This is a genomic window from Roseomonas sp. HF4 (assembly GCF_005222755.1).
Taxonomy (GTDB): domain Bacteria; phylum Pseudomonadota; class Alphaproteobacteria; order Acetobacterales; family Acetobacteraceae; genus Neoroseomonas.
In genome coordinates, this window is record NZ_STGD01000007.1 from 54,192 (window position 1) to 108,326 (window position 54,135).

The following is a 54,135-nucleotide window of genomic DNA, read 5'->3' on the forward strand; positions in this document are numbered from 1 at the left end:
TGGCGCGCCAGGTGATCGACGCCTTCGCGGGGTACGACCACGTGGTGGCGCCGTCGGGCTCCTGCGCGGGGATGCTGGCGCACCACTACCCGTCCCTGTTCGAGGACGACCCCGGCTACCGCGCGAAGGCCGAGGACCTGGCCGGTCGCACGCACGAACTCGTCTCCTTCCTGCGCGACGTGATGGGGATGGAGAAGGTCGCGGCCCGCTTCGACGGCACCGTGACCTACCATGATTCGTGCTCGGGCCTGCGGGAGATGGGCGTGAAGGCGCAGCCGCGCGCGCTGCTGGCCGGCGTCGAGGGGCTGGCGCTGGCCGAGATGGCCGAGCCCGAGATCTGCTGCGGCTTCGGCGGCACCTTCTGCGTGAAGTATCCCGACATCTCGACGCGCATGGTGACAGACAAGTGCCGCGACATCGCGGCAACCGGCGCCGGCACGCTGCTGGCCGGGGACCTCGGCTGCCTGCTCAACATGGCCGGCCGCCTGAAGCGCGAGGGCAGCGCCGTGCAGGTGCGCCACGTGGCGGAGGTGCTGGCCGGCATGACCGGGGACGTGGCGCCGATCGGCGAGGCGAAGACGCCGTGACCGCGCCCGCGGGCCCGCTGGCCGAGCTTGCCGCGCGGGGCTTCGCGCGTGTGCCGGGTGCGCAGATGGCGGCGCTGATGGGCGCGGGCGGCGAGCCCGGCCTGCTCGCGTCCTTCTTCGCGTCCTGGGACCGGCTGGAGACCGATGCCTTCATGCGGGACGGCGGGCGCTACCGCCGCCGCCGCATCGCCAATTTCGCCGCCGAGCCGGGCCTGCCCGGCCATGTGCGGGGCGTGCAACGGCCGCATTTCCAGGCCGTGGTGCACAATGCGCTGAACGGCGGGGTCGACCGCTGGTTCGCGCCGATCGAGGACGCGGTCGGGGCCTCGGCGCCGCTCCTCGCGCTGCTCGACATCGGCCGCGGCATGGCCGAGGCGCTGCACGGCCCGCATCCCTGGTTCGCCGAGGCGCACCAGTTCCGCATCGAGGCCGCCGCCGGTGCGCCCGGCTTCCCGACGCCCGAGGGCGTGCATCACGACGGCGTCGATTTCGTGCTGATCGCGATGATCGCGCGCAGCAACCTGGCGGGCGGGGAGACGGTGATCGAGGACGATGCCGGCAACCGCCTCGGCCAGTTCGTGCTGCGGGATCCGCTGGACACGGCGCTGGTGGACGATCCGCGGGTGAAGCATGGCGTCACGCCCGTGGCGCCGGCCGACCCGTCGCTGCCGTCCTGCCGGGACGTGCTGGTGCTGACCTGGAAGCGGGGCGGCCCGCCCCAGGCCTAGGAAGCGGTCAACAGGGTCCACCGCCCCGGCAGGCCGGAGAAGGCCCGCTCGCTGCGCGGCGCGAAGGACAGTCCGGAGCCCGCCACGAGGTCCCGGATGGTCGAGGATACCAGGACCTCTCCCGGCCTCGCCACCTCCGCGATCCGCCCGGCCAGGTGCATCGCGATGCCGCGGATCGACGGCCCGACCCGTTCGCATTCGCCGGTATGCACGCCGATGTGGGCATCGGCCCCCGAAGCACGCGCCGCGGCGATGATGGCATGGCCGCAGCGCACCGCCCGGGCCGGGCCGTCGAAGACCGCCATGCATCCAGGCCCCCGCGTCTCCGCCTCACGTCCGCGGTGCAGCGCGACCTCCCGGCGGAAGATCGCGCGAAACGCCTCCGATACCGCCGCCATGTCGACGCCCGGGACCGCAGCGAGGACCGTCGCCACGACACGATCCGGTTCCGGCAAGGGATGCGAGGCAACCACGAAATCCCGAATTGCTGCGACGACGGCATCGGTATCGCCCGTCCAGGGCGGGTGGTCGCGCCCTGCCAGTTCGACATATCGGGCCCCGGGGATGGACCGGGCCAGATGACGTCCGTGCTCGACGTCGATCGCATTGTCCCGCGCACGATGCAGGACAAGGGTGGGCACGGCGATGGTGGGCAGGATGTGTCGGACGTCTATCCCGAAGTTCATGCGCAGGAGGGAAAGCGCCGCACCGGGGCTTGCCCCCGCACGATCCATCCTTCCGCGCCAATCGCGGTAGGCCGGATCGGCCGCAAGGCTCGGCGAGTAAGCATCGACCGAGTGCCCCGTACCCCACTTCTGCTCGATCATGCGCAGGATGTTCGCCAATTGCTCCGGGGTCCGGCCCCAAGGGTGGTCCGGCGCCGCGGCAATGCGGGCGAAGGCGCCACAGAGGATCAGCGATCGCACGCGCTCGGGGCAGGTGGCGGAGAACAGCAGGCTCATCGGCCCGCCCTCCGATGCCCCCAGCAGCACGGCACGCTCCGAACCCGCCGCGTCCATCACCGCGCGCAGGTCGTCCATCCGTTCCTCGAGCGTCGCGAGGCCGGCGACGCGGTCGGAGAGACCGGTGCCCCGCTTGTCGAAGCGGATGAGCCTGCAGAAGGAGGAAAGTCCGTCGATGAACCGTGCCGGGCGCGGATCCTCCCACTCGATCTCGAGGTGCGTGACGTAGCCTTGCGCGAAGACCAGGTCGACCGGTCCTTCGCCTGTGACCTGGTAGGCGATGTGGCAGTCGCCGCTGCGCGCGTAGCGGGTCTCGGGCAGGCGGCGGACGGGCGCCGGTGCCGGAAGGGTGCCGTCCTGAACCTCGCGCGCGGGGAGAAGCATGTATCCGCGCCGCGGTATGGTGCGCAGCAGCTGGCGTTCCTCGTCGCCGATCGCGCGCCGAATGTCCGCGATGCACTGGGTCAGCGCGTCCTCGGTGACGGCTGCGTCATTCCAGACCGCCGCAAGCAGGTGATCGCGGCCGACGACACGGCCCAGATTGGCCGCCAGCAGGCCCAGCACCGCGAATGAGCGGGGCCGAAGCGGCACGTAGCCGCCCCCCTCCTGTCGCAATTCGGCGCGTGCCGGATCGATGATGAAGCCGTCGATCCGTATCGGGCCCGTTGCCTGGGGGGGAATCGCTTCGGCCATGCGCCTCTCGCCTGAACGGCTCGATCCTAGCCGTTGTCGCCGAACGCAAACAATTCTTCGGAACTCCTTCAGGACTTGGCCCGGCGAAGCCGGCCAGCATGCGTTCATTCGCGCCGGGTCCCGCCGGCGCCAGTCGGAAGGAGCATTCGATGCTGCGGCGTGAATTCGCGAAGATTCTCGGTGCGGCGGCCACTGCCGCGATCGTGGCGCCTGCCGTGGCCCAACCCGGCCCGCGCGGGCGCGTGCTGTTCGTGGTGTCGAGCGCGCAAATTCTCGATCTCCAGGATGGCCGGACCTACCGCACCGGCTTCTTCCTCAACGAGGTTGCCATCCCGGCGCAGGCCATGCGGCAAGCCGGGTTCGAACTCGTCTTCGCCAATCCGCAGGGCAACGCCGCCACCTGGGACGAGCGCTCCGCAGCCCCCGGGTTCTTCGGCGGCAGCGCAGAGCGTCTCGAGGACGCGAAGCGGTTCGTGCAGGGGCTCGAGGGGCTACGCCAGCCACGGAAGCTGGCCGAGATCCGCGCGGAAGGGATCGGCGCCTACGCCGCCGTCTTCGTCCCGGGCGGCCACGCGGCAATGCAGGACCTGCCGACCGATGCGGATCTCGGCGCCGTACTGCGGGCATTCCATGAGGCGAGGAAGATCACGGCCGCCATTTGCCATGGCCCGGCGGCGCTGCTCTCCACCTTGCCCGATCCTGCCGCCTTCGTCGCCGCGATGGCGGCTGGCGACGTGAATGCGGCGCAGCGTGTCGCTGCTGGCTGGATCTACGCCGGCTACCACATGACGGCCTTCACCACCTCCGAGGAGCGGCCGGTGGAGGCACGGATGCTGCAGGGCCGTGTGCGGTACTACCCGACCGAGGCGCTCGCCCAGGCCGGCGCCCGCGTCATCACCGGCCCCGACCGTCGCAGCCTGGTCGTTCACGACCGCACGCTGATCACCGGCCAACAGCCCGTCTCGGACGCCGAATTCACCGAGGTGGTCATGCGTGCGCTGCAGCAGCGGCAGGCGAGCAACTGAGCCTGTCGCCCCGGCCTCAGGCCGGCACGAGCACCGCGCCGATCACGTGCACCACGCCGTTGCTGCACAGGATGTCCGGCCGCAGGATCGAGCCAGAGGCGCCCGTCGGCGGCCCGCCGGCGCGCGCGGCCTGGATGCGGGGCTCGGCTGGCGTGCCGCCGACCACGCGGATGTCGATGCCGCTCAGCATCCGGACGCGGCCGTTGCGGGCGCGGATGTCCGCCAGGCGCAGCCGGCCGCCGGCGATCAGGTTGCGCAGCGAGGCTGCGCCGCCGTTGCGGAAAGCCGGGCTGGCGGCGGACCAGGCGAGGTTGGTCGGCGCAAAGACCGTGAAGGGCCCCGGGCCGGCCAGCACGTCGTCCAGACCGGCGCTGCGCAGCGCCGAGCGGAACTCCGAGACGTCCGACTGCGTGCCCAGCACGTCCATGATCGGGAAGCGGCCATCCAGCGTCACGCCCGGCTGGCAGGCCGAAAGGAACAGCGCTCCGCCGCCGGCGGCGAAAAGGGAACGTCGCGTAATCACCGGCGTCTCTCCTTGGCATCGGGACGAATCGCAACATGCGAATCCGGCCCCCGCAGGCCGGGGGCGCGGCCTTTTGGCCCCGCGGGCCGCGAAGGGCAAGCCCAATGAAGGTCCGGCGCTGTCGCGGCGCCGGCTTCGCGCTACATTGGGGGCCAGCGTTTCGTCTCGGGGTTGCAGCCTTGGTCCAGATCACGTCACCCGCCTTCAAGCAGAATGCCGCGCGCGCGCTGGCCGATGCGGGGCTTCAGAAGGCGCTCGGCAAGGCCAAGGGCGCTTTCCTGCAGCGCCGCGCGGAAGCCGTGGCCCGCCTGCCGGAATTCGAGGCGCTGCGCGACATCGGCCGCGACATCAAGAATCACACCCTGGCCAACCTCGACGCCTACCTCGAGACCTATGCCGCCAATGTCGAGCGCGCCGGCGGCACCGTCCACTGGTGCTCGACGGCCGAGGAGGCGCGCGCCGCGGTGCTCGGGATCTGCCAGCGCGCCGGCGCGCGCACCGTGACCAAGGGCAAGTCCATGATCTCCGAGGAGATCGCGGTCAACGACCACCTCGAGGCGCATGGCATCACCCCTGTCGAGACCGACCTCGGCGAATACATCATCCAACTCAGGCGCGAGCACCCGTCGCACATCATCGCCCCTGCCTTCCACCTGAACCGGGAGGATTGGGAGGCCGATTTCCGGCGGATGCACACCGACCTCGACCCGAACCGCGTCTTCGCCGAGCGCCGCGACATCCTGACCGAGGCGCGCACCAAGCTGCGCGAGCGCTTCCTCGCCGCCGACGTCGGCATCACCGGCGCCAACTTCCTGATCGCCGAGACCGGCAGCAGCGTCATCGTCACGAACGAGGGCAATGGCGACCTGACGCAGACGCTGCCCCGCGTGCACATCGCGCTGGCCTCCATCGAGAAGGTGGTGCCGACGCTCGAGGATGCGACATCGCTGCTGCGGCTGCTGGCGCGGTCCGCCACGGGGCAGGATTTCTCGGTCTACACGACCTTCAGCACTGGCGCGCGCCGGCCGGCCGACCTCGACGGACCGGAGGAATACCACGTCGTCCTGATCGACAACGGCCGGTCGAACATGATCGGCTCCGAGTTCCAGGACATGCTGCGCTGCATCCGCTGCGCCGCCTGCATGAACCACTGCCCGGTCTACGGCGCGACCGGGGGGCATGCCTATGGCTGGGTCTATCCGGGGCCGATGGGCTCGGTGCTGACGCCCTCCCTGGTCGGCGTGGACAAGGCGGCGCACCTGCCCAATGCGTCCACCTTCTGCGGCAAGTGCGAGAGCGTCTGTCCCGTGAAGATCCCGCTGCCGAAGCTGATGCGCCATTGGCGCGAACGGGAGTTCGAACGCCACCTGACGCCCTCGGCCGTGCGGAGCAACCTCGCGCTCTGGGCGTGGTTCGCGAAGCGGCCGGGGATGTACCGCGCCGCGACGCGGGCCGCGGTCGGCGCGCTGCGGCTCATCGCCCGCGGCCGGGGCGCCCTGCGGTCGCTGCCGCTGGCCGGCGGCTGGACCGAAGGGCGCGACCTGCCGGTGCCCGAGGGCGGCACCTTCATGTCCCGCTACGCGAAGCAGCAGCGGGGGCGGTAGGGGCATGAGCAAGGACGCCATCCTCGGCGCCATCCGCCGCGGCCTGAAGCGCGGCCCGCTGCCGGCCGACCAGCGCGCCATGATCGACGGGCGGCTCGCGAGCCATCCGCGCCACCTGATCCCGGCGCGGTCCCGCCTGCCGCGGCCGGAGCAGGTCGCGCTGTTCGTCGCAAATGTCGGGAAGGAGTTCGGCACGGTTGCGCGCGTGGCGGATGCCGATGCGGTGCCCACCGCCATCGCCGCCTACCTGGCGCAGCAGAACCTCGCGCCGCGCTTCGTGCTCGCGCCGCATCCCGACCTCGCGGCGCTGCCCTGGGCCTCGGCGCCGATGCTGGAGTTCGAGGCGCGCCGCGCGCAGCCCGACGACCTCGTCGCCGTGCAGCACGGCTACGCCGCCATCGCCGAGACCGGCACGCTGATGCTGCCCTCCGGCCCCGAGCGGCCGACCACGCTCAACATCCTGGCCGAGACCGAGATCGTCGTGCTGCGCGCGTCGCGCATCGTCGGCGCCTACGAGGAAGCCTGGGACCTGCTGCGCGACGGCCGCACGGGGGGCTTCATGCCGCGCAACGTGATGCTTGTGACCGGCCCGTCGCGCTCGGCCGACATCGAGCAGACGCTGGAACTCGGCGCGCACGGGCCGCGGCGCCTGCACGTCATCCTGATCGACGACGACCCCGCCGCGCTGCCCGCCCCATGATCCGCCGCCGCCCGCGCGGCCTCAGCGAGGCCGACCGCGCGCTGTGGCGGGCCTATGCGGCAGAAGTGGTGCCGCTGCCCGGGCGCGAGTTGCCGCCCGAGGTGGCCCCGCCGCCGCTGCCCGTCGTGACCGCGCCCATCCTTGTGGCGCCGCCGCCCCCCGCGCGCGCCTGGGCGCCGCCCGACATCGCGGTGAACGCGCCGCCGTCCGGGCTCGACGACCGGCGCTGGCGCGACCTCCGGCGCGGGCGCATCCGACCGGAGCGCACGCTCGACCTGCATGGCCGGCGCGCGCAGGACGCGCATACGGCCGTGCGCGGCTTCCTGGCCGATGCCTATGCCGACGGGCTGCGCTGCGTGGCGGTGATCACGGGGCGAGGGTCCTCGGAGGAAGGCGGCGTGCTGCGGCGGGAATTGCCGCATTGGCTGAATGCGCCGGACCTGCGGCGGATCCTGCTGGGGGCGGCGCATCCGCACAGCGCGAATACGGGGGCGGTGCATCTGTTGCTGCGCAGGCGGCGATGAGGGCGACCAGAATATGCGGGGGAGAGAACTCCCCCGCCCCCCCTCCTTCTTTTGCCACCTTGGCGCCGGTCCCGAAGGTCGGTCCCCAGGTTTCAAAGAAGGGAGGGGGTTCGGGGGAGGTTCACCCTCCCCCGACCTTGTCTCCATGACCCCTTTCGGCGCCCGCCTGCGCGAGCTCCGCGCCCAGCGCGGCGTGACGCTGAAGGGTCTGGCTGCCGCGCTGCAGGTCTCGGCCGCCTATCTCTCGGCACTCGAGCACGGGCGGCGCGGGCGGCCCTCGGCCGGATTGGTGCACCAGGTGAACGAGTATTTCGGGCTGATCTGGGACGATGCCGAGGACCTCGCGCGGCTCGCGCGACAGTCGCATCCGCGCGTCGTGCTGGATACGGCGGGGCTGGCGCCGGAGGTGACGGACCTCGCGAACCGCCTCGCGCGCGAAATCCGGCACGTGACGCCGGCGGCGGCCGCGCAGATGGCCGCGGTGCTCGACCGGCTGCCGAAGGGTAAGCGCTGATGCAGGCCGTCTCGGCGGGCCTGCTCGCGGGTTTCGTGGGCTTCGCCTCATCATTCGCGGTGGTGCTGCAGGGGCTTGTGGCGGTGGGCGCTTCGCCGGCGCAGGCGGCTTCGGGGCTGATGGCGGTCTCGGTGGCGATGGGGCTGGCGGGGATCGCGCTGTCGGTCAGGCTGCGCCTGCCCGTGAGCGTGGCCTGGTCGACGCCCGGCGCCGCGCTGCTGGCGGCCACCGCGGCGCCGGCGGGCGGCTTCGCGGAGGCCGTCGGCGCCTTCATCGCCTGCGGCGTGCTGCTGACGCTGGCGGGGCTGTGGAAGCCGCTCGGCCGTGCCGTCGCGGCCATCCCGGCGTCGCTGGCGAATGCGATGCTGGCGGGCATCCTGTTCACGCTGTGCCTCGCGCCCGTGCGCGCGGTGGCGGAGCAGCCGGTCGCGGGGCTGGCGATCGTCGGCGCCTGGGCGGTGGTGGCGCGCGTGAACCGGCTGCTCGCGGTGCCGGCGGCGGTGGCGGTCGCGGTGGGGGTGATCGCCGCCTCGGCGCCGCTCCCGGGGGGCGGCTGGATGCCGGCGCCGGTCTTCGTGATGCCGGGCTTCTCGGTGGCGGCGATGACCGGCATCGCGCTGCCGCTGTTCATCGTGACCATGGCGTCGCAGAACATCCCGGGGCTCGCGGTGCTCTCGGCCAATGGCTTCCGGCCGGCGGCGGGGCCGCTGTTCGCGACGACGGGGGCGTTCAGCATCGCGGCGGCGCCCTTCGGATCCCATGCGGTGAACCTCGCCGCCATCACCGCGGCGCTCTGCGCGGGGGAGGGTGCGGGCCCCGATCCCGCGCGACGCTGGGTCGCGGCGGTGGTGGCGGGGGCCGTCTATGTCGTGTTCGGGCTGCTGGCGGGGGCGGTGACCGTGTTCGTCGCGGCGGCGCCGCCGGTGCTGATCCAGGCGGTGGCGGGGTTGGCGTTGCTCGGTCCCTTCGGGGGCGCGATGCTGGGCGCGGTGCATGCCCCGCAGGGGCGGGAAGCGGCGCTGGTCTGCTTCGTCGTCACCGCCTCGGGCGTCGCGTTCCTTGGCATCGGTGGGGCGTTCTGGGGGCTTCTGGCGGGGGGCGGGATGATGCTGCTGGCACGGTGGCGGGCATGAGCGCGAGGTGGCTGCCCTGGGCTGCGATGGCGGGGATCCTCGCGGGCGTCGCGACGATCCAGTTCGCGATCGGGCGGCTGGTGATCTGCGCCTGCGGCTATGTCTCGCTCTGGCACGGGGATGTCTGGTCGTCGGGCAATTCGCAGCACCTGACGGACTGGTACACGCTGTCGCACCTGGCGCACGGCTTCATCTTCTACGCGGCGATGCGCTGGCTGCGCCCGGGCTGGAGCGTCGCCTGGCGCGCGGTGGCCGCGCTGCTCGTCGAAGGCGCGTGGGAAGTGGTGGAGAACACGTCCCTCATCATCGACCGCTACCGGGAGGTGACGGCCTCGCTCGACTACTTCGGCGACAGCATCGTGAATTCCTTCGGCGACGGCGTCGCGATGCTGGTGGGCTTCTTCCTCGCGGCACGGCTGCCGGTCGCGGTGTCTGTGCTCATCGTGATCGGCATGGAGGGCCTGGCCGGCTGGATGATCCGCGACAACCTGGTGCTGAACGTGCTGATGCTGCTCTGGCCGGTCGAGGCGGTGCGCGAATGGCAGATGCAGGGGGCGCCGAGGCCCTGAGTCAGGGCAGGACCCACTTCATGACATGCCGCCCGGCCAGCACGGTCTCGCCGCGCTGGTTCGTGACCGCGATCCGGCTGTCGCTGCGGCGCGCCGCGGGATCCAGCGCCTCGACCGTATAGAGGGCCGCCAGCGTGTCGCCCACGAAGGCGGGCTTCAGGAAGCGCACCCGGTCGTAGCCGAGGGAGGCCGGCGTGCCCTCGGCCCCCGCAGCGATCGACCGCTGCGCGATCATCGAGGCGCAGGTGGAACAGAGCCCGAGCACCAGCGCGCCATGCGCGATGCGCGCGCCGAAGGCCGTACCGCCCGCGTAGTCGGCATCCATGTGCAGCGGGTCGAAATCCCCCGTGATGGCGGCGCAGAGCGCGATGTCCATGTCCGTGACGGTGCGCGCGAAGCGGACGCTGTCGCCGATGGCGAGCCCGAAGCGCATGGCCCGTGTTCCCTTCCCGGTCGGACAGGATAGGCTGCCCGCAACGAGGGAAGGAAGCGACCATGCTGCGCGTGTTCCTGGCGCATACGCCGGAGATGTTCGGGGGGTACTACGGCGCCCGCGCGCTCGCGGCGCTTGCGCGCCATGCCGAGGTGATCCGCAACCCTGGCGACACCGTGCTCTCCGGCGCAGCGCTCGCCGAGGCCGCGCGCGGCTGCCAGGCGATCGTGGCCGACCGCGCGACGCCCGGCACGGCCGCGACCTTCGCCGCCGCGCCCGACCTCGTCGCCTTCCTGCGCGTCGCGGTCGATATCAGCACCATCGACGTGCCGGCGGCGAGCGCGGCGGGCGTGCTCATCACGCGCGCCACGCCCGGCTTCGTCGACAGCGTCACGGAACTGGCGCTGGGCTTCATGGTGGACCTGGCGCGTGACGTCTCCGGGCATGTGCAGGCCTATCGGCGCGGCGAGGAGCCCGCCGGGCGCATGGGCCTGCAACTCAGCGCCGCGACGCTCGCCATCATCGGCTACGGGCGGATCGGGCGGCGGCTGGCGGAGGTGGCGCTGGCGCTCGGCATGCGCGTGGTCGTGAGCGATCCCTTCGCGGCGGTCGACGACCCGCGCATCGCGCAGGCGCCGTTCGAGGAAGCGCTGGCCGCGGCCGACATCGTCGTCTGCCTCGCAATCTCCGATGCCGCGACGCGCGACCTGTTCGGCGCCGCGGCCTTCGCGCGGATGCGGCCGGGGTCGCGCTTCATCAACCTCTCGCGCGGGGAACTGGTGGATGAACGCGCGCTGGAGGCGGCGCTCGACAGCGGGCACCTTGCCGGCGCCGCGCTCGATGTCGGGCGCGCGGCGGACCAGCGGCCCTCGGCCTTCCTCGCGCGCCGCGCCGACGTGATCGCGACGCCGCATGTCGCGGGCATGACGCCCGAAGCCATGGAGCACCAGGCGATGGACACGGTCCGCCAGGTGGCGGCGCTGGCGCGGGGCGAGATGCCCGACGGCGCCGTGAACGCCGCGGCCGCGCATCGCCTGGCGCGGATCGGGGTCAGCGCGGCATGATCGGGGTCGGCATCGTCGGGCTGGGCCTCGCGGTGAAGCCGCATGCGCTGGCGCTGCGCGACCTCGAGGCGGCCGGGCGAGCGCGGGTGGTGGGCGGCTTCGCGCCCTCCGCGGACCGCCGCGCGGCCTTCGCCGCCGCCTGGCACTGGCCCGCCTTCGACAGCCTGGACGCGCTGCTGGCCGCACCGGCCCTCGACCTCGTCGTGATCCTGACGCCGCCGCGCACGCACCTGCCCCTGGCGGAACAGGCGTTGGCGGCGGGCAAGCACCTGCTGGTGGAAAAGCCGGTCGAATGGGACGCGGCGCGCGCGGCGGCGCTGGCCGACGCCGTCACCCGCGCCGGGCGACGGGCCGGCGTGGTGTTCCAGCACCGGTTCCGCCCGGCGGCCCGGCGGCTGAAGGCGGTGCTCGAGGATGGCGCGCTCGGTCGCGTCCTGTCCGCCTCCGCGTCCATCCGCTGGTGGCGCGACGACGCCTATTTCGCGACGCCCGGGCGCGGGACGAAGGCGCGCGACGGCGGCGGCGTGCTGCTGACCCAGGCGATCCACACGCTCGACCTGCTGCTGCACCTGGCCGGGCCGGTCGAGAGCGTGATGGGCATGGCCTGCAATTCGGGCCTGCGCGCGGTCGACACCGAGGACGTCGCCGCCGCCGCGCTGCGTTTCGCGAACGGGGCGATCGGCGCGGTGGACGCGACCACGGTCGCGCGCCCGGGCTTTCCGGAACGGATCGAGATCGCCGGCACGCAGGGCTCGGCTGTGCTGGTCGCCGAGCGTCTGGACCTGCACGTCGCGGGCCGCGCGCCGGAGGTGATCGACCACGGCAGCGCCGGCGGCGGCGGCGCCGACCCCATGGCCTTCGACCACGGGCCGCATCGCGCCATGATCGCCGAGATGATCGACGCGGTCGCGGAGCATCGTGCGCCTGCCAACGACATCGCGACCGGCCTGCTGGTGCAGCGGCTGATCGAGGCCTGGCTCCGCAGCAGCGCGACCGGGCGGGCGGAGGCGCCGTGACCATCACCGGCGCGACGCGCCTGTTCGGCATCCTGGGCGACCCCGTGGCGGTCGTGCGCAGCCCCGCCTGGTGGAATGCGCTGTTCGCGCGCGCGGGGCGCGATGCGGTGTTCCTGCCCTTCCAGGTGAGCGCGGCGGACCTCCCGCGCGCCTGGGCGGGGCTCACGGCGATCGGCAACCTCGATGGCCTGGTGCTGACCATGCCGCACAAGCAGGCGGTTCTGCCGCTGCTCGATGCCCTGGGGCCGGCCGCGCGGCTGGTCGGCGCGGCGAACACGGTGCGCCGCCTGCCGGACGGAAGCTGGGAAGGAGACATGTTCGACGGCGAGGGCTTCGTCGCCGGGCTGCGCGCGCAGGGCATCGCGCCGGAGGGGCGGCGCGTGCGGCAGGTCGGCTGCGGCGGGGCGGGACGGGCGATCGCGTTTGCCCTGGCGCGGGCGGGCGTCGCTGCCCTGGCGCTGGAGGATGCGGCGCCGGGCCGTGCGGCGGCGCTGGCGGCGGAGGTCGTCGCCGCCTTCCCCGGCGTTGCGATGGCGGGCGTGCCCGACCTGCTGGTGAACGCGACGCCGACGGGCCTCGCGCCCGGGGACGGCATGGTGTTCGATGCGTCGCTGCTGGCCCCGCGCGTCGCTGTGGCCGACGTGATCCCCAACCCCGAGGTCACGCCGCTCGTCGCCGCCGCGCGCGCTGCCGGCTGCACCGTCGCGACCGGCCGCGACATGTTCGAGGGCCAGGCGCGGCTGGCCGCCGCCTATTTCGGCATCGCCGCCTGACGGCGCCCGAACAGGCGCCCGATCCCGGGGATCGACCACAGCGCCGCGGCGAGCGTGAGTGCGCAGAGCGCCATGCTGATCGGCCGCGTGAAGAACGGCGTCAGGTCGCCGCCCGAAAGCACCAGCCCGCGCAGCAGGTTCTTGTCGAGCAGGTCGCCGAGCACGATGCCGAGCACGAGCGGCGCCATCGGGAAGCGCAGTTCGCGCAGCACGAAGCCGACCAGCCCCGCCCCCAGCATCACCCAGATGTCGAACAGCCGTGACGTGATGGCGAAGGCGCCGACGGTGCACAGCACGAACACCACCGGCATCAGGCGTTCGCGCGGGATCAGCAGGATCCAGAGCAGCGGCTTCACCAGCACCAGGCCGTAGAACAGCTTCACCATGTCCGCCACGATCAGCATGGCGACGATCTGGTAGATGAACTCCGGCGACGTGATCGCGAGCATCGGCCCGGGATTGAGGCCGTGGATCATCATCGCCGCCATCAGCACCGCGGCCGGCGCCGAGCCCGGCACCGCCAGCGTGAGGACGGGGATGATGGCGCCGGGCACGCAGGCGCTCTCGCCCGTCTCGGCGGCCATCAGGCCCTCGACGCTGCCTTTCCCGAACTGCTCGCGCTCGGCGCTCGCGCGTTTGGCGGCGGCGTAGGAGGTCCAGGCGGCGATGTCCTCGCCCAGGCCGGGCATGGCGCCGATTAAGGTGCCGAGGGCGCCGGACCGGAAGATGGTGCGCCAGTACTTCGCGATGTCGGACAGGCGCGGGATGACGCTGTCGATGGTGGACGACACCGCCTTCACGGCCGGTCCACGCATGGAGGACAGCACCTCCGCCACGCCGAACACGCCAACCAGCACGGGCAGCAGGCCGAGCCCGCCGGCGAGGTCGCCATTGCCGAAGGCGAAGCGCGGGTAGGCGTGGTTCGCCTCCTGACCGATGGTCGCGACGAACAGGCCGAGGAAGCCGGCGATGTAGCCCTTCAGCGGGTCGCCGCCGGACAGCGAGCCGGCGATGATGATGCCGAACATCGCCACCCAGAACATCTCGTAGGAGCCGAACTGCAGCGCGAATTCCCCGAAACTCGGCGCGAACAGCGCGAGGATCAGCGTGCCGAACAGCGTCCCGAGCCAGGATCCCGTCGTCGAGATGCCCATCGCCCGCCCCGCCAGCCCCTGCCTTGCGAGCGGATAGCCGTCGAGCGTGCTGGCCGCGCTGGCCGGCGTGCCCGGGATGTTCAGCAGGATGGCGCTGCGCGACCCGCCGTAGATCGCGCCCACATAGACGCAGACCAGGACCATCATCGCGACGTTCGGCCCCATGCCGAAGGTCAGCGTGGTCAGCAGCGCCACGCCCATGGTCGCGGTCAGGCCCGGCAGGGCGCCGATGACGATGCCGATCAGCACGGCCCAGAGCGCGTGGAAGGCGGCGCCGCCGGCGAAGACATGGGCGAAGCCGCCCGCGAGCATGCCGAGCGCGTCGGTCACGGCAGGCGCAGCAGGAACAGCTTCTCGAACACGAGCATCACGGCGAGCCCGGTGCCGAGGCCGATCGCCGCCGCCTCGGCCACGCGCCGGGCGCGCCGCGACGGGTCCTCGTTCCACTCGAAGGCCGTGGTGAAGGCGAAGACGAACAGAGCGGAGGCCAGCCAGAAGGGCGCCCGTCCGACCAGCACGCCCGCATAGGTCACGCCGAGCACGGCCGCGAGCGCGAGCCGCCGCCCGTCCCCGCCGCCCTGCGCCACCGGCCCGCGCGCGGCGAGGCCGCCGCGGCGCAGCGCGCGCACCCCGAGCAGCACGGACAGCAGCGCGATCATGCTGCCATGGAAACCGGGCACGATGCCGGGCGCGGTCAGCCCCGTGCCCGACTGCGCGACGAAACGCGGCATCTGGAAGGCGTGCGCCACGATGGCGACACCCAGCACGAACAGCACCGCGGCGGTCACGAGGTCCGCGCGCGGGGAGGCCGGCGCCTTCTCGCCCGAGAAGGGAGAAGGCGCCTCCGCCTCGCTCAAAGTCGGGCGATCCCGAGCGTATCGGGGGAGACGCGCGCCTTCCCGCCGTCGAAATAGAGCCAGGCGGTCTGGCGGACCATCTTCCACGCCTCGTCGTGCGCGGCCTGGCCGAAGATGGGCGCGAACAGCGCGGCGCGGCTGTTCGCGTAGTCCTTGAGGCGCTGCGAATTGGCGATGGTGTTGCGCCAGATGCCCTGCATGGTCTGCACCACGTTGTCCGGCACGCCCTTGGGCGACCAGATGCCGAAGTAGTTGGCCGGCGCCGGGATGTCCGGCAGCCAGCGCCGCACGGACGGCACCTCGATGGCCGGCGTGCTGCCCTGCGCGGCCAACGTGACCGGCGTCTCGTTCTGCACCGCGAGCGGGATCAGGCGGCGCGCGCGGATCATCTCGGCCGCTTCCACCAGCAGCACTGCGCCGAGCGGCGTTTCCCCCGACACGGTCGCGATCATCGCCGGGTTGCCGCCGTCATAGGTCGCGTGGCGGTACTGCAACTGCGTCGCCGCGCGCAGCGCCTCCATCATGTTGTGGCCGGCCGAGGAGACGCCGGCGGTCGCGACGCCGATGCCTTGCCCGCGCGACTTCAGCGCCTCCAGCGCCGCGCCGAAGTCGCGGAAGCCGGCCTGCGGGTTGGCCACCAGCACGTTTACGTTGGCCACCGCGAAGAAGAGGTTCCAGTCGGCCAGCGCGGTGTCGAGCAGGCCGAGCACCTTGTAGCAGCCGACATCGACCGCCGCGCCGGCGGCCCAGGTGAGGCCATCCTTCGGCGCCTCCAGCGCGTTGCGCGTACCGATCGAGCCCGAGGCGCCGGGCTGGTTCACCACCACGACACGCTGGCCGAGCGGCCCCTCGATCTCGGCCGCCACGATGCGCGCCATCTGGTCGGTCGACCCGCCCGCGGCCCAGGGCACGATGATCGTCACGGGACGGTCGGGCCGCCAGGCGCCCTGCGCGCGGAGCGTCGCGGGAGCCGCCATCCCGGCGGCCGTGGCGGCGAGGAGATGCCTGCGAAGCATGTCTTGACCCTTCCCTTTGCTGCGCGCGCCGCGTGATCCGCGACGTCCCGTGTGCGGTAACCCGCTGGTTACCGGCATGGTGCGGCTGTCCTTCCGCCCGCGTCAAGCGCAGGCCGGGTCAGCCGAATTCGGGGCCGGCCACCGCGGCGATCAGCGCCGCATCCCCCGGCGTTTCGGCGCCGAGCGCCATGCGCGTGAAGGGTCGCTGCAGCGCCGCGCCGTGGCGCGCGAGCCACGCCGCCACGCCGGGCCGCGCGTCGCGCAGGTCAAGCACCGGCGCGCCCGCCAGCGCCGCACTTGCGGCGGCGACCAGCGCGCAGGCATCCGCGTCGTCCCGCGCCACCACGGGACCGATCTGCGGGCCGCGCACGCCGTCCCGCGCCAGGACGAAGCCGGTGCCGTCCCGCGTCACGAAGGCGGCCCGCGGCTGCCGCGCGGCGAAGTCGCGCAGCAGCGCCGCGCGCGGCGCGCCGAAGGCGGCGGCATCCAGCGCGAGCACCGCCGGCCAGTCCTCGTCGCGCATCGGCCGCACGCCCTCGCCCGGCGGCAGGGCGCCAGGCAGCGACCAGCGCGCGAAGCCCCAGAGGTCGAGGAATCCGAGTTGCCGGTACACCTCCCGCCCCGCCGGCGTCGCATCGAGCGCGGCGCAGCGCGTGCCGGCCAGCGTCGCGACCGCCCAGCGCATCAGCGCCGTGGCGTGGCCGCGGCGGCGCATGTCCGGCCGCACCAGCACCATTGAGATCCAGGCGAGGTCCGGCCCGTAGCGGATCACGGCCGCGGTCGCGGCCAGCGCCTCGCCGCCCTCGTCCAGCGCGCGGCCCTCGCCTTCCCGCAGGAACAGCGACCAGTCGCGCGCGAGCTGGTTCCAGCCGATCAGGGCGGAGAGCGCGGCCGCGCGCGGCAGGTCGGCCTCGGTCAGGGGGCGTGGCTCCATGCCGGGATGCGACGATGGGGGGGCGCACACGTCAAGCGCTTGACGGGCGGGCCCGCGCGCCGCCCACTCGCGCGCATGGATGCCCCACGCCTGCTGCTGGTCGGCTGCGGCGCCTTCGGGCGCGTGCACGCGGCCGCGCTGCGCCGCCTGGGCGCGGCGGCGCAGGCCGTCGACGCAGATGCCGAGGCCGCGCGCGCGACGGGCCTGCCCGTCGCGGCCACGCTCGCGGAAGGCCTCGCGGCCTGCGACGCCGCCATCGTCGCGACGCCCGTGCCGACGCATGTGCCGGTCGCGACCGCGGTGCTCCGCGCCGGGCGCGACCTGTTCCTCGAGAAGCCGGCGACGGAGACGGCCGTCGAGGCAGCGGCGCTTGCAGACCTCGCGGATCGCGCCGGGCGGATTGCGCAGGTCGGCCTCTATTTCCGTTTCCACCCGAAGGCGCTGGCGCTGCGGCGGATGGTCACCGAGGGCGCGTTCGGGCGGCTGCACCACCTCGCCGCGCGCTTCTCGGGCCTCAAGCGCGCGCGGGGCGATTCCGGCGCGTTGCTCAACGACGCCGTGCATTTCGCCGACCTGCTGCCCTGGATCGCCGGCGAGGCGCCGGCGCGCGTCTTCGCCACCCTGTCCGACCCGCTGCATCGCGGGCGGGAGGATGTGGCGGTGATCCAGATGATGTTCCCCTCGGGCCTCACGGCGATGATCGAGGCCGGCTGCGTCCTGCCCGGGCGCTGGCCGGATGCGGTGGTGCCGGGCGCGGAGACGCGCAAGGAAGTGATGGTCGCGGGCGATGCCGCGCTGGCCGAGGTGGATTTCGCCGCCGAGACCTTCGCGCTGCGCCGCGGCGCGCATGAGCCGGCGGCGGGTGGCGCCTGGCTGCCGCGGCACGCGCCGCGCGAGGACCCCGGCGTGCCCGCCGCCGATCCGGTCGAGGTGGTGGCCGCCCAGCTCGCGACCTTCGTCGATGCCGTGCGGACGCGCCGGCCGCCCGAGGCCGGGCTGCGGTCGGGCGCCGTCGCGCCGGCGCGCATCCTGGACGCGGCGCGCATATCCGCGCAGGAAGGGCGCGTCGTCGCGCTGGAGGAGATCGCCTGATGCGCATCAGCCTGTGCAACGAGGTCGTGCGCGACCTCGACTTCGCCGCGCAATGCGCGCTGGCCGCCGCGCTCGGCTACGACGGGCTGGAGGTCGCGCCCTTCACGCTGGACACCGAGGCGCCGCATCTGCTGCCGGCGTCACGCCGCGTCGACTTGCGGCGCGCGGCGCAGGAGGCCGGCATCCCGGTCACTTCCCTGCACTGGCTGCTGGTGGCGCCGGCAGGACTGTCCATCACCAGTGCCGATCCTGCGCTGCGCGCGCGCACGCTGGATGTGATGGAGCGGCTGGTGGGCCTCGCGGCCGATCTCGGCGCGACGCTGCTGGTGCACGGATCCCCCGCGCAGCGGCGCGTGGCGGCCGATGGCGACGCCGCGCGCGCGGAGGACGCGATGGCCCGGGCGGGCGAATGGGCGGCGCAGCACGGCCTGACCTATTGCCTGGAGCCGCTCGATTCCGGCCAGGCCAACTGGTGCACCACCCTGGCCGAGGCCGCCGTGATCGTGCAGCGCATCGGCCACCCGGCGCTGCGCACCATGCTCGACACCTGCGCCGCGGGGAACGGGGAGGCGGACAGCGTCGTGCGCCTGCTGGAACGCTGGGTGCCGACCGGACTCGTCGCGCATGTCCACCTGAACGACCGCAACAAGCGCGGCCCCGGCCAGGGGGAGGACCGGTTCGGCCCGGTGCTGGCCGCGCTGCGGCGCACCGGCTACGCCGGCTTCTGCGCCGTGGAGCCCTTCGACTACGTGCCCGACGGGCCGACCAGCGCCGCGCGCGCCATCGGCTATCTCCGCGCCCTGCAGGAGGACGACGACCAGTGACCGCCCCCCGCTTCCGCCTGCTGGAAACCCAGTGCTTCGAATGGCCCTTCCGGCTGCGCCTGCCCTTCCGCTTCGGCGTCATCACCGTCACGCACGGGCGCCAGGCGGTGGTGCGCGCGCGCATCGCGATCGAGGGCGGCGGCGAGCATTGGGGCGTGGCGGCCGAGACGCTGGCGGCCAAGTGGTTCGACAAGGATCCGCGCTGGTCCGACGCGCAGAACGAGCACCAGCTCCGCCGCGCGATCGAGATCGCCTGCGACGCCACGCGCGCCGCCGGGGCGAACACGGCCTTCGGCCATTTCGCCGATGCCTATGCGGGCCAGGTGGCCGCCGGCGCGGCGGAGGGCCTGAACCCGCTCATCGCCTCGTATGGCCGCGCGTTGCTGGACCGCGCCATGCTGGATGCGGTTCTGAAGGCGAAGGGCGTGTCCTTCTCCGCCGGGATGCGCGCCAATATCGGCGGCATGGCGGCGCATCCCGCCGTGCCGGACCTGCCGGGATACGATTTCGCCGCGATGCTGGCCTCGCTCTCGCCCCGGCGGCGTATGCATGCGCGCCACACCGTCGGGCTCGTCGACCCGATCACCGCCGCCGACCAGGCCGAGCGCGTGGAGGACGGGCTGCCCGAGACGGTCGAGGAGGTCGCCGCCACCTATCGCCACGCCTGGTGGAAGCTGAAGGTCGGCGGCAATGTCGCGGCCGATGTGGACCGGCTGTGCCGCATCGCATCCGTGCTCGACCGGCTGCATGGCTACCATGTCTCGCTCGACGGCAACGAGCAGTACGAGGATGCCGAGGGCGTGCTCGCGCTCTGGCGCGCGATGCAGGCGGAGCCGCGGCTCGCGCGCCTGAACGCCTCCATCGCCTTCATCGAGCAGCCGGTGAAGCGCGCGCGCGCGCTGGAGGGCGCGATGGGCGCTCTGGCCGCCGAGCGCCCGGTGATCGTGGACGAGAGCGACGGGCCGCTCGACGCCTTCGTGCAGGCGAAGGGTCTGGGCTACACGGGCATATCGTCCAAGGCGTGCAAGGGCGTGTGGCGGTCGCTGGTGAACCTGGCGCGCTGCCGCGCCTGGAACGCGGCCCTGCCGGAGCCGCGCTACTTCATGAGCGCGGAGGACCTGACGACGCTGGCCGGCGTCTGCGTGCAGCAGGACCTGGCGCTGGTCAGCGCGATGGGCCTCGCGCATGTGGAACGCAACGGCCATCATTTCGTGGACGGCTTCTCCGGCCGCCCGAAGGCCGAGGCCGTGCGCTTCATGGAGGCGCATTCCGACCTCTATGCCGACACGCCGCACGGCCCGCGCCTGGCCATCCGGGAAGGGATGCTGGAGCTCGGCTCGGTGGTGGATGCGCCGGGGCTGGGCGCCGCGATCGAGCCGGATACGGGGGCGATGGACGCGATGCCGAAGGCGGTTTGGCCGCCGACGTAAGGTCGGGGGAGGAGAACCTCCCCCGAACCCCCTCCCTTTTTTAACACCTGGCGCCGGCCGCCCCGCAGCACCCAAAATCCAAAGAAAGGAGGGGGATCGGGGGAGTTCACTCCCCCGACCTTCGCGCGCCAGCCGCCGGGCGCTACAATGCTGCCGTGGACACCTCGGCTCCCTTCTGGCGCGCCAAGACCCTCGACGTGATGACCCGCGCCGAATGGGAGAGCCTGTGCGATGGCTGCGGCCGGTGCTGCCTGCACAAGCTGCGCGACGACGAGACCGACCGGCTCGCCTACACCGACATCGCCTGCCGGCTGCTGGATGGCGAGACCTGCCGCTGCAAGGACTACGCGAATCGGAAGAAGCGCGTGCCCGACTGCGTGAAGCTGACGCCCGCCCGTGTCGCCGCCGTCGACTGGCTGCCGCCCACCTGCGCCTATCGCCTGGTGGGTGAGGGCCGCGACCTGCCCTGGTGGCATCCGCTCGTCTCCGGCCGCGCCGAGACGGTGCACGAGGCCGGTGTCTCGGTGCGCGGCCGCATCGTCGCCGAGCGCGATGCCGGCGATTTCGAGGACCATGTCGTGTCCTGGCCCGGCCGTTGGCCGGCGAAGGCACGCCACCAACCTGCAACGACCAGACCGAGGAAACCCGGATGAAGGACGCGATCTATGGCGGCGTGAACGCCGCGGTGCTGACGGCGATGGGCCCGGACCTGTCGCCCGATCTCGACCGCATGGCGGTGCATGCGCGCTGGCTGCTCGCCAATGGCTGCAACGGGCTCGGCGTGCTCGGCACGACGGGGGAGGCGAATTCCTTCGGCCTGCACGAGCGCAAGCAGATCCTGGAGGGGCTGATCGCGCGCGGCATCCCGTCGGCGCGGCTGATGCCGGGTACGGGCTGCGCCAGCCTGACGGACAGTGTGGAACTGACGAAGCATGCGCGCGACGCCGGCTGCCCTGGCGTGCTCATGCTGCCGCCCTTCTACTACAAGGCGCCGTCTGACGACGGGCTCTTCGCCTATTTCAGCGAGGTGGTGAACCGCGTCGGCGGCGGGGTCGCGATCTACCTCTATCACTTCCCGCAGCAATCGGCGGTGCCCTTCAGCCTCGACCTGATCGGGCGGCTGCTGAAGGCCTTCCCTGGCACGATCAAGGGCGTGAAGGATTCCTCCGGCGACTACGCCAACATGCAGGCCATGGTGCGCGCATTCGCGGCCGATGGGTTCGAGGTCTATTCGGGCAGCGACGAATACCTGCAGCAGATCCTGGCCGAGGGCGGCGCGGGCTGCATCACCGCTGCGTCCAACGCCAACAGCCACTGGGGCGGCATCGTCTACGCGAAGCGCACCGGGGCCGAGGCAGATGCCGCGCAGGCGACGCTGACCGCGACGCGCCGCGCCGCAACCTCGGTCCCGCTGATCCCCGGCCTGCGGGAGATCATCGCGCGCAGCACGGGCGATGCCGGCTGGCGCGTGATCCGCCCGCCGCACCTGCCGCTGACGGCCGAGCAGGCGGAGAAGGCCTGGGCCGCCTGGGGTGCGGCGGGCGCGCTGCCGCTGCCGGGGATGGCGCCGGCGAAGGCGGCGGAATGACGACGTCCGATGACCGGAGCGCCGAAGGGCGCGGCGGTCTGGATCGGTCGCCGCAGACGAGCGAGCCGCTTCGCTGCCGCGAGCCCGCCGTCGCGACCGTCCAGGTCGATGACGCCAATGTCCGCGTGACCCGGTGGGACTTCCCGCCGGGCTCCGAGACCGGCTGGCATCGCCACGGCATGGCCTATGTCGTCGTGCCGGTGTCCGACGGGAAGATGCTGCTGGAACTGCCGGGCGGCGAGACGGCGACGGCCGAGATCAAGGCCGGCGTCGCCTATGCCCGCGCGGCGGGCGTCGAGCACAATGTGGTGAATGCGGGCGACACGCCCTTCGCCTTCGTCGAGACGGAACTCAAGCACCTGATCGGCTGACGCGGCGCGCGGGCAGCGTCACCAGCGCCAGCCCCGCGAAGACCAGCCCCGCGGCCGGGATGGTGAGCCAACCCGGCCGCTCGCCGAACAGCATCCAGCCCCAGGCGATGCCGGTCAGCGTCACCACGTAGCCGGTCTGCGAGGTGACGACGCCGCCATGCGCGCCGAGCGAGCGGAAATAGAGCATGAACGCCGCCGCCGTCGCCGCGGCCTGCAGCGCCGAGACCGGCAGGCCCGCGAGCGAGGGCGCCTGCATCTGCCCCGTCGCCGCCGCGAACACCGCCGCCTGCAGCGCGCCGGCCACGAGCGTTCCCGTGGCGAGCGCCAGCGGCGGCGTGCCGCGCGGCGCGAGCCGCACCGCCAGCACGTTGGAGGCCGCGTAGCAGACCGGCGTCAGCGCCGCGAGCGCGGCCCAGGGCAGCATCGCGGGGTCGGGCAGCGCGGCCCCCGGGCTCATCGCCAGCAGCACGCCCGATAGGCCGAGCGCCGTGCCGACCACCCGCCGCCGCGTCGCGCGCTCCATGCCGAGCGCGGCCGCGCCCAGCACCGTCAGCATGGGCGACAGCGGCACGAGCAGCGAGAAGAACCCCGCCGGCACATGTTGCAGGGCCGTGAATCCGACCAGGTTCGCCAGCGCCAGGCCGGTCAGCCCCGACACCGCGTAGTGCAGCAGGTGCGCGCGCGAGGTCGGCACCACGAGGCCGCGCCACCGGCACACCGCGAGCAGGATGGCCGCGCTGCCGGCCCCCGCGCAGGTCGCGATCAGCATGGGCGGCCAGCCGAGCGTGACGAGATGCTTCACGAAGGCCGGCGTGGCGCCCCAGATCGTGCCGAGCAGCAGCAGCGGCGGCAGGGGTTTCAGCGCGTCGTGCATGGCTGTCAGAGGTCGCCCGTCGCGCGGCGCTGTCAAGCGGTTGAACCATTCACCTTCGTTGCGCCATCCTGCGGCGATGCAGTCCTCCGATTCGGAAACCATCGTGCTGCGTCCAGGCGTCCTAGGCGCGCCCGTGGGGTGCCCGGTGCGCTGGCAGCGCTCGGCGCGCGCGCGGCGCGTGAGCCTGCGCATCGACGCGCGGGCAGGGGAGGTGGTCGTCACGTTGCCCATGCGCGCGGCGCGGCGCGCGGGCATGGCGCTGCTGACGACGCACGCCGCCTGGGTGATGCAGCGCCTGGCCGCGCTGGCGCCGCCGGTCGCGCTGGCGCCGGGGGCGGAGGTCCTGCTCGGCGGCCGCCCGCATGTCATCCGCCACGATCCCGCGGCGCGCGGCGGCGCCTTCCTCGACGGCGCGACCATCGTCGTCTCGGGGCGGGAGGAATTCGTCGCGCGGCGCGTGAAGGACTTCCTGCGCGCCGAGGCCAAGCGCCGCATCGCCATCCTGGCGGCGGGCCATGCGGCGACGCTCGGCGTCCGCATCGCCGCGATCCGGCTGAAGGACACGAACAGCCGCTGGGGGTCCTGCGCGCCGGACGGCACGCTCGCCTTCTCCTGGCGGCTGGTGATGGCCCCGGACGCGGTGCTCGACTACGTCGTCGCGCACGAGGTCGCGCACCTGCGCGAGCTGAACCACTCGCCCCGCTTCTGGGCGCATGTCGAGCGCCTGACGCCGAACCGCGAGCCGGCGCAGGACTGGCTGCGGGACAACGGGCCCGCCCTGCTGCGCGTCGGCTGATTCCGGCCTATATCCTCCGCACGACACGGAGGACCGCATGAAGGCCGTCGGCTTCACCAAATGCCACCCGGTTGACCACCCCGAGGCGCTGCTCGACCTCGACATCCCGGCGCCCGCTGCGCCCGAGGGGCACGACATCCTGGTCGAGGTGCGCGCGGTGTCCGTGAACCCCGTCGACACCAAGCGGCGGCGGAGCGAGGAGCCGCAGGGCGGCCCGCGCATCCTCGGCTTCGACGCGGCCGGCGTGGTGCGCGCGGTCGGGCCGGCCTGCACGCTGTTCGTCCCGGGGCAGGAGGTGTTCTACGCCGGCGTCGTGAACCGCCCCGGCAGCAATGCGGAATTGCAGCTGGTGGACGAGCGCATCGTGGGGCGCAAGCCGCGCGCGCTCTCCTTCGCCGAGGCCGCCGCGCTGCCGCTGACCTCGATCACCGCCTGGGAAGGGCTGCACGACCGGCTGGCCATTTCCGAAGGCGGCGGCGCGGGGGAGGCGCTGCTGGTGATCGGCGGCGCGGGCGGCGTCGGCTCGATGGTGACGCAGGTCGCGCGGCAGCGCACCGCGCTCACCATCGTCGCGACAGCGTCGCGCCCCGAGACGGCCGACTGGTGCCGCGGCCTCGGCGCGCATCACGTGGTGGACCACAAGGGCGACATCGCGGCGCAGCTGAAGGCGCTCGGCGTGCGCCCGCGCTACGTCTTCTCGACCAGCACCACGGCGCGCAACTGGGACCAGATCGTGGCCTCTGTCGCGCCGCAGGGCGCCATCGTCCTGATCGAGAGCCAGGCGCCGATCGATGCGCGACAGCTCATGCCGAAATCGGTCTCGCTGCATTGGGAGCTGATGTTCACCCGCCCGATGTTCGGCACGCCCGACATGATCGAGCAGCACCGCCTGCTGGACGCGCTGGCAGACCTCGTGGACCACGGCCGCATCCGCCACACCATGACGCGCAACCTCGGCCGCATGACGGCCGCGCGGCTGCGGGAGGCGCATGCGCTGGTCGAGAGCGGCACGATGATCGGCAAGGTGGTGCTTGAAGGGATCTAGGCGCGCCCTCCTCGCCGCGCTGGCGCTGCCGGGTTGCTCCGCCGCCCGGCTGGCGGAGGCGCTGACGCCGACCGAAGGCTACGTGGTCCGCCGCGACCTCGCCTACGGACCGCTGCCACGGCACCGCTTCGACCTCTATCTGCCGGAGGGCATGCGCCCCGACGCGCCGCTGGTCACCTTCCTCCATGGCGGCTCCTGGCGGAGCGGCTCGAAGGATGTCTACCGCTTCCTCGGCGAGGCCTTCGCTTCCCGCGGGGCGGCGACCGCGGTGCCGAACTACCGGCTGTTCCCGGAGGTGCGCTTCCCCGCCTTCGTCGAGGACGCCGCGCTGGCCATGGCGTTCCTAGGCGGCGCGCCCGGGCTGCCGGGAGGCAGGCGCGTTCTGGCGGGGCATTCGGCGGGGGCGCATATCGCGATGCTGGCGACGCTAGACCCCCGCTACCGTGCCGGCAGCGGTGCCGCGATGCCGGATGCGGTCGTCGGCATTGCCGGCCCCTATGATTTCCTGCCGCTGCGGCCCGGCGGATTCCTGGCCTCCGTGTTCGGTGGCCCGGATCGTCGTGAGACGCAGCCGATCACTTATGCCGACCGGCCCGGGCCGCCGATGCTGCTCCTGCACGGGCTCGAGGACCGCATCGTCCTGCCCGAGCAGAGCGAGCGCATGGCCGCGCGGCGCCGCGCGGCGGGGTTCCGGGCCGAGGTCATCACCTACGGCTCGGTGGGCCACATCGACATCATCGGCTCCCTGGCCGCGCCGATCCGCCCCGTGGCGCCGCGCGTGCTGGGCGACATCATGGATTTCGTCGCCGCGCCGGGGCGCTGAGGCCCGCCCTCAGCCGACCGCGACGCCCGCGGCGCGCGCCTTGTCCACCAGGTATCCGCGCGCCGCCTGCATGTCCTCCAGCGAGCCGAAGGCATTGGTGTAGGCGCCGCGATAGCCCTTGCCTTCCAGCAGCGCGAACATGGCGCCGAAATCGAAATCGCCTTCGCCCGGCACCAAGTGTTCCTCGTAGCCGTTGCGCCGGCAATCCGCGAGCCGCACCTCCTTCACGCGATCGAGCGGTAACTCGGCCACGAAGCCCTCGACGCCCGGCGGCAGCAGGTGCGCGTGGTTGGCGGTGAAGGACAGGGCGAAGGCGGGCGAGTGGATGGCATCGAAATAGTAGCGCCATTCCTGCATCGTATGCGCCAGGTAGTGGACCTCGGCGGCCTCCGGCTCTCGGTTGAGGTTCTCGAGCAGCAGCAGCGCGCCGTGCCGCTCGGCGTGCCGGACCGCGCGCTGCAGCCGGTCGCGCCCGGCCGCCATGCGCTCGGGTACGTCGGCGGTGAAGTGGTAGCCGGCATGGACCACGATCCACGCCGCGTCCAGCTTCGGCGCCACCTCGATGTACGCGCGCAGGTACGCATCGACCGCCTCCGACAGGAAGGGCGAGTATTCCGCGACATTGACGGCCGAGAGCGTGTGCAGCGCGACATGCACGCCGTTCGCCGTGGCGCGCGCGCGGATGTCGCGGCATCTCGCGTCGTCGAACAGCGTGACGGCGTTCGGGCCGGTGTCGAGTTGGATGTCGATGTGCCGCACCTGGTTGCGCGCGGCCCATTCGATGGCGTCCTCGAGCTTCAGCTTGCGCCCGACATCCACGCCGATGCGGTCCAGCAGCGTCATGCGTTCCTCCTCCGCGTCGGCGGATGGTTTACAGCCGTGCGGCCGGATGGCAACGTTTCCTCGTCCAAGGAAGAATGATGCCAGCCGAGACCGCCGAAGGCGGCCGGACACGACAAGGCGCGGGAGGAATGGCGATGTTCCTGATCAACAGGCGTGAGATGCTCGCACTCGCGGCATGGTCCGCGGCGGCGACGAAGGCGTATGCGCAGGCGCCGATGGGCGCCGCCGAGGCCGCGCTCTATGAGGCCGCAAAGCGCGAGGGCGAGATCACCTGGTATTCCGGCCAGTACAACGCCGAGACGTCGGAGGCCGTCGGCCGCGCCTTCGGCGAACGCTACCCCGGCGTGCGCTGTAACGTGGTGCGGAGCACCTCCCAGGTCGCGTTCCAGCGCCTGTCGCAGGACGCACGGGCCAATGTCGCGCAGTGCGACGTGTTCAGCTCGACCAATTCGGGGCATTTCACGCAGCTGAAGCGCGAGCGGCGCCTGATGCAGTTCCGCCCGGCCAATGCCGACGGGATGCTGCCCTCGATCCGGACCATGGATCCGGAGAACTACTTCCACACGAGCTTCCTCGGCCTGTTCCTGATGGCGCACAACACCCGCCTGGTGCCCGAGGCCGAGGCGCCGAAATCCTGGACCGACGTGCTGGACCCGAAGTGGCGCGACAAGCTTGCGGTCGGGCACCCCGGCTTCAGCGGCGCGATCGGCGTCTGGGCCGTGCAGATGCGCAAGATGTACACTTGGGACTATTTCCGCCGGCTGGAGCGCAACCGCCCGCAGATCGGCCGGTCCAGCCAGGACCCGGTGACGGCGATGAACGCCGGCGAGCGCTCGGTCGGCATCTGCGTGCCGGTCGGCACCGCCGCGCTCAGCATCTCGCGCGGCAATCCGCTCAAGCTCATCTATCCGACTGAGGGCGTGCTCGCGACCATCTCCCCTTCGGCGATCCTTGCGAACGCGCCCCACCCGAACGCGGCCAAGCTGTTCATGGAGTTCCAGACCGGGCCGCACCTGTCGCAGGTGGTGCGCCTGACCTTCAACGAGCCGTTGCGCGCCGACGTGCCGTCGGCCGAGGGCGCTCGGCCGCTCGCCGACGTCACGCTGCTGGCGCCGAGCCTCGAGGAACAGGAGCGCGGCGTGCCGGAGGTGCGCGAGGCCTGGCGCGACACCTTCGGCGTCTGATGCACCGGCACGGGACAAGGAGGACGGCATGACCGGTTTCGACAGGCGCGACGCGCTGCGCGGCGCGGTCGCGCTCGGCGCGGCGGCCATCCTTCCTGCCCGGCGCGCCGCCGCTCAGGCGCTGCCGCCGCACGAACAGGCTCTGTACGAGGCGGCGCAGCGGGAAGGCTCGCTCACCTGGTACACGGGCCAGCTCCAGGCCGAACCGTCGGAGGCGATCGGCCGCGCCTTCACCGAGCGGTACCCGGGCGTGCGCTGCAACGTCACGCGCACGACCTCCCAGGTCGCGTTCCAGCGCCTGTCGCAGGATGCGCGGGCGCGCGTCGCGCAATGCGACGTGTTCAGCTCGACCGACTACAGCCACTTCACCTTCCTCAAGCGGGAAGGGCGGCTCATGGCCTATAGGCCGCAGAACGCCGCTGGGATGGTGCGCGCGGCGCGCGAGGCCGCCGACCCGGACGGGCATTTCCAGATCACCTACCTCGCGCTGTATCTCCTCGCACGGCGGACCGACCGGCTGAGCGAGCCCGAGGCGCCGACCTCCTGGCGGGCACTGACCGACCCGACATGGCGCGACAGGCTCGCGGTCGGCCATCCGGGCTTCAGCGGCGCCATCGGCAACTGGGCCATCATGATGCGCAAGGCCTATGGCGAGGCCTTCTTCCGCGAATTCGAGCGCAACAAGCCGCATATCGGCCGCTCGGCCGGCGATCCGATCACCACCCTGAACGCGGGGGAGCGCGTCGTGGGCGTCGCCATTCCCTCGGCCGCGACACTGTTCAGCATCTCGCGCGGCAATCCGCTCGCGCTCACCTACCCGACCGACGGCACGCTGATGGTGCCCTCGCCGAGCGGCGCCGTCGCCAATGCGCCGCGGCCGAACGCGGCGAAGCTGTTCATGGAGTTCGTCTGCAGCCCCGCCTATTCCGAGGCGACGCGCCCCTTCTTCGCGGAATCGCTCCGCCCCGAGGTCGCGCCCCCGGCCGGCGCGCGACCGCTCGACGAGATCGCGCTCATCACGCCGACGCCGCGGGAGGTCGAGACCGGCATCCCCGAGGTTCGCGAGATGTGGCGCGACATCTTCGGCGTATGACCTGGCGCGGCGACGCAGCATGAGCGACCAGGCCATCCCGGCGGCAGCGCCCGCCCGGCCCGGGTTGCTGCGCCGCCTTGCGCGGATCGAGCCGGTGAACCTGCTCTGGCTCGTGCTGATCGCGGCGCTGCTGTTCCTGGTGGCCTTCCCGCTCGGCAAGTTGCTGTTCGTCAGCTTCGAGACGCGGGGCACGGGGGAATTCACCTTCGCCAACTATGCGGCCGCCTATGGGCGCCAGCGCTACATCGACGCGCTGGTGAACTCGCTGCTGCTCGGCCTGATGTCGGCGACCATGGCGGTGGTGATGGCGGTGCCGATGGCCTGGGCGGTCTCGCGGACCGACATGCCGGGCAAGGGGCTGACCTGGGCGGTCGTGCTCGGCGCCTTCATCCTGCCGCCCTACCTCAGCGCCGTCGGCTGGATCCTGCTGGCCGGGCCCAATGCCGGCTTCCTCAATGTCTTCTGGCGCTGGGCGACCGGGTCGGAAGCCCCGCTGTTCAACGTCTACAGCTTCGAAGGCATGGCGCTGATCATCGCGCTGAACGCCTTCCCGCTGGTGTTCATCTTCGTGAAGTCCGCGCTCGACCTCGTCTCCTCGGAAATGGAGGACGCGGCCAACATCCTGGGCGCCGGGACCTGGACGGCGATGCGCAAGGTCTCGCTGCCGCTGGTCTGGCCCGCCATCATGGCGGGCTTCATCATCGTCTTCCTGGAAGCGATCGCGCTGTTCGGCACGCCGGCCATCATCGGCATCCCCGCGCGCATCAACGTGGTCACGACGCAGCTCTGGCAGTTCTTCGAATACCCGGTCCGGGTCGAGGTCGCGGCCGCCTATGCCATGCCGCTGCTGCTCATCACCGTCGGCATGATCGTGGTGCAGAAGCTCCTGCTCTCCCGCAAGGGCTTCGTCTCCCAGACCGGCAAGGGCGGCGAGCGGCGCATGATCCGCCTCGGCCCCTGGCGCTGGGTGGCCTTCGCCTGGTGCGCGCTGGTCGGCATCGCGGCGGTCGCGATGCCGCTGCTGGTGCTGATCCAGGCCTCCTTCGCCCGCGCCTGGGGGCGGGGGCTCAGCTTCGACAACCTGACGCTCGCCAATTATCGCCTGCTCATCTTCGAGCATGAGATGGCGATGACCTCGATCTGGAACACGATCTGGTTCTCGGCCTCCGCCGCCACCATCGCGGTCGTCCTCGCGCTGCTCATCGCCTACATCGTGAACCGGCGTCTCGTGCCCTTCGGCGACGCGCTCGGCTTCCTCGCCATGGCGCCCTTCGTGATCCCGGGGATCGTGATGGCCATCGGCTTCTACGCCGCCTACGCCTCCCCGCCGCTGGCGCTCTACGGCACCGCGCTGCTCATCATCCTGGCCTTCTCGGCGCGCTTCCTGCCGATCGCCTACGCCAATTCCTCGGCCGCCATCCGCGCCGTCCACCCGGAGATGGAGGAAGCCGCGCGCATCCTCGGCTCGGGCCGCCTGCACGCCGTCACGCGCATCACCGCGCCGCTGGTCAGGAAGGCGCTGCTCGGCGGCTGGCTGATCGTCTTCATCGTGGCGTCCCGCGAGCTCTCGGCCGCGATCTTCCTGGTCGGTCCGCGGACACGGACGATGTCCGTGCTGCTCTATGACCTGAGCGAGGCCGGCAATTTCGAGGTGCTCGCGGCCTTCGGCGGCCTGCTGCTCGCGGTCACCATGGTCTTCGTCGCGATCGGCATGAAGCTGGTCGGCCGCGACTTCATGCTGCGGAGAAGCTGAAGCATGTCCCGTCTCTCGCTGCATGGGCTGACCAAGGCCTATGGGCGCAACCGGGTCGTCGACCGCATCGACCTGACGCTGACCGAGGGGGAGTTCGTCTCCCTCCTCGGCCCTTCCGGCTGCGGCAAGACGACGACGCTGCGCATGATCGCGGGCTTCGTCGAACCGACCGAAGGCAGCATCGCGATGGAGGGCGAGGTGGTCTCCGCGCCCGGATCGGTGCTGCCGCCCGAACGCCGGCAGATGTCGATGATCTTCCAGTCCTACGCCATCTGGCCGAACATGACCGTGGAGGAGAACGTCGCCTTCGGCCTGAAGCTCCGCAAGATGCCGTCCTCCGAGGTGCGCCGGCGCGTGGGCGAGATCCTCGAGGTCGTGCAGATGAGCCACCTGGCGGGCCGCTACCCGGCGGAACTGTCCGGCGGGCAGCAGCAGCGCGTGGCGCTTGCCCGCGCGATCGTGGTCAAGCCGGCGGTCATGCTGCTCGACGAGCCTCTGTCCAACCTCGACGCCAACCTGCGCGAGGAGATGCGCTTCGAGATCCGCCGCCTGCACGACGAGTTCCGCATCACGACCGTCTACGTCACGCACGACCAGGGGGAGGCGATGGCGACCTCCGACCGCATCGCCGTGATGAACGCCGGGCGGATCGAGCAATGCGACGCGCCGCACATGCTCTACACGCGCCCGCGCACGCGGTTCGTGGCCGGCTTCGTCGGGCGGACCAACCTGCTGGAGGCACGGATCGAGGCGGGTTCGCTGCTGCTCGAGGGGGTCGATCTCGGACCCGTCGCCCGTACCGGGCTGACCGACACGCCGGCCGGCGCGGTGCTCGTCTCGCTCCGCCCGCAGGCGATGAGCCTGCATGCCGAGGCACCGCCCGCCACCGACGACCCGGTGATCGAGGGCACGATCGTCGAGCGCACCTATCTCGGCGAGGCCTGGGACTACGTGGTGAAGCCGGACGGCACGAACCTTCGCCTGCGCGCCGCCGCGGCGCCGCTGGATGCGCATGACGTCGGGCGGAAGGTGTGGCTGCGGGTGGATCCGCGGCAGGTGGCGGTGGTGCAGTAGGGCGCGGGGAGAAGGGAACTTCTCCCCCCGGACCCCCCACAACCTTCTTTGCCACTAGGCGCCCGGCCTCCCAGGGTCGGCGCCAAATGTCAGAGAAGGGAGGGCTTGGGGTCCCCACGGCGTTGCGCAGCAACGTCGCGGGGGCCCGGAGCGGGGGAGGTTCCCCTCCCCCGCCCTTCACTGCATCGGCAGCGCCACCGGGCAGATCTCGTCCCCGCTCCGCCCACGATAGTCGCGCCCCTTCGCGTCCCGCAGCATCCGCGCCTGCGCCTCGGCCAGGATCCCCGCCGCCTCCGCCACGTCGAGCCGTGTCGGCCGGCCATCGGCGAAGACCGTCTCGCCGCCCACGATCACGCGCTTCACCGCGCGGTCGGCCGCGTGGAACAGCAATGCGCGCAGCGGATCGCGCGGCGGGCTCATCAGCGGATGCGCCAGGTCCACGAGCACGACATCGGCCGCCGCTCCCTTCGCCAGCCGCCCGAGGTCCGGCCGCCCCAGCGCATCCGCCCCGCCCGCGGTCGCGGCATGGAACACGCTGCCCGTGTCCGCCGCAGCCACGTCGCGCGCCACGCCGCGCGCCAGGATCACGGCCAGCCGCATCTCCTCGATCAGGTTGTGCGGCGCGCAGTCTGTGCCGAAGCCCATGTTCACGCCGCGCGCGCGGTACTTGCCGAAATGCTGCAGGTGTTCCCCGTACAGCGCGAAGGGCGTCGGGCAATGCGCGACGGTCGCGCCGTGCTCGGCCACGAGGCCGATGTCGCGCGCCGTGTGCCAGCCGATGGAGGAATGCTCGTCCACGAAGATCGCGTGGCCGAGGATGCTGCGCGGGCCGAGCAGCCCGATCGCCGCCGCCCACTGGATCGGCGTGGTGCCGTGGCGGCGGATCATCTCGCGCACCTCGACCACGGCCTGGGCGATGTGGGTGGTGAAGGGGCGGCCGCTCTCCCCGGCATGCGCGGCGGCCTCGCGCAGCATCTCTTCGTCCACCGTGTCGATCTGGGCGGGGAAGACGATGCCGTGCAGGCGGCCGGAGGGATCGGCCTCGGCCTCCTTCATCACGGCCTTGGCAGCCTCGAACTGGGTGCGCCCGTTCTCGCGGTTCCACATCCAGGTCACGGTCTGCGGCGCGGCCATGCCCCAATGCGCGTCGGCGAAGCCCGGGCCCGCCCAGACGCGCAGCCCGCTGTCCCGCATGATGCCGAGCCAGTCCGGGAAGGGCTGCGAGAGATCGACCACGCTCGTCACGCCGGCCGACATCATCTCGGCGTAGGCGAGCCGCATGCCCGCTGCCTGGCCCGCCTGGTCGATGCGGAAGGCCTGCAGGCGCTCGAACAGGCCGGTCATCTGCTGTTCGGGCACGCCGTGGTCTTCCCGCACGCCGCGGGCGGGCAGGGCGCTGGTCGGGTGGGTGTGGATGTTGACCAGGCCCGGCATGACCATCAGGCGGCGGCCGTCCACGACCTCGGCGCCTGGCGGCACCGGCGCGTCGGGATCGTGCCGCGCGATGGCGGCGACGCGCCCGCCCTCGAGCAGGACATCCATGCCGCGCGCATAGGCATGCCCTCGGGCCGAGGCGTCCCACACTACCGCCCAGGCGGCGTCGCGGATCAGGATCGGTGCGGGCATGGCGGGCGTCTCCTTGGCGGGCGCCCCCAGGATGCGGGCACCGGCCTGCACCCGGCAAGGCGCCGATGCGCCCTTCAGCGCGCGCGGTTCGCGTAATCCCAGGTCGTGAAGGTGAAGTCCTGCTGCGCGCGGGCCTGCAGGTGGCAGGTGAAGCAGGCGTTCAGCGGTCCCTCCATCCGCGCGCCGGTCTGGGCGTTGAAGCGCGCGTATTCCCATTCGCCGTTGCGGAGGTCCGGCCCGTAGCCCTCGCCCCAGCCGCGCTCCTTCTGCTGCACGGCGATCGCGATGAAGGCCGGTTCCGGGATCATCCGCCCGTTGCCGTTGAGCAGCGGCCGGCCCTCGGCGTCGAGCCGCGCCCGCTGGTCGGCCATGATCACGAGCGAGCCGTAGGGCATCGGCTGGCCGGGGCGAAGCGCGGCGAAGGCTTCGGGGTTGATGTAGATGTTGCGGATGATCTTGCGGTCCGGCTTGTCGACCGTGGTGTAGCGTACGAAGCGCTGGGCCCAGTCGGCCGGCAGCTCGATGTTCTGCGGACCCGGCGTGTAGGTCCTGGTCTGGGCCAGTGCGCCGCCGGTGATGACTGCGACGGCCAGGGCGGCAAAGGCGATGCGGTTCATGACGGGCTCCTGTGACCGGCTCCGCATCGGGCACCGTTTCGCAGCCGGGATGCAAGTGCTTCCGCCACGCGGCTAGGATGGCGGCAGGAGGATCGGCCGCGCATGACCCAGGATCTGCTGCTTGCCCTTGACCAGGGCACCACCAGCACGCGGAGCATCGCCTTCGACGCGGCGTTGCGCCCGCGCGCCACGGCGCAGGAGGAACTGCCGCAGCACTTCCCCGCCCCCGGCTGGGTCGAGCACGAGCCCGAGGACATCTGGCGCGGCGCCGTCGCGACGCTGCGCGCGGCCCTGGCCGGGGCGGGCGGGGGGTCGGAGCGTGTCGCCGGCATCGGCATCACGAACCAGCGCGAGACCGTCCTGCTCTGGGACCGCGCGAGCGGCCGCTGCGTCCATCGCGCCATCGTCTGGCAGGACCGCCGGACCGCCGAGCACTGCGCGCGCCTGCGCGCCGAGGGCACCGAACCGCTGCTGACCGAGCGCACGGGCCTATTGGCCGACCCCTACTTCTCGGCCACCAAGCTCGCCTGGCTGCTCGACAACGTGCAGGGTGCGCGCGCCGCGGCCGAGCGCGGCGCCCTTGCCTTCGGCACGGTGGACTGCTTCCTGCTCTGGCGGCTCACGGGCGGGCGCGTGCATGCGACGGATGCGACCAACGCGTCGCGCACCATGCTGTTCGACATCCGGCGCGGCCAATGGGACGAGGAGCTGCTGCGCCTGTTCCGCATCCCCGCCGCCCTGCTGCCCGAGGTGCGCGACTGCGACGCCGATTTCGGCACGACCGAGCCCTCGGTGTTCGGAACGCCCGTGCCGCTGCGCGGCATCGCCGGCGACCAGCAGGCCGCGACGATCGGCCAGGCCTGCTTCGCGCCCGGCATGGTGAAGTCCACCTACGGCACCGGCTGCTTCGCGCTGCTGAACACGGGCGACACGCCGGTCGCCTCGCGCGCGCGGCTGCTGACCACGATCGCCTACCAGCTCGATGGCCGGCGCACCTATGCGCTGGAAGGGGCGATCTTCGTCGCAGGCGCCGCCGTGCAATGGCTGCGCGACGGCCTCGGCATCATCCAGCGCGCCGCCGAGGCCGGCGAGCTCGCGGCGCGGGCGGACGTCGCGCAGCGCGTCATCATGGTGCCGGCCTTCACCGGCCTTGGCGCGCCGCACTGGGACGCCGAGGCGCGGGCCGCGATTTACGGCCTGACCCGCGGCAGCGGGCGCGCGGAGATCTGCCGCGCCGCGCTCGAATCCGTTGCCTTCCAGACCCGCGACCTGATCGAGGCGATGCGCGCGGACTGGCCCGGCGGCGCGGGCGGGACGGTGCTGCGCGTCGATGGCGGCATGACCGCGTCCGACTGGACCATGCAGGCGCTGGCCGACGTGCTCGGCGCCGAGGTGGACCGGCCGGTGGTGCAGGAGACGACGGCGCTCGGCGCCGCCTGGCTCGCGGGCATCCAGGCGGGACTGCTGCCGGCGCCGGGTGCGGCGGCCGCGTCGCATTGGCGGCTCGACCGGCGCTTCCTGCCCGGGGCGGGCAGCGCCGAGGCCGAGCTGCGCTACGGCTTGTGGCGCGATGCCGTGCGCCGGACAATGAGCCGCTGAGGACAGGGAATGGGCGACATGCTGGCGCTGGTCGAACTGGCCGGGGAGGCGGCGCTCCTCCTCTGGGGGCTGCACATGGTGCAGAGCGGCGTCATGCGCGCCTACGGCACGCGGCTGCGCCAGCGGCTGGGCGCCGGTCTGTCGAACCGGCGCCGCGGCTTCGCGGCCGGGCTGGTGGTGACGGCGCTGCTCCAGAGCAGCACGGCGACCGCCTTCATGGTCGCCTCCTTCTGCGCGGGCGGCGCAGTCGCGCTGGTGCCGGGGCTGGCGGCGATGCTCGGCGCCAATGTCGGCACGGCGCTGATCGTGCAGGTGCTGTCCTTCGACGTCACGGCGGTCGCGCCGTTGCTCGTGCTGGCGGGCGTCATCGCCTTCCGCGGCGGCGGCCAGACACGCCGCCGCGACCTCGGCCGCGCCGCGATCGGGCTCGGGCTGATGCTGCTGGCGCTCGAGCTCATGGCGAACACCATGGCGCCGCTGCAGCAATCCCCCGCCTTGCGCGGCGTGCTGGTGGCCCTGGCCGATACGCCGGCGGCGAACATGGTGCTGGCCGCCCTGCTGGCCTGGGCGATGCATTCCTCGGTGGCGGCGGTGCTCTTCGCCGCCTCGCTCCACGCCGGCGGCATCGTGGGCGTGGAGGCGGCCGTTGCGATGGTCGCGGGGGCCAACCTCGGCAGCGCGGTGAACCCGCTGCTGGGCGCCGACCGCACCGAGCGGGCGCGCCTGCGCGTGCCGATCGGCAACCTCGCGAACCGGATCGCCGGCGTGCTGCTCGTCATGGCGGCGCTGCCCTGGATCGCGGGCGCGCTCGCGGCGATCGACGCCACGCCGGCGCGGCTGGTGGCGAATGCGCATGTCGCCTTCAACCTGGCATTGGCGCTGGCGGCGCTGCCGTTGCTGCCGCTGCTGGCGCGACTGCTCGAACGCCTGCTGCCTGAACGTCCCCTCGCCGACGACCCCGCGGCGCCGCGCTACCTCGATGCTTCCGCGCTGGCCACGCCGCCCGTGGCGCTGGCGAATGCGGAACGGGAGGCGCTGCGCCAGGCCGATGCGCTGGAGGAGATGCTGCGCGCCATCTCGACCGGCTTCCGCACGGAGGATCGTGGCCTGGCGCGGCGCGTCGCCACCCTGAACGAGGTGGTGGACCGGCTGAACCGCGCCGTGCAGGCCTATCTCGCCGGCCTCGGCCCCGACCTGCTGGGGGAGGAGGAGCGCCGCCGCGTCGCCGAGATCCGTGCCTTCGCCATCCATATGGAGAGCGCGGGCGACGTGCTGGAACGAAGCCTCGCGCGCGTCGCCGCGAAATGGGCGAAGCAGGGCCTGGCGCTGCCGCCCGAGGCCATGGCCAAGATCGCGGATGTCCATCTGCGCGGCCTGGAGCAGCTGCAGCTCGCGGTCGCCGCCTTCATGCGCGACGACGTCGCCGCGGCCCGCCGCCTGATCGAGGAGAAGGAACGCATGCGCGACGAGGAGACGGAGAGCGCGCGGTGCTTCTCGCTGGCGACCGACCCCGGGGCGCTCGCGACGGCGGGGCTGCTGCTCGAGGTCGTGCGCGACCTCAAGCGCGTCGGCGGGCACCTGGCGGCGACCGCGCATCCGCTGCTCGAGCGGATCGGCGCGCTGCGTCCGACCCGCCTGGCCGACACCGACGGAGACGGGCTGGCGCCGGCATGAGCGACGGTGGGATCTACGCTTCGCTCGGGGTGCGGCGCATCATCAACGCCTACGGCACCAACACGCGCCTGTCGGGCGGGATGATGGCGCCCGAGGTGGTGGCGGCGATGGCGGCCGCCGCGCGCGCCTGCGTCGAGATGCACGACCTCCAGGCCGCCGCCAGCCGCGCCATCGCGGAGGCGACCGGCGCCGAGGCCGGCATCGTCACCTCGGGCGCCGCCGCCGCGCTGCTGCTGGGGGCGGCGGCCTGCATGGCGCGGCTCGACCCCGGCGCGATGAACCGCCTGCCCGACGCGACGGGCCTGCCGGACGAGTTCATCGTCGTCCGGAGCCAGCGCAACATGTACGACCGCGCGCTGCGCGCCGCCGGCGGCCGGATCATCGAGGTCGGCATCCCCGACCGCCTGTCCGGCCCCGGCGTGCGCGACGCCAGCGCAGGCGAGGTGGCTGAGGCGATCACGCCGCGCACCGCCGCCGTCTTCCACCTGGCCGGCGAGGGCGCGGAGCCGACGCTGCCCGAGGTCGCGCGCATCGCCCATGCGCGCGGCGTGCCGGTGCTGGTGGACGCCGCCGCGCAACTGCCGCCGGTCGGCAACCTGCGACGCTTCCTGGACCAGGGCGCCGACCTCGTGTGCTTCTCGGGGGGCAAGGCGATCGGCGGGCCGCAGGCCTCCGGCATCCTGGCCGGGCGGCGCGACCTCGTCAGCAGCGCAATGGCGCAGATGCTCGACCTCGACCTGCCGGAGGCGCAGTTCGTGGCGCCGCCCGAATTCGCCGCACTGAACCAGATGCGCTTCCTGCCGCACCACGGCATCGGCCGCGCCGGCAAGGCGGGGAAGGAGGAGATCGTCGGGCTGATCGTGGCGCTGCGCCACTTCGCGGCCGAGGACCCGGCGGCGCGCACGGCGCGCTGGACCGCGCGGCTCGATGCGGTGCGCGACGCCGTGCCCGGCGCCGCGCTGGTGCCGGATGGCGCCAAGCCAGGCCTGCCGCTGCTGGAACTGCGCTTCGCCGACCGCGCGGCCGCGGAGCGGGCCGAGGCCGCGCTTCGCGCGCGCGACCCGGCCGTGCATCTCGATGCGTCGCGCATCCGGCGCGGCGTACTGGCGGTGAACCCCATCGCGCTCGATGATGCCGACCTGCCGCTGCTCGCGGCGGCGCTGAGGGAATGCTGCGGATGAGCGACGTCTTCCTGGTCGGCAACGGCGCCGGCTTCTCGGGCGACCGGGTGGATGCGCCCATTCCCGTGGTGCGCAGCCTGGTCGCGCGCGGCCTGCCGGCGGCGATGTTCTTCGAATGCCTGGCCGAGCGCACCATCGCGCTGGCGCAGATCGAGAAGCGCCGCGACCCGGAGGCAGGCTACGAGCCGATGCTCGAACGCCTGCTGGAGCCGATCCTGGCCGATTGCGCGGGCGCGGGCATCCCGATCCTCGGCAATTTCGGCGCGGCCAACCCGATGGCGGCGGCGCGCTGCGTGGCGCGGCTCGCGCGCCGGCTCGGCCTGCCGGCGTTGCGCATCGGCGTCGTCACCGGCGACGACGTGTCCGACGCCGTCGACCTCGCCGCGCTGCCCGCGCATGAGGCCGATGCCGGGTTCGACCTGTCCGCCTGGACGCTGGTCTCGGCCAATGCCTACATCGGCGCCGCGCCGCTGGCCGAGGCGTTGGCGCGGGGCGCGCAGGTGGTGGTGGCGGGGCGGACCTCGGACCCCTCGCTCGCCATCGCGCCGCTGATGCATCATTTCGGCTGGGCGGAGGATGACTGGCAGGCGCTGGCGCAGGGCGCGGCCTGCGGCCACCTGCTGGAATGCGGCAGCCAGGTCACCGGCGGCGTCTTCTGGGACCCCGGCTGCAAGGACATCCCGGACCCCGCCAATATCGGCTTCCCGATCGCCGAGGTCGGGCGCGACGGCAGCCTCGTCATCACCAAGCCCGAGGGCACGGGCGGCATCGTGGACCTGCGCGTGGTGAAGGAGCAGCTGCTCTATGAGCTGCACGATCCGGCCGCGTATCTCACGCCCGACGTCGTGCTCGACATCACCGGCGTGACGTTGGACCAGGCGGGCCCGGACCGCGTCGCGCTGCGGGGCGCGCGCGGGCATGCGCGGCCCGACCGGCTGAAGGTGACCGCCTGCTACGAGGGGTCCTGGCTCGGCGAGGGCGAGGTCTCGGTCGCCGGGCCGAATGCGCTGGCGCGGGCGCGGGCGACGGCGGACGTGCTGCTCGCCCGCGTGCGGCAGCGCGGCCTCGGGCGGCGCGCGCGGGCGGACCTGGTCGGGGTGTCGTCCGTGCATGATTCCGACGACGGCGCGCTCTGGCGCGGCTACGACGGCCCCGAGCCACCCGAGATCCGCATCCGCCTCGCGGTTGAGAGCGCGACGCGCGACGACGCCGACCAGGCGGCGCGCGAAGCGCTCGCCATGCTCTGTTGCGGCACGGCGGGCACCGCGGGTGCGCGCTGGCGCGTCACGCCGCGCATCCTGACGCGGTCCTTCCTCGTGCCGCGGGAGATGGTGCCGACGGAGGTCACGGTGCGGGAGGCGCGCGCATGGAACTGACCGATGTGCCGCTGCACGCCGTCGCGCATTCCCGCGCGGGGGACAAGGGCAACCGCGTGAACCTGTCCCTGATGCCCTACGACCCGGCTCTGTATCCGCTGCTGGCCGGGCAGGTGACGGAAGCCCGCGTGCTGGCGCTGTTCGCGCATCGCGGCGCGACGCGCTGCACGCGCCACGACCTGCCGCTGATCCACGCCTTCAACTTCGTCATCGACGATGCGCTGGAAGGCGGCGTGAACGGGTCGCTCAACCTGGACGGGCACGGCAAGAGCCTGTCCTTCCGGCTGCTGGCGCTGACGGTGCGGGTGCCGGCGTCGAGCCTTCCGGCACGCGGCTGAGCCTTGCGATCATGTCGCGCTGCCGGTCGTCGGCGCGTGACCCGCGATCTCCTGGATCAGCTTGCGCCGGATCGCCTCGGCGAAGGCACGCATGTTCTCCGCCGTCACGACGAAGGCGCCGGGCCCGCCGATCACCGCGTCCCTGTAGTATTCCGTGAGCGTCGCGCCCGCGCCGAGCACCAGCGTGACGTCGGAATCCCCCTCGATCGCGAGGCCGTTGATCGTGATGCCTTCGGCCACCGCCCGGTCGCGTGCCTCCTCCGCCGGCGGGCCTTCATTGTTCGGGCCGTCTCCCGACACGTCGATGACCCGGCGGGCAGCGTCCCAGGGCGCGTCGAGAAGCACCCCGCGCGCATGGTCGATGCCGCGGGAGATGCAGGTCATGGCGCCGTTCGGGAAGGCCTCGGAGGCTGCTTCCTCCTGCGCCGGGGCCCACGCGGCATCGAGCATCGCGGCGAAGGCGGCCGCGTTGCGCGCATCCGTGATCCTTTGCCAGGGAACGAGCACCTTCTGGAAGCCGAGCCCGGCCCATCCGACCGCGGCGAGGCCGACGACGCCCCTGGCGCCGGACATGATGGCATCGAGCACGCGCGGATCACTGAGCGCCGCGCGGTAGCCCTCCACCTGCATCCGCCCGTCCTCGGGGCTGATCGAATAGGAGAGGTCGATGGCGAGGACGAGCAGCAGGTCGGCGCGGTCATGGTCGGCGACCCGCTCACCGTATCGTGGCTGGACGCGAAAACGGTGCCTCATAAGGGCTCCGGGCGCAGATGTCGTCGCTCAGGCTCACGCTACCTTTGGCCGCGCATCATAGGCGTGACAGTGGTCACAGGCCCGTGAAATCGAGAAGGCGTCCCCTCCGGGGCGTCTCAGCCGCCCGCCACCCCCTGCGTATTGACATACAGGCTGTACAGCGACTGCGCCGCCGCCATGAACAGCCGGTTGCGGTGCCGCCCGCCGAAGGCGACGTTGGCGCAGCGTTCCGGCAGGTGGATGTGCCCGATCGGCGCGCCGGCGGCGTTGAACACGCGCACGCCGTCGAAGGCCGGCGTCATGCCCCAGCCGCACCAGAGGTTCCCGTCCAGGTCCACGCGGAAGCCGTCCGGCGTCTCGCCGGGCCGGCAGGCGATGAAGGTGCGTCGGTTGCGCAAGCCGGCGCCGTCGACGTCGTAGGCCAGGATGTTGCGCGGCTCCGCCCGGCTCTCGACGACATAGAGGATGCGCTCGTCCGGGCTGAAGGCGAGGCCGTTCGGATGGTCGATGTCGTCGGCGACCAGCGTCACCTCGCCGCTCTGCCCGTCGACGCGATAGACGTTGGTGTGCGGCAGTTCGGGCGCCTGCTTCTCGCCCTCGTAGAAGGCCATCAGGCCGAAGGGCGGGTCGGTGAACCAGACCGAGCCGTCGGACTTCACGACCACGTCGTTCGGGCTGTTCAGCCGCTTGCCCTGGAAGTGGCTCGCCAGCACGGTGATCGAGCCGTCGTATTCGAAGCGCACCACGCGCCGCCCGCCATGCTCGCAGGCGACGATGCGCCCCTGACGGTCGCGCGTGTGGCCGTTCGCGTTGTTGGAGGGCTTGCGCCAGGCGCTGACGGCGCCGGTCTCCTCGTCCCACTTCAGGACGCGGTTGTTCGGGATGTCGGACCAGAGCAGGCAGCGCGCATCGCCGAGCCAGACCGGCCCCTCGCCCCAGCGCGTGCCGTGGTACAGCCGCTCCACGGCCGAGAGCGCCAGGTGATACCGCTTGAACGAAGGGTCGAGCGCCACGATGGCGGGGTCTGGGTAGCGCAGGCTCGGCTGCCAGCGCGGGTCGTCGGTCATGCGGCTTTCCTCCGGTCGGTTGCCGGCAGGATAGGCGCAGGCGCTCAGGGCGCGAAGGAGGGACCGTCGTAATGCTCGGGCACGGCAATGCGGCCGCCGGCGATCTCCGCCGCCAGCGCCCCGCAGCGCGCGGCCAGCGCCGGCGGCACGTCGGGCGCGAGCGCGAGGCGCACCGCCTGCGGCGTCTCGAGCCCGATGCGCGCATCGGTGAAGGCATCGGCGAGGTGCGCCCGGATCGCCGCCTCGATGCACCAGCCATTGTCGGCGACGGCGCTGGCGAGGAAGACCGGGTCCTCGGTCGTCCAGTCGTGCACATTGCCGATGGCCCGCGCGCCGTGGCGCCGCAGCGCCGCCATGGCGCCCGGGCGGCCGCCGTCCAGCATGGCGAATTGCAGCGCGGCGCCGGCGGCGCATTGCGCGTCCGTCCAGCGGTCCGCCAGCGCCGGGTCGTGCTGGTTGCCGCAGAAGCCGGTCAGGAAACGCGTGCCCGGCGCGGCATGCGCCAGGCCCGCGGCGAAGGCCGCGCGTCCGCGGAGCCCGGGCGGCACCGGCTCGCCCGAGAGATGCGCGACCGGCCGCCCCTCCGCCCACCAGCCCGCCAGCGCGCCGGCCAGGAAGGCGGACTGTTCCTGCAGCACCTCGAAGCAGGCGATGTTCGGTCCCGCGATCCGTCCCTGGGTCACGGCGAAGCGCGTGCCCGGCGCTTCCGGCGCCATGGCGGCGACCGGCGCCTCCCCCTGGCCGCCATGGGCGATGACGAGGGCGGCGCCGCGCGCGGCGTCCCGCACCGCCTCGGCGCGGCGCGCCGGGTCCGGGCACCAGACGGTCTCCGCCGCAACGCCGAGCCGCGCCGCGGCCCGCGCCAGCCCCGCGACACCGGCTGCGTTGAAGGCGCCGGCGCCAGGGCTGCCGAAGAAGACGGCGCGGATCGTCACCGCGCGGTGATGCCGAGCGCGCGGACCATGCCGCCGATCTCGCGCACGTCCTCGGCCACGAAGGCGTTGAACTCGGCGCGCGTCATCGGGCGCTGGCGGATGCCGTACTGGTCCATCCGTTCGCGCAGCGCCGGCGTTCCCAGCGCCGCCACCGTCTCGGCGTGCAGGCGGTCCGCAATCTCGGCCGGCAGACCCGTGGGGCCCGAGAGGCCGAGCCAGTTCTCGATCAGCAGCGCTGGCAGGCCAGCCTCGGCGGTGGTGGGCACGTCGGGCGCCATGGGTTCGCGCGCGCGGGCGGTCACGGCGAAGGCGCGCAGCCGCCCCTCGCGGATGTGGTCCACGTTCTGCGGCAGCGTGTCGAAGGCGATCGGGATGTTGCCCGCCAGCAGGTCCGCCTGCATGGGGGAGGAGCCGCGATAGGGCACATGCGTCAGCGCCGCGCCGGCCTGGCGCTCGAACATGGTGCCGGCGATGTGCGCGACGGACCCCGCGCCGGAGGAGCCGAAGCCCGGCGGGCTGGACTGCGCCTTCACCCAGGCGACGAGGCCCGCGAGGTCTGTCGCCGGCACCAGCGCGCGGTTCGCCACCACCACCAGCGGCGTGGCGCCGAGATAGGCGATGTGCGTGAAGCCCGCGACCGGGTCGTAGGCCACGTTCGGGTAGGTCGGCGGGCCGGAGGTGATGGGCGCGGTGTTCGACAGCATGAGCGTGTAGCCGTCGGCCGGCTGCTGCGCGACATGCGCGGCGCCGAGCGTGCCGCCGGCGCCGGGCCGGTTGTCCACCACGACGCGCTGGTTCAGCCGCGCGGTCAGCGCCTCGGCCAGCACGCGGGCGACGATGTCGGAGGACCCGCCGGGCGGGAAGACGACGACGATGCGGATCGGCCGCGACGGCCAGGCCTGCGCCGCGGCGGTCTGCGCGAATCCCAGGCAGGCGAGTACCGCGATCAGCGGCAGGATGATGCGGCGCATGGCAGTTCCTCGAAGACGCGGGGCTCCGCTATGCAATCCAGGTGCCGTGGTCAGGCGGGCTCGAGCAGCCCGGCCTTGGCCAGCCGCCGGCAGAATTCCAGCGCGCCGTCGCCGAGCGCCTCCGGCGCCGCGCCGTCCTCCAGCGCCTGCACCCAGGCGATTTCCCGGTCGCCGAGGTCCTCCTCCCCGCCATACCAGCGCAGCTGGGCGCCGCCTTCGGGCAGCGGCAGCAGGACATGGTGCATCGCCTCGGACAGCCGCAGCCGGTCGGCGGCGCCGGGCGGCGGCGTATGGAGCGCGCGGCCGGGCATCGGCATGCGGAAGCGGACCAGGCGGTCGAGCGCCGCCATCGCCAGCCGGTCCGCCACGTCCGGCCGCGCCAGCGCGCCGAGCGCCGCCGCCAGCCGCCCGCGCACCGCGTCGATGCCGTCAGGGTCGGCCAGGCGCCAGGTCGGCAGCGCCGCGCGCAACGCGGGTTCCTCGGCCTCAAGCGTGGCGAGCAGGTCGCGCAGCATCTCGCCCATGCCGGGCTCCATGAAGCCCACGGTGATGTGCAGCGACGGTTCGGCGCCGGCCTGCACCATCGCCTCGTGCATCACGCCGCGCGGCAGATAGAGGCTGTCGCCGGGGGACAGCACCAGGTCGTGCGGCTCGCCCTCGGGCGATGCCTTGCCGTGCCAGGGCGTGTGGCGGGTCGGCGCGGCGTAGGGGATGGCGTCCCACACCCGCCACGCCTTGCTGCCCGAGACCTGCAGCACCAGCACGTCGTGCGTGTCGAAATGGACGCGGAAGCCCTGCGCGCCGGGCGGCGTCAGGTAGATGTTGGCCTGCACGCCGTGCAGGAAGGCCTTCTCGAGCCCGCGGCAGAAGCGCGCCAGCGGCGGGTGGATCTCCTGGAACTGGGAGACGACGAGGCTCGCCCCCGCATCGTGGCGGGCCAGCAGGCGCGGCAGGTCGACGCGCTCGGAGTCGGGTTCCAGGAAGTCGTCCTGCGGCACCGCGGCGCTGCCCGTGCGTGCGCCGTCGGCCATCGACACGCGCGGCGCGCGTGCCGCATCGGTGCGCAGGAAGGCGTCGAGGTCGGCCACCGAGAGCAGGTGCGCGTAGCGGCCCGGATCGTTGCCGGGGAAGGCGCGCCAGGCGGTGCCCTCGCGCAGCGCCATGCCGTCCTCGAGGGACATCGAGCCGAAGGCGAGCGCCCAGGCTTCCTGCGCGAGCGTGGCTGTCATCGCGGGTCCGGGGCTGCTCAGCGCCAGCCGCGTCCGCGGCCCGCCGCGTCGCTCGGGTCGCTGTCGGTGACATTGCGCGGGCGGTAGCCGCCGCCGCGGCCGTAGCCCGCCGGGTCGTTCGGGTCGCCGTCGTTGAGCCCGGTGCGCTGGCGACCGCGATTGCCGCCGCGCCCATAGCCCGAGGGGTCGTTCGGGTCGCCGTCGTTGATGCCGGTATAGGCCCGGCCGCGATTGCCGCCGCGGCCATAGCCGGCCGGGTCGTTCGGGTCGCCGTCGTTGATGCCGGTGCGCGGCCGCCCGCGATATCCGCCACGGCCATAGCCCGGCGCATCGCTGGGGTCGGAATCGGACAGGCCGGTGCGGTACTGCACCGGGGTCGGCTCGATCGCCGCGGCGGGCGCCGCCGTCGTGGCGGCGGCCGCGCCGACCGCGAGGTTGAGGATGAGCAGCCGCCGCCCGAGCGCGGGCCGCGTCTCGCTGGCTGGCGTGGTGGCGTCGGCGGCGTCCCGCGTCGTGTCGGTCATGGCCTGTGCGTCTCCTCCGTCCTGCGACGTCGTTGCGAGCCGCGACGATCTTCGGCCCATGGGCGCATGATCGGCAAGTGCGGGTTCACGAAGGGCGAACGCGGCGTGCGCCGCCTCACGTCGTGGCCCGCGCCGCGACGTGGCGCTCGCGCCGCCGCGCGCGGCGTGCTTTCAGTTCACGGCGGCCGGCGCGGGCCGCGGCAGGGGAGCCGACGTGACATGCGGGCATTCCGCTTCGTGACCGTGGACGTGTTCACCGAACGTCGCTTCGGCGGCAATCCGCTTGCGGTCTTCCCCGATGCGCGCGGCCTGAGCGGCGTCGAGATGCAGGCGCTCGCGGCCGAGTTCAACCTGAGCGAGACGACCTTCGTCCTGCCGCCCGACGGCCCGCACAACAGCGCGCGCGTCCGCATCTTCAACCGCACGGAGGAGATGCCCTTCGCGGGCCACCCCAATGTCGGCACCGCCTTCGTGCTCGGCCGGGAGGACGAGGAAGCGCCGCGTGCCTACCGCTTCGAGGAACCCGCCGGCCTCGTGGAGGTGACGCTGGAACGCGACGCGGGCGGGCGGGTGGTCGGCGCCGATGTCGCGGCGCCGCAGCCGCTCTCGCTCGGGGTCCCGGTCGCGGCCGCGACCGTCGCCGCCTGCGCCGGCCTGCCCGAGGCCGCGGTGCTGCAGGGCGTGCATCCGCCGCGGGAGGCTTCGGTCGGCAACCCCTTCGTGATCGCCGAGGTGGCGCCCGAGGCGCTGTCGCAGGCCGCCCCGGACCTCGCCGCCTTCCAGCGCGCGAGGGCTGAGCACCCCGGGATGGGCGGCCGCTTCGCGCTCTACCTCCATGCCAGGGGGGAGGGCGCGATGCTGCGCGCGCGCATGTTCGCGCCGCTGTCCGGCACATGGGAGGACGCGGCGACCGGCAGCGCGGCCTCCACGCTCGCCGCGCTGCTGCTCTCGGCCGGCGGCGGGGCGGAGGGGCGCTGGCAGGTCAGCCAGGGGGTCGAGATGGGGCGGGCGAGCGTGCTCGCGATTTCCGCCCGGCGGCTGGCGGACGGCATCCGCGCCACCGTGGGCGGGCGCTGCGTGCCGGTGCTGCGGGGGGAGGCGGTGCTGTAGCCATCGCGGCGCGCGGCCGCCGGTGTCGTTAACCGCGGCGCCATGCCGGTGGCGCCATGCTTCGGGCATGCTGCCCGACTTCGCCGCCACCGCCGCCGCCCTCGACCTCCTCCCGCGGGAGGCGGTGCACGGCACTGTCACGGGCCTCGGTGGCCTGTCCGTCACGCTGGAGGGGTTCGGACCCCTCGCCGCGATCGGCGACCGGCTGCGGCTCGAGCCGCCGGGCGCCGCGCCGGTCCTGGCCGAGATCGCCGCCTTTCGCGACGGCCGGGCGGAGGCGATCGCCCTCGGCCCGCTGGCGGGGCTCTCGGCCGGGGCGCGGGCGGTGCTGCTGCCGCGCCCGGCGCTGGCGGTCTCCGACGCCTGGCTCGGCCGCGTGCTCGACCCGATGGGCGCGCCGATGGATGGCGGCCCGCCGCCCGCCCCGGGCGCCCGGCCGCGCGCCACGCATGCCCCGGCCCCGGCCGCGGGCAGCCGGGCCAGGCTCGGCCCGCGCCTCGCGCTCGGCGTGCGCGCGCTCGACCTCTTTGCCCCGGTGCGGCAGGGGCAGCGGCTCGGGCTTTTCGCCGCCTCGGGCGTCGGCAAGTCCACGCTGCTGGCGATGCTCGCCGGCGGCGTGGCGGCCGATGTCATCGTCTTCGCGCTGGTGGGCGAACGCGGGCGGGAACTGCGCGAATTCATCGAGGATGACCTCGGCCCCGCGGGGCTGGCGCGCTCGGTCGTGATCTGCGCGACCTCGGATGCCGCCGCGCCGGTGCGGCGGGAAGCGGCCTATGCCGCGATGACGGTGGCCGAACACTTCCGCGACCAGGGCCGGCAGGTGCTGCTGCTGGTGGACAGCGTGACGCGCTTCGCCCTCGCGCTGCGGGAGATCGGCCTCGCCGTGCGCGAGCCGCCGGCGACGCGCGGCTTCCCGCCCTCGGTCTTCACCGAATTGCCGCGGCTGCTGGAACGCGCGGGGCCCGGCCCGGACGGCTGCGCGGGCAGCGTGACCGGGCTGTTCACCGTGCTGGTGGAGGGCGACGAGCACGACGAGCCGGTGGCGGACGCCGTGCGCGGCATCCTCGACGGCCATGTCGTGCTCGACCGCCGCATCGCCGAGGGCGGGCGCTACCCGCCGGTCGACGTGCTGCGCTCCCTCAGCCGCACCGCGCCCGCCGTGCTCGACCCGCATGAACGCCCCCTGGTGGCCGAGGCGCGCCGGCTGCTCGCGACCTATGCCGAGGTGAAGGACCTGGTGCGCCTCGGCGCCTACCGGCCCGGCCATGATGCGGAGGCGGACGCCGCCGTGCGCGCCGCCCCCGTGATCGAGCAGGTGCTGGCGCAGGCGAAGGGGGAGGCGAGCGACCCGGACCAGGCCTTCGCGGCGCTCGCGGCGGCGCTGCCCGCGCGCGACGCGGACTGACAGCCGCGCCGGCGCCGGGCGGAGCGTTGCCGGAACCCGAGCCGCGGAACCAGCGCGTTTTTCGTATGAGCGGCATCGGCCCGCACCGCCGCCCGGCCACCCATCCAGGATACCGTCATTGGGTTGCCGGGTCGGGGTGCGGGCCGGTGCCGATACCGCCGGAGCGGAAAACGCTCTAAACCCATCCGCCAGCACCGCGGAGATTCCCATGCCCGAGACCGCCATCATCAGCGAGGTCGCGCCCCGCGACGGCATCCAGTCCATCACCGGCGCGCCGGTCTCGACCGAGGCGAAGATCGCCCTGATCCGTGCCTGCTACGACGCCGGGCTGCGGCGCATGGAGGTCGGCTCCTTCGTCTCGCCCAAGGCCATTCCGCAGATGGCCGGGACCGAGGCGGTGCTGGCCGCGTGCAAGCAGATGCCGGGCCTCGAATCCACGGTGCTGGTGCCGAACCGGCGCGGCTTCGAGACCGCCATCGCGCATGGCGCCGACCGCCTCGGCTTCTTCATGTCGGCGACGGCCGGGCACAACAAGGCGAACCTGAACCGCACGCGGGAGGAAAGCTTCGCCGAACTGGCCGCGCTGGTGCGCGACACGCCGGCCGGCACGCTGATCCGCTTCAACCTGTCCTGCGTCTTCCACTGCCCCTTCGACGGCGTGGTGCCGGAGGCCGAGGCGCTCGACTGGGTGGAGCGCATCGTGGCGCTGAACCCGGAGATGGAGATCGCGCTCGCCGACACCACCGGCAACGCCAGCCCCGACCAGGTGAACCGCGTCTTCCGCCACGCGATAGGTGCCTGGGGCCATCGTTTCGCCTTCCACGGCCACGACACCTACGGCATGGGCGTGGCGAATGTTGCCGCCGCCTGGGACGCCGGCTGCCGCGTCTTCGACAGCGCCGCCGGCGGCATCGGCGGCTGCCCCTTCGCGCCCGGCGCGACGGGCAACGTGGCGACCGAGGACCTGGCCTGGATGTTCCGCCGCATGGGGGTCGCGACCGGCATCGACTGGAACCGCCTGCTCGTGGCCGCCGACATGGCCGCCGCCATCCCCGGCGCGGTGCCAGGCGGGCGGATGCGCGCCGTGCCGGCGGCGCGGCAGGCCGCGTGAGGGCCGCCGCACCCTTCCCCGGGCGGCGCCTCGACCCAATCTGCCCTGTCACGATGCGCTTCGCCCTGCCGTTCCTCCTGCTCCTGCTCCCTGCCTGTGCCGAGGAGGTCGAGCCGCCCGTGGCCGCCCCGGCGGCGGTGCCGGACGGCACCCTCGTGACGGATTACGGCGGCGGCCCCGCGCCGGTCGCGCGCTACCTGCGCCTGCCGGACGGCCGGGCCGTGCGCGTGGAGGACGCCCCGGCCCCGCCGGCCGAGCCCGCCGACCCCGTCGCCCGCGGCCCCGAGGTGGAGGAGGCCGCGCCCCCGCCGGCCGCCCGCCGCCGCGGCGGCCGCGCCATCGGCACCGGGACCGCCTTCGCCGTCACGCAGGCAGGTTTGGCCGTCACGAATGCCCATGTCGTTTCCGGCTGTTCGCAGGTGGTGGACGAGCAGGGACGCGCGGTTCGCGTCGTCGCCGCCGACCGCGTGCGCGACCTCGCGCTGATCGACACCGGCCGGCCCTTCGCCTCCGTGGTGCGGTTCCGGCCCCAGGCGGCGGTGGACCTGGGGGAGACGGTGCTGGTGTTCGGCTACCCCTACGGCCAGGCGCTCGGCACCGGGCTCAACGTGACCAACGGCATCGTGACCGGGCTGGCGGGGCCGGGCGGCGATTCGTCCCGCTTCCAGATGAACGCCGCCGTGCAGCCCGGCAATTCGGGTGGGCCGGCGGTGGACGATGCGGGGCAGTTGCTCGGCGTCGCGGTCGGGCGGCTGAACGACATTGCCGTGCTGCGCGCGACCGGCAGCCTGCCGCAGGGCATCAACTTCGCCATCCGGGCGGCGGAGGTCGAGCGCTTCCTGGCCGCGCAGGGCGTGGCGCCGGCCCGCGGCCGCACCGGGGCGGGAACGGGCGCGCGGGCTGTCTCGGCGGCGGTGGCGCCGGCGGTGTTCCAGATCCTCTGCCGGGGCTGACGCCCAGCGGACGAAGTTCAGACCTGCGGCCCCAAGAGCCGAGTGCCCGGACGGGTGCCGCGACCTGTGCCGCGCAGCCAGGCCGCGTGGATGCGCGGCGCGTCGTGCCGAAGGCGTGCCTTGGGCACGACGCGTTCGACGGGGACGAATGTGGCACCCTCGTCCGCCCGGTATGCCGCGCGCCATGCCGCCGCCACGGACGCGGCCCTATTCCGGCGCTTTCCAAGGCCATGCTTCCCGTCGTTGGAAGCCCGGATGGCGCAGATGACGGATCACGAAGCCGAACCGCGGATGGCCGAACTGGATCGGCTGCTGAACGACCCCGGCGTGCGGCTCGACCCGCATCGGGTCTGGGCGCTGCTGGCGGAACTCCGCCTGCTGGTCCATGCCGCCGCGGCGGCCCAGGTCAGCGCGGCTGGAAGCCTGCCGGCGTCAGGGCGAAGCGCCTGAGGTCTATGCCCTGGTACTGCGCCACGGCCGCGGCCACCTCCTGACGGAAGGCCACCAGGCCCGATCCGCCTGCCGCCTGCAGGTCGTGCGCCCGCGCGGCGACCGCCATGGCATGGAAGGCCAGCGTCTCCGCCGTCGCCTGGCGCTCGGGCTCGGTCATGCGGGCGAGCGCGGGATTGCCGGCCAGCATGCCGCGCGCCTGGCCGCGCACGGCGGCGATGCCCGCCGGCTCGCCCGTCGCGTCGCCGCCCGTCGCGACCTCCCAGGCGACCAGGTAGAAGGCGCCGATCACGTCGGCGAGGTCGCGGCTGTCGTAGCCATGCTGCGCGAGCAGGCGGTCGAATTCCCGCCAGGGCGCGCCGGACTCGACCGCCTGGCGGAGCGCCGCCGGATCGGGGCTGTCGGGCAGCGCCGCGGCCAGGACCTGCGCGCGCACCCGGGCCGAGACCGCCGGATCTGCCTGGAACGCCGTCGGGCTGCGGGCGGGCGGCGCGGCAGGGCGGCCGGCCGCACCCGCCGCGGCGCCGAGCGGCGCCGGCTTGCCGGTCATGGCTGGCACCGCCGGGGCACCCGCCGCGGCCGGCTTCACATGGGGCAGGGGCTGCGACTGCGGCGCCGAGGGCATGGCGGTGGCGGCCGGGGCCGGCATCGGCTGCGGGCTGACCGTCGCGCCGCCGGCCGGGCCGGGGAACAGCCGCAGCCCGGCTCCGATCGCCGCCGCGCCATCGCCGCCGAGCGCCGCCGCGCCGAAGGGCATCACGGCGGGCCTTGCCTCGCCCGCATCCTTCTGCGCCAGCGCCGCGCCGGGCGCGGCGAGCACGGCGAGCAACGCTGCCTGCGGTAGGGAAAGCCGTGCCATGGTCGCGTCACCCTCGCTGCCACCCCGATGCGCCAAACATCGGCGGCAAGGCGTGCGAGTCAAGCGCGGCGTGCGCCGGGCCCTGAAGCATTTCCGGGGCGCCGTCGCCCGGCGCCCCGGGGCAGCGGTCACTCGAAGCGGGCTGCCTCGTCGATGTCGAGACGCGGGCTGCGCGGGAACAGGCCCGCCGGATCGCCATAGCCGAGGTTGACCAGGAAGTTCGTCTTCCAGTTCGTGCCCTGGAGGAAGGCGTCGTCCACCTTGGCGGCGTCGAAGCCGCTCATCGGCCCGGCATCGAGACCGACCGCGCGCGCTGCGAGGATCAGGTAGGCGCCCTGCAGGGAACCGTTGCGGAAGGCGGTCTGCTCCGCGAAGTAGGACGAGCCGGTGAACCAGTTCTTGGCATCCGGCGCATGCGGGAACAGCACGGACAGCTTGTCGTAGAAATGCAGGTCGTGCGCGACGATCACCGTCACCGGCGCCTTCATGGTCTTCTCGAGGTTGCCGGCGGACAGCGCGGGCTTCAGCTTCGCCTTGCCCTCGGGCGTGCGGACGAAGATGAAGCGCGCGGGGGAGGCGTTGGCGCTGGTCGGCGCCATCTTCAGCAGGTCGTACATCTCCCGCAGCTTGTCGTCGGGCACGGGACGGTCGGTCCAGGCATTGGCGGTGCGCGCCTCGCGGAACAGCTGGTCGAGGGCGGCGTCGTCGATCGTCTCGTGCGGCATGTCATGGTCCTGCGCGGTGGGAGGGAGATGGAGCGGCATATGGCGCCCGGTCGCGAAGGCGCCATGGCGGCGGTCGAATGGCCACGATCAGGGATTGGAATGATGCGCCGCGCCGGACGGCGCGCGCGGGCGCGGCGCACGCGCGATGCGGGCCACCCGGCCCGCATCCTGCCCGCCCTGCCGCGGCGCCTGTCCGGCCGCGGCGGCGCCGTGCCGTCAGGCCTCGACCTGCTCGACCGCCACGACTTCCGGCACGTAGTGCCGCAGCATGTTCTCGACCCCGTGCTTCAGCGTGGCGCGGGAGGACGGGCATCCCGAGCAGGCGCCCTGCATGCGCAGCTTCACGATGCCGTCGCGGAAGCCGCGGAACACGATGTCGCCGCCGTCGCCGGCCACCGCCGGGCGCACGCGGGTGTCGAGCAGTTCCTTGATCTGCGCCACGACCTCCTGGTCGGCCGGCTCGAAATCCTCGCCGTGCTCGCCCTCGGCCTCACCGGCCTCCATGACCGGCATGCCGGTCAGGTAGTGCTCCATGATGGCGCCGAGCACGCGCGGGCGGAGCATCGCCCAGTCGGCCTCGTCGGCCTTCGTCACGGTGACGAAGTCTGAGCCGAGGAAGACGCGCGCGACCTCGCCCACCTGGAAGACCCGCTCGGCCAGGGCTGAGCGCCCGGCGGCCTCGGCTGCGGTGGTGAAGTCGGCCGTGCCGCGCGCGCCGAGCACGTCGCGGCCGGGCAGGAACTTCAGCGTGGCGGGGTTGGGCGTGGCTTCGGTTTCGATGAACATGGCGGCATTCCGCGATTGGGTCTGATACCCGACCTATGTGGTCCGGATTGCCGCCGGGCGCAACCGGCTCAGCCCGGCAAGGCGGCCCGGCGCGCCTGCAGGAAGGCGCGCTCCCCGGGCTCGGAGGTGAGGCCGATGGCACGGTCGTAGGCCTCCCGCGCCTCCGCCGCGCGGCCGAGCCGCGCCAACAGGTGCGCGCGCACCGCCCAGAGGGGCTGCCAGGCGGGCGGCGCCTCCCCCGCCGCGGCGTCGAGCAGCGCGAGCCCTTCCGCCGCGCCGCGCGCCTCCGCGACCGCCGCCGCGCGGCCGAGCAGCGCGCCGGCCGAGGGCGCGACCCGGAGCAGCAGATCGTAGAGCGCCACGATCGCCGCCCAGGGCGTGCCGCCCATGACGCCGCGCGCGGCATGCGCGGACTGGATCGCGGCCTCGACCTGGAAGCGCCCGGCGCGCCCGGCCCGCGCCGCGGCGGCGAGATGCGTCTCGGCCTCCGCCGCCAGGGCGGCGTCCCAGGCGCCGGGGTCTTGTTCGGTCAGCGGGACCAGATGCCCGGCTGCGTCCCGCCGGGCCGCGCGGCGCGCCTCGCAATGCAGGATCAGCGCCGCCAGGCCGCGCGCCTCCGGCTCCTCCGGCAGCAGGGCGGCGAGCAGGCGCGCCAGGTGCAGCGCCTCCTGGGCCAGCCCCGTCAGGCGCCGGTCCACGCCGGCCATGTCCGGCCAGGCGCTGCCATAGGCGGCGTAGACGGCGTCCAACACGGCACCGAGGCGCGGCGCCCAGTCCTCGAGCCCCGGCACCTCGAAGCGGAGGCCGCGGTCGCGGATCCGCGCCTTGGCGCGCGTCAGGCGCTGGCCCATCGCGGCCGGGGAGACCAGGAAGGCGCCGGCGATCCGCGCCGCATCCAGCCCGAGCACCGCCTGCAGCATCAGCGGCGCCCGGAGCGCGGGCTCGATCTCGGGATGCGCGCAGACGAACATCAGGCCGAGCCGTTCGTCCGGCATGTCCGGCGCGTCGCGCGCCGCCTCGTCCGCCAGCATCGCGAGCGCGCTCACGGCGGCGGCCTGGACGCCGGAATGGCGCGCGCGGCGCCCGATGTGGCGCCGCGCCACCGTGAGCAGCCAGGCCTCGGGCGCGTCCGGCACGCCGCGCGCCGGCCAGGTTTCCAGCGCGGCGCGCAGCGCCTCGGCCAGCGCGTCCTCGGCGGCCGCGATGTCGCGCGTGCGGCGCGCCAGCCAGGCGACGAGCCGTCCGTA

Annotated in this window: 56 protein-coding genes (2 of these 56 running past the window's edge); 35 read left to right on the plus strand and 21 right to left on the minus strand. The window is 73.3% G+C overall.

All coding sequences use genetic code 11. The features are described from left to right. On the plus strand, positions 1 to 587 hold the 3' portion of the coding sequence (locus E8M80_RS12350) for a (Fe-S)-binding protein (protein ID WP_137126005.1). The gene continues 187 nt to the left of window position 1, outside the view; 587 of the gene's 774 nt are visible here — the last part of the coding sequence; its start codon lies off the left edge, out of view; it ends in the stop codon at positions 585 to 587. Next, positions 584 to 1,315 (plus strand): 2OG-Fe dioxygenase family protein, encoded by a 732-nt coding sequence (locus tag E8M80_RS12355; RefSeq protein WP_240790007.1) that lies wholly within the window; start codon positions 584 to 586, stop codon positions 1,313 to 1,315. The genes E8M80_RS12350 and E8M80_RS12355 overlap by 4 nt, the downstream gene beginning before the upstream one ends. On the opposite strand, the gene E8M80_RS12360 is transcribed toward E8M80_RS12355, so the two are convergent. Then, on the minus strand, positions 1,312 to 2,970 hold the full coding sequence (locus E8M80_RS12360) for an alpha/beta fold hydrolase (protein ID WP_170979366.1): 1,659 nt from the start codon (positions 2,968 to 2,970) through the stop codon (positions 1,312 to 1,314). The two genes, E8M80_RS12355 and E8M80_RS12360, sit on opposite strands and share 4 nt — an antisense overlap. A gap of 149 nt (positions 2,971 to 3,119) precedes the next feature. On the opposite strand from E8M80_RS12360, the gene E8M80_RS12365 reads away from it, so the two are divergent. After that, complete coding sequence (locus E8M80_RS12365) at positions 3,120 to 3,995, plus strand: type 1 glutamine amidotransferase domain-containing protein (RefSeq protein ID WP_170979367.1); 876 nt, start codon at positions 3,120 to 3,122, stop codon at positions 3,993 to 3,995. 16 nt (positions 3,996 to 4,011) lie between these two features. Here E8M80_RS12365 and E8M80_RS12370 read toward each other — a convergent pair whose 3' ends face one another. After that, positions 4,012 to 4,518 carry a fasciclin domain-containing protein gene (locus tag E8M80_RS12370; RefSeq protein WP_137126007.1) on the minus strand — a complete coding sequence of 169 codons (507 nt, stop codon included), beginning with the start codon at positions 4,516 to 4,518 and terminating at the stop codon, positions 4,012 to 4,014. Between the two features lie 179 nt (positions 4,519 to 4,697). Between E8M80_RS12370 and E8M80_RS12375 the strand changes: the two genes are divergently transcribed. The 6 genes from E8M80_RS12375 (at position 4,698) to E8M80_RS12400 (ending at position 9,562) form a co-directional block, all read left to right on the plus strand. Next, on the plus strand, positions 4,698 to 6,122 hold the full coding sequence (locus E8M80_RS12375; RefSeq protein WP_240790008.1) for a LutB/LldF family L-lactate oxidation iron-sulfur protein: 1,425 nt from the start codon (positions 4,698 to 4,700) through the stop codon (positions 6,120 to 6,122). 4 nt (positions 6,123 to 6,126) lie between these two features. Next, positions 6,127 to 6,822, plus strand: a complete 696-nt coding sequence (locus tag E8M80_RS12380; protein ID WP_137126009.1) for an LUD domain-containing protein — start codon at positions 6,127 to 6,129, stop codon at positions 6,820 to 6,822. Further along, positions 6,819 to 7,346: a Smr/MutS family protein gene (locus E8M80_RS12385; RefSeq protein ID WP_170979368.1), complete on the plus strand. Its 528-nt coding sequence runs from the start codon at positions 6,819 to 6,821 to the stop codon at positions 7,344 to 7,346. Before E8M80_RS12380 ends, E8M80_RS12385 begins: the two co-directional genes overlap by 4 nt. Positions 7,347 to 7,491: 145 nt before the next feature. Further along, entirely contained in the window at positions 7,492 to 7,860 is a 369-nt protein-coding gene (locus E8M80_RS12390; protein WP_137126010.1) for a helix-turn-helix domain-containing protein, read from the plus strand. After that, on the plus strand, positions 7,860 to 8,993 hold the full coding sequence (locus E8M80_RS12395; RefSeq protein WP_137126011.1) for a benzoate/H(+) symporter BenE family transporter: 1,134 nt from the start codon (positions 7,860 to 7,862) through the stop codon (positions 8,991 to 8,993). Before E8M80_RS12390 ends, E8M80_RS12395 begins: the two co-directional genes overlap by 1 nt. Beyond that, positions 8,990 to 9,562, plus strand: a complete 573-nt coding sequence (locus tag E8M80_RS12400; protein WP_137126012.1) for a DUF2585 family protein — start codon at positions 8,990 to 8,992, stop codon at positions 9,560 to 9,562. Before E8M80_RS12395 ends, E8M80_RS12400 begins: the two co-directional genes overlap by 4 nt. A 1-nt stretch (position 9,563) precedes the next feature. Here E8M80_RS12400 and E8M80_RS12405 read toward each other — a convergent pair whose 3' ends face one another. Then, positions 9,564 to 9,995, minus strand: coding sequence for a MaoC/PaaZ C-terminal domain-containing protein (locus E8M80_RS12405; RefSeq protein WP_137126013.1), 432 nt, complete (start codon positions 9,993 to 9,995; stop codon positions 9,564 to 9,566). 62 nt (positions 9,996 to 10,057) lie between these two features. Here E8M80_RS12405 and E8M80_RS12410 point away from each other — a divergent pair, with 62 nt between their 5' ends. The 3 genes from E8M80_RS12410 to E8M80_RS12420 are packed head-to-tail and all read left to right on the plus strand — an operon-like array spanning position 10,058 to position 12,848. Beyond that, positions 10,058 to 11,059, plus strand: coding sequence for a D-isomer specific 2-hydroxyacid dehydrogenase family protein (locus E8M80_RS12410; protein WP_137126014.1), 1,002 nt, complete (start codon positions 10,058 to 10,060; stop codon positions 11,057 to 11,059). After that, on the plus strand, positions 11,056 to 12,075 hold the full coding sequence (locus E8M80_RS12415) for a Gfo/Idh/MocA family protein (RefSeq protein ID WP_137126015.1): 1,020 nt from the start codon (positions 11,056 to 11,058) through the stop codon (positions 12,073 to 12,075). The genes E8M80_RS12410 and E8M80_RS12415 overlap by 4 nt, the downstream gene beginning before the upstream one ends. Next, positions 12,072 to 12,848, plus strand: coding sequence for a shikimate dehydrogenase (locus tag E8M80_RS12420; RefSeq protein ID WP_137126016.1), 777 nt, complete (start codon positions 12,072 to 12,074; stop codon positions 12,846 to 12,848). The genes E8M80_RS12415 and E8M80_RS12420 overlap by 4 nt, the downstream gene beginning before the upstream one ends. On the opposite strand, the gene E8M80_RS12425 is transcribed toward E8M80_RS12420, so the two are convergent. The 4 genes from E8M80_RS12425 to E8M80_RS12440 all read right to left on the minus strand — a co-directional run bounded on the left by E8M80_RS12425 (position 12,827) and on the right by E8M80_RS12440 (position 16,809). Further along, the gene (locus tag E8M80_RS12425) at positions 12,827 to 14,332 is read right to left on the minus strand and encodes a tripartite tricarboxylate transporter permease (RefSeq protein WP_240790009.1); all 1,506 of its coding nucleotides are present in this window, start codon (positions 14,330 to 14,332) and stop codon (positions 12,827 to 12,829) included. The two genes, E8M80_RS12420 and E8M80_RS12425, sit on opposite strands and share 22 nt — an antisense overlap. Beyond that, positions 14,329 to 14,859: a tripartite tricarboxylate transporter TctB family protein gene (locus tag E8M80_RS12430; protein WP_170979369.1), complete on the minus strand. Its 531-nt coding sequence runs from the start codon at positions 14,857 to 14,859 to the stop codon at positions 14,329 to 14,331. Before E8M80_RS12430 ends, E8M80_RS12425 begins: the two co-directional genes overlap by 4 nt. Next, entirely contained in the window at positions 14,856 to 15,875 is a 1,020-nt protein-coding gene (locus E8M80_RS12435) for a tripartite tricarboxylate transporter substrate binding protein (RefSeq protein ID WP_137126018.1), read from the minus strand. Before E8M80_RS12435 ends, E8M80_RS12430 begins: the two co-directional genes overlap by 4 nt. 118 nt (positions 15,876 to 15,993) lie before the next feature. Continuing rightward, the gene (locus E8M80_RS12440; protein ID WP_137126019.1) at positions 15,994 to 16,809 is read right to left on the minus strand and encodes a GNAT family N-acetyltransferase; all 816 of its coding nucleotides are present in this window, start codon (positions 16,807 to 16,809) and stop codon (positions 15,994 to 15,996) included. 75 nt (positions 16,810 to 16,884) lie between these two features. Between E8M80_RS12440 and E8M80_RS12445 the strand changes: the two genes are divergently transcribed. From E8M80_RS12445 to E8M80_RS12470, 6 genes are all read left to right on the plus strand, one after another. Further along, positions 16,885 to 17,901 (plus strand): Gfo/Idh/MocA family protein, encoded by a 1,017-nt coding sequence (locus E8M80_RS12445; RefSeq protein WP_170979370.1) that lies wholly within the window; start codon positions 16,885 to 16,887, stop codon positions 17,899 to 17,901. Then, positions 17,901 to 18,725, plus strand: a complete 825-nt coding sequence (locus tag E8M80_RS12450; RefSeq protein WP_137126021.1) for a sugar phosphate isomerase/epimerase — start codon at positions 17,901 to 17,903, stop codon at positions 18,723 to 18,725. Before E8M80_RS12445 ends, E8M80_RS12450 begins: the two co-directional genes overlap by 1 nt. Then, the gene (locus tag E8M80_RS12455) at positions 18,722 to 20,155 is read left to right on the plus strand and encodes a mandelate racemase (RefSeq protein WP_137126022.1); all 1,434 of its coding nucleotides are present in this window, start codon (positions 18,722 to 18,724) and stop codon (positions 20,153 to 20,155) included. The genes E8M80_RS12450 and E8M80_RS12455 overlap by 4 nt, the downstream gene beginning before the upstream one ends. 155 nt (positions 20,156 to 20,310) lie before the next feature. Beyond that, positions 20,311 to 20,808 (plus strand): YcgN family cysteine cluster protein, encoded by a 498-nt coding sequence (locus E8M80_RS12460; protein WP_137126023.1) that lies wholly within the window; start codon positions 20,311 to 20,313, stop codon positions 20,806 to 20,808. Beyond that, positions 20,805 to 21,743: a dihydrodipicolinate synthase family protein gene (locus tag E8M80_RS12465; protein ID WP_137126024.1), complete on the plus strand. Its 939-nt coding sequence runs from the start codon at positions 20,805 to 20,807 to the stop codon at positions 21,741 to 21,743. The genes E8M80_RS12460 and E8M80_RS12465 overlap by 4 nt, the downstream gene beginning before the upstream one ends. After that, positions 21,740 to 22,114, plus strand: a complete 375-nt coding sequence (locus E8M80_RS12470) for a cupin domain-containing protein (protein WP_137126025.1) — start codon at positions 21,740 to 21,742, stop codon at positions 22,112 to 22,114. The genes E8M80_RS12465 and E8M80_RS12470 overlap by 4 nt, the downstream gene beginning before the upstream one ends. Here the strand turns inward: E8M80_RS12470 and E8M80_RS12475 are convergent. Next, on the minus strand, positions 22,095 to 22,988 hold the full coding sequence (locus E8M80_RS12475; RefSeq protein ID WP_170979371.1) for a DMT family transporter: 894 nt from the start codon (positions 22,986 to 22,988) through the stop codon (positions 22,095 to 22,097). The two genes, E8M80_RS12470 and E8M80_RS12475, sit on opposite strands and share 20 nt — an antisense overlap. Before the next feature lie 76 nt (positions 22,989 to 23,064). Between E8M80_RS12475 and E8M80_RS12480 the strand changes: the two genes are divergently transcribed. From E8M80_RS12480 to E8M80_RS12490, 3 genes are read left to right on the plus strand one after another with little or no spacing between them, the layout of a single operon-like run. Continuing rightward, positions 23,065 to 23,784 carry a M48 family metallopeptidase gene (locus E8M80_RS12480; protein ID WP_137126027.1) on the plus strand — a complete coding sequence of 240 codons (720 nt, stop codon included), beginning with the start codon at positions 23,065 to 23,067 and terminating at the stop codon, positions 23,782 to 23,784. Positions 23,785 to 23,821: 37 nt separating this feature from the next. Then, positions 23,822 to 24,829, plus strand: coding sequence for a zinc-binding alcohol dehydrogenase family protein (locus tag E8M80_RS12485; RefSeq protein ID WP_137126028.1), 1,008 nt, complete (start codon positions 23,822 to 23,824; stop codon positions 24,827 to 24,829). Next, positions 24,816 to 25,652, plus strand: coding sequence for an alpha/beta hydrolase (locus tag E8M80_RS12490; RefSeq protein WP_137126029.1), 837 nt, complete (start codon positions 24,816 to 24,818; stop codon positions 25,650 to 25,652). Before E8M80_RS12485 ends, E8M80_RS12490 begins: the two co-directional genes overlap by 14 nt. A gap of 9 nt (positions 25,653 to 25,661) precedes the next feature. On the opposite strand, the gene E8M80_RS12495 is transcribed toward E8M80_RS12490, so the two are convergent. Next, entirely contained in the window at positions 25,662 to 26,495 is an 834-nt protein-coding gene (locus E8M80_RS12495) for a sugar phosphate isomerase/epimerase (protein WP_137126030.1), read from the minus strand. Between the two features lie 128 nt (positions 26,496 to 26,623). On the opposite strand from E8M80_RS12495, the gene E8M80_RS12500 reads away from it, so the two are divergent. The 4 genes from E8M80_RS12500 to E8M80_RS12515 are packed head-to-tail and all read left to right on the plus strand — an operon-like array spanning position 26,624 to position 31,599. Next, positions 26,624 to 27,679, plus strand: coding sequence for an ABC transporter substrate-binding protein (locus tag E8M80_RS12500; RefSeq protein WP_240790010.1), 1,056 nt, complete (start codon positions 26,624 to 26,626; stop codon positions 27,677 to 27,679). Positions 27,680 to 27,707: 28 nt separating this feature from the next. Then, on the plus strand, positions 27,708 to 28,772 hold the full coding sequence (locus E8M80_RS12505; RefSeq protein WP_137126032.1) for an ABC transporter substrate-binding protein: 1,065 nt from the start codon (positions 27,708 to 27,710) through the stop codon (positions 28,770 to 28,772). A gap of 19 nt (positions 28,773 to 28,791) precedes the next feature. Then, on the plus strand, positions 28,792 to 30,525 hold the full coding sequence (locus tag E8M80_RS12510; protein ID WP_137126033.1) for an iron ABC transporter permease: 1,734 nt from the start codon (positions 28,792 to 28,794) through the stop codon (positions 30,523 to 30,525). 3 nt (positions 30,526 to 30,528) lie between these two features. Continuing rightward, entirely contained in the window at positions 30,529 to 31,599 is a 1,071-nt protein-coding gene (locus tag E8M80_RS12515; protein WP_137126034.1) for an ABC transporter ATP-binding protein, read from the plus strand. Positions 31,600 to 31,776: 177 nt separating this feature from the next. On the opposite strand, the gene E8M80_RS12520 is transcribed toward E8M80_RS12515, so the two are convergent. Both E8M80_RS12520 and E8M80_RS12525 read right to left on the minus strand, forming a co-directional pair. Then, positions 31,777 to 33,225: an amidohydrolase family protein gene (locus E8M80_RS12520; protein WP_170979372.1), complete on the minus strand. Its 1,449-nt coding sequence runs from the start codon at positions 33,223 to 33,225 to the stop codon at positions 31,777 to 31,779. Between the two features lie 74 nt (positions 33,226 to 33,299). Beyond that, a complete protein-coding gene (locus tag E8M80_RS12525) occupies positions 33,300 to 33,842 on the minus strand; it encodes a cytochrome P460 family protein (RefSeq protein WP_170979373.1) in 543 nt (180 codons plus the stop codon). A gap of 102 nt (positions 33,843 to 33,944) precedes the next feature. Here E8M80_RS12525 and glpK point away from each other — a divergent pair, with 102 nt between their 5' ends. Genes glpK through E8M80_RS12550 form a run of 5 tightly spaced genes read left to right on the plus strand, consistent with a single transcriptional unit; the run spans position 33,945 to position 40,010 of the window. Beyond that, the gene (gene glpK, locus E8M80_RS12530; RefSeq protein WP_137126037.1) at positions 33,945 to 35,441 is read left to right on the plus strand and encodes a glycerol kinase GlpK; all 1,497 of its coding nucleotides are present in this window, start codon (positions 33,945 to 33,947) and stop codon (positions 35,439 to 35,441) included. Positions 35,442 to 35,450: 9 nt separating this feature from the next. Beyond that, the gene (locus tag E8M80_RS12535) at positions 35,451 to 37,115 is read left to right on the plus strand and encodes a Na/Pi cotransporter family protein (RefSeq protein ID WP_137126038.1); all 1,665 of its coding nucleotides are present in this window, start codon (positions 35,451 to 35,453) and stop codon (positions 37,113 to 37,115) included. After that, positions 37,112 to 38,296: an aminotransferase class V-fold PLP-dependent enzyme gene (locus E8M80_RS12540; protein ID WP_137126039.1), complete on the plus strand. Its 1,185-nt coding sequence runs from the start codon at positions 37,112 to 37,114 to the stop codon at positions 38,294 to 38,296. The genes E8M80_RS12535 and E8M80_RS12540 overlap by 4 nt, the downstream gene beginning before the upstream one ends. After that, entirely contained in the window at positions 38,293 to 39,672 is a 1,380-nt protein-coding gene (locus tag E8M80_RS12545; RefSeq protein WP_137126040.1) for an acyclic terpene utilization AtuA family protein, read from the plus strand. Before E8M80_RS12540 ends, E8M80_RS12545 begins: the two co-directional genes overlap by 4 nt. Continuing rightward, positions 39,663 to 40,010 (plus strand): hypothetical protein, encoded by a 348-nt coding sequence (locus E8M80_RS12550; RefSeq protein WP_137126041.1) that lies wholly within the window; start codon positions 39,663 to 39,665, stop codon positions 40,008 to 40,010. Before E8M80_RS12545 ends, E8M80_RS12550 begins: the two co-directional genes overlap by 10 nt. Positions 40,011 to 40,019: 9 nt before the next feature. On the opposite strand, the gene E8M80_RS12555 is transcribed toward E8M80_RS12550, so the two are convergent. From E8M80_RS12555 to E8M80_RS12580, 6 genes are all read right to left on the minus strand, one after another. Then, complete coding sequence (locus E8M80_RS12555; RefSeq protein ID WP_137126042.1) at positions 40,020 to 40,763, minus strand: DUF1194 domain-containing protein; 744 nt, start codon at positions 40,761 to 40,763, stop codon at positions 40,020 to 40,022. 116 nt (positions 40,764 to 40,879) lie between these two features. Continuing rightward, positions 40,880 to 41,830 (minus strand): SMP-30/gluconolactonase/LRE family protein, encoded by a 951-nt coding sequence (locus E8M80_RS12560; RefSeq protein ID WP_137126043.1) that lies wholly within the window; start codon positions 41,828 to 41,830, stop codon positions 40,880 to 40,882. Between the two features lie 44 nt (positions 41,831 to 41,874). Continuing rightward, a complete protein-coding gene (locus tag E8M80_RS12565; RefSeq protein ID WP_137126044.1) occupies positions 41,875 to 42,765 on the minus strand; it encodes a BMP family ABC transporter substrate-binding protein in 891 nt (296 codons plus the stop codon). Beyond that, positions 42,762 to 43,736 (minus strand): tripartite tricarboxylate transporter substrate binding protein, encoded by a 975-nt coding sequence (locus E8M80_RS12570; RefSeq protein ID WP_137126045.1) that lies wholly within the window; start codon positions 43,734 to 43,736, stop codon positions 42,762 to 42,764. The genes E8M80_RS12565 and E8M80_RS12570 overlap by 4 nt, the downstream gene beginning before the upstream one ends. A 50-nt stretch (positions 43,737 to 43,786) precedes the next feature. Then, on the minus strand, positions 43,787 to 44,965 hold the full coding sequence (locus tag E8M80_RS12575) for a cupin domain-containing protein (protein WP_137126046.1): 1,179 nt from the start codon (positions 44,963 to 44,965) through the stop codon (positions 43,787 to 43,789). Between the two features lie 17 nt (positions 44,966 to 44,982). Further along, positions 44,983 to 45,489, minus strand: coding sequence for a hypothetical protein (locus tag E8M80_RS12580; protein WP_137126047.1), 507 nt, complete (start codon positions 45,487 to 45,489; stop codon positions 44,983 to 44,985). 219 nt (positions 45,490 to 45,708) lie between these two features. On the opposite strand from E8M80_RS12580, the gene E8M80_RS12585 reads away from it, so the two are divergent. The 5 genes from E8M80_RS12585 (at position 45,709) to E8M80_RS26285 (ending at position 50,518) form a co-directional block, all read left to right on the plus strand. Then, positions 45,709 to 46,599 (plus strand): PhzF family phenazine biosynthesis protein, encoded by an 891-nt coding sequence (locus E8M80_RS12585; protein WP_137126048.1) that lies wholly within the window; start codon positions 45,709 to 45,711, stop codon positions 46,597 to 46,599. 67 nt (positions 46,600 to 46,666) lie between these two features. After that, positions 46,667 to 48,004 (plus strand): FliI/YscN family ATPase, encoded by a 1,338-nt coding sequence (locus tag E8M80_RS12590; protein WP_137126049.1) that lies wholly within the window; start codon positions 46,667 to 46,669, stop codon positions 48,002 to 48,004. A gap of 208 nt (positions 48,005 to 48,212) precedes the next feature. Beyond that, the gene (locus E8M80_RS12595; protein ID WP_137126050.1) at positions 48,213 to 49,115 is read left to right on the plus strand and encodes a hydroxymethylglutaryl-CoA lyase; all 903 of its coding nucleotides are present in this window, start codon (positions 48,213 to 48,215) and stop codon (positions 49,113 to 49,115) included. A gap of 53 nt (positions 49,116 to 49,168) precedes the next feature. Beyond that, positions 49,169 to 50,068, plus strand: coding sequence for a S1C family serine protease (locus E8M80_RS12600; protein WP_137126051.1), 900 nt, complete (start codon positions 49,169 to 49,171; stop codon positions 50,066 to 50,068). A 264-nt stretch (positions 50,069 to 50,332) separates the two neighbouring features. Further along, complete coding sequence (locus E8M80_RS26285; protein ID WP_206035625.1) at positions 50,333 to 50,518, plus strand: peptide chain release factor 1; 186 nt, start codon at positions 50,333 to 50,335, stop codon at positions 50,516 to 50,518. Here the strand turns inward: E8M80_RS26285 and E8M80_RS12610 are convergent. The 4 genes from E8M80_RS12610 to E8M80_RS12625 form a co-directional block, all read right to left on the minus strand. Further along, a complete protein-coding gene (locus tag E8M80_RS12610; RefSeq protein WP_137126052.1) occupies positions 50,475 to 51,377 on the minus strand; it encodes a DUF6683 family protein in 903 nt (300 codons plus the stop codon). The genes E8M80_RS26285 and E8M80_RS12610 overlap by 44 nt on opposite strands. Positions 51,378 to 51,505: 128 nt before the next feature. Continuing rightward, entirely contained in the window at positions 51,506 to 52,102 is a 597-nt protein-coding gene (locus tag E8M80_RS12615; protein ID WP_137126053.1) for a malonic semialdehyde reductase, read from the minus strand. Between the two features lie 216 nt (positions 52,103 to 52,318). Then, entirely contained in the window at positions 52,319 to 52,888 is a 570-nt protein-coding gene (locus E8M80_RS12620; RefSeq protein WP_137126054.1) for a NifU family protein, read from the minus strand. Between the two features lie 68 nt (positions 52,889 to 52,956). Then, positions 52,957 to 54,135, minus strand: the 3' portion of a protein-coding gene (locus E8M80_RS12625; protein ID WP_137126055.1) for an RNA polymerase sigma factor. 51 nt of this gene lie beyond the right edge of the window; only the last 1,179 of its 1,230 coding nucleotides appear in the window; the start codon falls outside the window, past its right edge; it ends in the stop codon at positions 52,957 to 52,959.

What these genes read in the sequence shown, in the direction of transcription:
- E8M80_RS12360 (WP_170979366.1), bottom strand. Translation starts at nt 2,970, where the DNA reads ATGGCCGAAGCGATTCCCCCCCAGGCAACGGGCCCGATACGGATCGAC.
- E8M80_RS12365 (WP_170979367.1), top strand. Translation starts at nt 3,120, where the DNA reads ATGCTGCGGCGTGAATTCGCGAAGATTCTCGGTGCGGCGGCCACTGCC.
- E8M80_RS12380 (WP_137126009.1), top strand. Translation starts at nt 6,127, where the DNA reads ATGAGCAAGGACGCCATCCTCGGCGCCATCCGCCGCGGCCTGAAGCGC.
- E8M80_RS12385 (WP_170979368.1), top strand. Translation starts at nt 6,819, where the DNA reads ATGATCCGCCGCCGCCCGCGCGGCCTCAGCGAGGCCGACCGCGCGCTG.
- E8M80_RS12390 (WP_137126010.1), top strand. Translation starts at nt 7,492, where the DNA reads ATGACCCCTTTCGGCGCCCGCCTGCGCGAGCTCCGCGCCCAGCGCGGC.
- E8M80_RS12395 (WP_137126011.1), top strand. Translation starts at nt 7,860, where the DNA reads ATGCAGGCCGTCTCGGCGGGCCTGCTCGCGGGTTTCGTGGGCTTCGCC.
- E8M80_RS12400 (WP_137126012.1), top strand. Translation starts at nt 8,990, where the DNA reads ATGAGCGCGAGGTGGCTGCCCTGGGCTGCGATGGCGGGGATCCTCGCG.
- E8M80_RS12405 (WP_137126013.1), bottom strand. Translation starts at nt 9,995, where the DNA reads ATGCGCTTCGGGCTCGCCATCGGCGACAGCGTCCGCTTCGCGCGCACC.
- E8M80_RS12410 (WP_137126014.1), top strand. Translation starts at nt 10,058, where the DNA reads ATGCTGCGCGTGTTCCTGGCGCATACGCCGGAGATGTTCGGGGGGTAC.
- E8M80_RS12415 (WP_137126015.1), top strand. Translation starts at nt 11,056, where the DNA reads ATGATCGGGGTCGGCATCGTCGGGCTGGGCCTCGCGGTGAAGCCGCAT.
- E8M80_RS12435 (WP_137126018.1), bottom strand. Translation starts at nt 15,875, where the DNA reads ATGCTTCGCAGGCATCTCCTCGCCGCCACGGCCGCCGGGATGGCGGCT.
- E8M80_RS12440 (WP_137126019.1), bottom strand. Translation starts at nt 16,809, where the DNA reads ATGGAGCCACGCCCCCTGACCGAGGCCGACCTGCCGCGCGCGGCCGCG.
- E8M80_RS12445 (WP_170979370.1), top strand. Translation starts at nt 16,885, where the DNA reads ATGGATGCCCCACGCCTGCTGCTGGTCGGCTGCGGCGCCTTCGGGCGC.
- E8M80_RS12450 (WP_137126021.1), top strand. Translation starts at nt 17,901, where the DNA reads ATGCGCATCAGCCTGTGCAACGAGGTCGTGCGCGACCTCGACTTCGCC.
- E8M80_RS12465 (WP_137126024.1), top strand. Translation starts at nt 20,805, where the DNA reads ATGAAGGACGCGATCTATGGCGGCGTGAACGCCGCGGTGCTGACGGCG.
- E8M80_RS12470 (WP_137126025.1), top strand. Translation starts at nt 21,740, where the DNA reads ATGACGACGTCCGATGACCGGAGCGCCGAAGGGCGCGGCGGTCTGGAT.
- E8M80_RS12475 (WP_170979371.1), bottom strand. Translation starts at nt 22,988, where the DNA reads ATGCACGACGCGCTGAAACCCCTGCCGCCGCTGCTGCTGCTCGGCACG.
- E8M80_RS12480 (WP_137126027.1), top strand. Translation starts at nt 23,065, where the DNA reads ATGCAGTCCTCCGATTCGGAAACCATCGTGCTGCGTCCAGGCGTCCTA.
- E8M80_RS12485 (WP_137126028.1), top strand. Translation starts at nt 23,822, where the DNA reads ATGAAGGCCGTCGGCTTCACCAAATGCCACCCGGTTGACCACCCCGAG.
- E8M80_RS12495 (WP_137126030.1), bottom strand. Translation starts at nt 26,495, where the DNA reads ATGACGCTGCTGGACCGCATCGGCGTGGATGTCGGGCGCAAGCTGAAG.
- E8M80_RS12500 (WP_240790010.1), top strand. Translation starts at nt 26,624, where the DNA reads ATGGCGATGTTCCTGATCAACAGGCGTGAGATGCTCGCACTCGCGGCA.
- E8M80_RS12505 (WP_137126032.1), top strand. Translation starts at nt 27,708, where the DNA reads ATGACCGGTTTCGACAGGCGCGACGCGCTGCGCGGCGCGGTCGCGCTC.
- E8M80_RS12510 (WP_137126033.1), top strand. Translation starts at nt 28,792, where the DNA reads ATGAGCGACCAGGCCATCCCGGCGGCAGCGCCCGCCCGGCCCGGGTTG.
- E8M80_RS12515 (WP_137126034.1), top strand. Translation starts at nt 30,529, where the DNA reads ATGTCCCGTCTCTCGCTGCATGGGCTGACCAAGGCCTATGGGCGCAAC.
- E8M80_RS12520 (WP_170979372.1), bottom strand. Translation starts at nt 33,225, where the DNA reads ATGCCCGCACCGATCCTGATCCGCGACGCCGCCTGGGCGGTAGTGTGG.
- E8M80_RS12525 (WP_170979373.1), bottom strand. Translation starts at nt 33,842, where the DNA reads ATGAACCGCATCGCCTTTGCCGCCCTGGCCGTCGCAGTCATCACCGGC.
- glpK (WP_137126037.1), top strand. Translation starts at nt 33,945, where the DNA reads ATGACCCAGGATCTGCTGCTTGCCCTTGACCAGGGCACCACCAGCACG.
- E8M80_RS12535 (WP_137126038.1), top strand. Translation starts at nt 35,451, where the DNA reads ATGGGCGACATGCTGGCGCTGGTCGAACTGGCCGGGGAGGCGGCGCTC.
- E8M80_RS12540 (WP_137126039.1), top strand. Translation starts at nt 37,112, where the DNA reads ATGAGCGACGGTGGGATCTACGCTTCGCTCGGGGTGCGGCGCATCATC.
- E8M80_RS12545 (WP_137126040.1), top strand. Translation starts at nt 38,293, where the DNA reads ATGAGCGACGTCTTCCTGGTCGGCAACGGCGCCGGCTTCTCGGGCGAC.
- E8M80_RS12550 (WP_137126041.1), top strand. Translation starts at nt 39,663, where the DNA reads ATGGAACTGACCGATGTGCCGCTGCACGCCGTCGCGCATTCCCGCGCG.
- E8M80_RS12555 (WP_137126042.1), bottom strand. Translation starts at nt 40,763, where the DNA reads ATGAGGCACCGTTTTCGCGTCCAGCCACGATACGGTGAGCGGGTCGCC.
- E8M80_RS12560 (WP_137126043.1), bottom strand. Translation starts at nt 41,830, where the DNA reads ATGACCGACGACCCGCGCTGGCAGCCGAGCCTGCGCTACCCAGACCCC.
- E8M80_RS12570 (WP_137126045.1), bottom strand. Translation starts at nt 43,736, where the DNA reads ATGCGCCGCATCATCCTGCCGCTGATCGCGGTACTCGCCTGCCTGGGA.
- E8M80_RS12575 (WP_137126046.1), bottom strand. Translation starts at nt 44,965, where the DNA reads ATGACAGCCACGCTCGCGCAGGAAGCCTGGGCGCTCGCCTTCGGCTCG.
- E8M80_RS12580 (WP_137126047.1), bottom strand. Translation starts at nt 45,489, where the DNA reads ATGACCGACACGACGCGGGACGCCGCCGACGCCACCACGCCAGCCAGC.
- E8M80_RS12585 (WP_137126048.1), top strand. Translation starts at nt 45,709, where the DNA reads ATGCGGGCATTCCGCTTCGTGACCGTGGACGTGTTCACCGAACGTCGC.
- E8M80_RS12590 (WP_137126049.1), top strand. Translation starts at nt 46,667, where the DNA reads ATGCTGCCCGACTTCGCCGCCACCGCCGCCGCCCTCGACCTCCTCCCG.
- E8M80_RS12595 (WP_137126050.1), top strand. Translation starts at nt 48,213, where the DNA reads ATGCCCGAGACCGCCATCATCAGCGAGGTCGCGCCCCGCGACGGCATC.
- E8M80_RS12600 (WP_137126051.1), top strand. Translation starts at nt 49,169, where the DNA reads ATGCGCTTCGCCCTGCCGTTCCTCCTGCTCCTGCTCCCTGCCTGTGCC.
- E8M80_RS26285 (WP_206035625.1), top strand. Translation starts at nt 50,333, where the DNA reads ATGACGGATCACGAAGCCGAACCGCGGATGGCCGAACTGGATCGGCTG.
- E8M80_RS12610 (WP_137126052.1), bottom strand. Translation starts at nt 51,377, where the DNA reads ATGGCACGGCTTTCCCTACCGCAGGCAGCGTTGCTCGCCGTGCTCGCC.
- E8M80_RS12615 (WP_137126053.1), bottom strand. Translation starts at nt 52,102, where the DNA reads ATGCCGCACGAGACGATCGACGACGCCGCCCTCGACCAGCTGTTCCGC.
- E8M80_RS12620 (WP_137126054.1), bottom strand. Translation starts at nt 52,888, where the DNA reads ATGTTCATCGAAACCGAAGCCACGCCCAACCCCGCCACGCTGAAGTTC.